Genomic DNA, 57671 nt, shown 5'->3' with positions numbered 1-57671 from the left:
CGGTATTATTGAAAAGAAGGGGTACGATTTGATTTTTAATCAGCGCGTTAAAAGGTCTATGAAAGGTACTGAGATCTTGGCCTACGATCGAAACCACGGAAACATCATCACGTACGGTAATGGTATTAATATCCTTTGATTCATAATCATTTTCAAATTCGGCATCCAAGGCCTTTTTAGCACTTAGAGCCCTATCCGTGTTGACTACCAGCCCTATACCCCTTTCCGAAGACCCCTGCGAAATGATGCTGACACTGATATTGTTTTCCTCCAAGGTCTTAAAAATACGGGCGTCAATACCTACTTTACCCAGTAGCCCCCTACCTTCTAGGTTGATTAGGGATACATTTTCGATAACGGACAAGGATTTTATCCCTTCCTTTTTAGTTTTGGCACTGATCAAAGTACCTTCACCGTCATCGTTGAAAGTATTGAGTATTCTCAAGGGAATATTCTTCTCGATCAAGGGAATTATCGTTTTGGCGTGAAGAATGGTCGCGCCGAAATTAGCCAGTTCATTGGCCTCACTATAGGACAGGCCAGCAATCCGTTTCGCATCCGGCACCAAATCGGGATTGGCCGTAAAAATACCATCGACATGCGTATAATTCTGTAGTTCTTCCGCATTCAAAAAATTGGCGAACAAGGCTGCCGAATAGTTGCTGCCATTTCGGCCCAATGTGGTGGTTTCACCCTGTTCATTAGAGGCGATAAACCCAGTAATGACCGGTACACTGTCTACATCGAGCTGTAGAAATTTGCGAAGAACGTTTTCTTTGGATGAGGTCTCGACAATCGAGGCGTTGCCAAATTCAGAATCAGTTTTTAAAAGCTCACGAGCATCCAAAAATTGGGCATTAATACCCTTACCAATCAAAAGCTTGGTCACCAATTTTGCTGAAATAAGCTCCCCAAAAGACAATGCCTGATCTTTAATTTTGGCACTGTAGTCACCCAATAGGGAAACCCCCTCGAGCAACTTTGCCAAACTTTTAAACTCGTCGGAAAGATGTATGTTTTTAAAAGTAGACTTTTGGTACTTCTCAAATGCCTCAAAATCTTTTGTATAATTCTTTCCTTTAGCCGCCTTGTCCAATAAGGCTTCGATTTGGTCGGTGGCCTTCCCACGGGCCGACAGTACGACCGCTATATTCTCGCCCGCCATTACTTTGCCCGTGACAATTTCAATAACCCTTTCAAGACCTTCCCCATTGGCCAATGATTTGCCGCCGAACTTCAATACCTTAACGCTTCTTCCCTTGCCGTTCTTACTAAAAATGGGCTTTAGCAATTGCTCCATTTGTTCGAACTCGATAAGGAAGGCATCATGGCCGTGCAGGGAGTTTACCTCCCCATAGGTTACATTGCTATTGGCCTGGGCAAGCCGTTTAAAGGTTTCCTTGTTTTCTTTGGCCGTAAAGAACAGATCGGAATCAACGCCAATGATATGAATGTTGGTATCACTGTTCTGCAAATCGATAAAATTCTGCTCCCCATAACGCATTACATCAATTGTTTTGAGCAATTGGTTCATCAACTTGTAAGCAGACAACTGAAAGCGCCCCTGTAGTTTTTCACCATGGTGCATAAGCCAACTCTCTACATTGAATACCTGCAACTCCTCGTTGGTGCTGCGCTTAAAACGCTCCTTGAACGATTCGGGCGTACGATAGCACAGCATCGCATGCATACGCGCGTCGTGTACGGGTTGCTTTGAATTGACCAAGAACTGCTCTTGTATCTGACAATTGGCAATCAACCAGTCGGTAGACTTCCAATCCGAAGCTACGGGAATTAAATGTTCAGTAATTTTCGGGTTCAGTGCCGCCATTTCCCAGGCAATTCCTCCTCCTAAAGAACCTCCTATAATGGCAAAGAGCCTACTTATTTGTAATTTTTCAAGTCCTAATAGGAATATTCGGGCTATATCGCCCGCCACAAAATCTTTATAATTGTCAATGATGAACTTATCATGACCATTGCCCGGAATGTTGAACGAAAGTATCGTGTATTTTTTGGTGTCGATACACTTACCTTCTCCAATCAATGCCGACCACCAGCCATCTTCGCCAGTGACATTCGAATTTCCGGTAAGGGCATGATTGACAAGTACTATGGGGGCTTGATAGAGCTCTTGACCGAACAATTGATAGGAGAGCTCAATATCTTGCGATATCCCGCTTAATGTGGTATACTTCTCAAGTTCTATATGATGTAGCATGTTCAATAGTTAGATGTATGGGGCGGCCTTTCTCTAGAAAACGAAAAGTGACCCCATACATCTGGTTTAACGCTTAGGCGAATACCGATTTATCGATTGTTGCAAATGCATTTTCCAAATCGGTTTTTAAATCTTCAAGATCTTCGAGGCCTACAGAAAGACGAATCAGATCTTTGGTAACCCCGGTCGATTCTTGCGCAGCATCATCGAGCTGTTGATGCGTGGTGCTGGCGGGGTGAATGATCAATGATTTCGTATCTCCGATATTGGCCAGTAGCGAGAATATCTTGGTTTCGTCGGCAATTTTCTTAGCGGATTCGAATCCTCCCTTGACGCCAAAAGTGATAATTCCACTTTGCCCTTTTGGCAGATATTTTTCGACTTGGGCAGCATACTTGCTATTTTTCAATCCGGGATAGTTAACCCAAGCCACTTCTTTACGATCTTGAAGCCACTCGGCCAAGGCCAAGGCATTCTTGCTGATTTGCTTCATACGGATATCCAAGGTTTCCAAGCCTTGTAAAATCTGCCATGAGTTAAATGGACTCGGTGCGCCCCCAAAATCGCGGAGGCCTTCTACGCGCACTTTGGCGATAAAAGCTGCAGGCCCCAAAGCTTCGTGGTATACCAAACCGTGGTACCCTGGTGAGGGCTCCGTAAATTCAGGAAACATGCCGTTTCCATAATCAAAAGTACCCGCGTCGATGATAATGCCGCCTAAAGACGTTCCGTTGCCATTAACGTATTTGGTCAAAGAATGAATAACGATATTGGCACCGTGCTCAATCGGGTTTAAAAGCGCCGGAGTCGCAACGGTATTATCGACTATAAAAGGAATTTTAGCTGCTTTGGCTTCTGAAGAAATCGCTTTTAGGTCCAAAACATCGAGTTTAGGATTTCCTAGGGATTCAACAAAAATAGCCCTCGTATTTTCTTTTACGGCCTTTCCAAAATTGGAAGCGTCTTCTGGATCGACGAAGGTTGTAGTTATGCCCAATCGAGGAAGCGTATTCGACAATAGATTATAAGTACCCCCGTAAAGGCTACTCGATGCCACAATATGGTCTCCGGCCCTTAAAAGCACCATCAAGGCCGTTGAAATGGCTGCCGTTCCCGACGCCGTGGCTACAGCGGCGATTCCGCCTTCCAAAGCCGCCATACGTTGTTCTAGCACATCATTGGTGGGATTGTTCAGACGGGTATATATGTACCCTGTTTCCGAAAGGTTGAACAGATTGGCCGCATGATCGGCATTGTTAAATACATAAGCCGTACTTTGGTAAATGGGCACGGCACGAGTACCGGCGTTAGCCTTCACGTCGTGCCCGGCATGAAGTGCATTCGTTGAAAATTTTTGATCACTCATAATTACTTGTTTTGTGTATTCAAATGATAGTTGAACACTGGTTTTTAACAGTTTGCTCAAGCCTTAACTCCTAACCTTTGCTGGCGACGCCATGTTATTTTGCAACACCAATGTACAAAATAGCGAAAAGCACAACCCTCATCAAGGACGTGGGAATAAGGTATACTAAAAAGTTATAAGAAAGTGAAAATTACGGGAGTAATCTTTTTTGTTATCTATTCTTGCCTTTACCAAGGTGCCGATACGGAGTCAGCGTCAAGATAGAATGTAGCACCTTCTCCATTTCCATCGATGGATACGAAGGGTTGCTAAGGCTTCAAAGGGTCTATTCCCTCCACCTTTCTTGATAACTAGTCAATACGTGTTTGAACTTTTGAACGACAAATATAGGCTCGAAAAATTAAATATTCCCTTTTTTTTCATAAAAAAGTTTACAACTTAAACGCTTTTTTAACCTCATCGACCATATCCAATTTCTCCCATGTAAAGAGCTCCACTTCTTTTTCAACACGCCCATTGTAAGGAGATTCAAAGACCTTCTTGACCAACTTAGGCATTTTACCCATATGGCCATACGCGGCAGTTTCCAAATAAATAGGATTTCGCAACTTCAATCTGTTCTCTATAGCAAAAGGTCTCATATCAAAAAGTTTTTCCACAACTTTTGCGATTTCACCGTCCTTTAGAGGGACCTTGGCCGTACCATAGGTTTCGACAAAAATAGAAGTAGGTTTGACGACCCCAATGGCATAACTTACTTGTACTAAAATTTCATCGGCCACACCGGCAGCCACCAGATTTTTAGCGATATGCCTTGAGGCATAAGCGGCACTGCGATCTACTTTACTGGGGTCTTTACCACTAAATGCACCGCCACCATGGGCGCCCTTGCCTCCGTAGGTATCAACCACTATCTTTCTTCCTGTTAGACCGGTATCACCATGAGGCCCACCAATTACAAACTTGCCGGTAGGGTTGATATGGTACTCAATATTTTCGTCAAAAAGACGCTGGAGGTTCTCCGGCAGTTGACTTTTGACTTTTGGGATCAAGATCGTTACCATATCTTTTTTAATCTTGGCCAGCATTTCTGTATCATCGGTATTGAATGCGTCATGTTGGGTAGAAATCACGATAGTATCGATACGTTGCGGTACATTATCGTCAGAATATTCTATGGTCACCTGCGCCTTGGCATCAGGTCTCAAATAGTCGATCTCGGTTCCTGATTTTCGCAATTCGGCCAAGGTGCGCAAAATCCTATGGGAAATATCAAGCGCCAAAGGCATGTAATTTGAGGTTTCATTCGTCGCATAACCGAACATCATTCCCTGATCCCCAGCGCCCTGCTCCTCTTTAGATCCACGGTCAACACCCTGATTGATATCTTGCGATTGTTCATGGATCAAAGAAATCACACCACAGGAGTCGCCGCTAAACTGATATTCCCCTTTCGTATAACCGATTTTGTTGATCACTTCTCTCGCAATGTGCTGCACGTCGAGATAGGTATGACTTTTGACCTCACCGGCCAAGACCACTTGCCCTGTCGTCACCAAAGTCTCGCAGGCCACCTTACTTTCCGGGTCGAAGGCCAAAAAATTGTCCAGAAGTGCATCACTAATTTGATCGGCAACTTTATCCGGATGTCCCTCACTCACAGACTCGGAAGTGAATAAATATGGCATAACTAATTATTTTAATGAGAGGGATTCTAGCAACTGCCGTAGAAGTATAATGCAACGATTTGTTGTCATTAACTGCTTTAGCATTTTTTATACTACACCTTATAATCTGCAAATGGATTATTTCAGCATCTAGCCTATAGACCAGATCCAGACCGGAGTCTGGAAAGAGGTTGCAATCAGTCAAATCCCTCCTCTTTTATTTATACAGGCAAAAGTAGGTATTTATACAGGAAATAAAAAAGTAATCGGCTCTCATAATTATTGCCCAATTAGTTTCCCTAATTCTTTTCCTTACTCAAGATACTTTGTATCTTGTACCCTCCAATACATTTTTACGACAGCAACACATCCATTAATATAGTAGACTCGATGCACATAGCAGTTGCCGGGAATATCGGTGCCGGAAAAACCACTTTAACGCGCTTACTTTCAAAACACTACCAATGGGAAGCCAATTTTGAAGACGTTGTCGACAATCCTTATCTCGACGATTTTTATACCCAAATGGAGCGTTGGAGTTTTAATCTACAGATATATTTTCTCAACCACCGCTATCGTCAAATCCTTAAAATTCGGGAAAGCGGCAAGAACATCATTCAGGATCGTACAATCTACGAAGATGCCTACATTTTTGCCCCTAACCTTCACGCCATGGGCTTAATGACCAATCGCGACTTTACCAATTATAAAGGATTGTTCGAGTTGATGGAAAGTTTGGTGCAGCCCCCCGATCTGCTCATTTACCTAAGAAGTACCATTCCTAATTTAGTGAACCAAATTCACAAACGAGGGCGGGAATATGAAAATAGTATATCCATCGATTATTTAAGTCGCCTCAACGAGCGTTATGAAGCGTGGATTCACGATTACAAAAAAGGTAACCTTCTGGTGATCGATGTAGATCATATCAATTTCGTAGACAAGCCCGAAGATCTAGGCACCGTAATCAATAAAATAGACGCGGAAATTCACGGACTTTTCTAAAGGGCAGACGTGCTACAAACGCTTTAGATAAACCCTCTTTGCTTGGCATCCGCAACAGCGTCTTCGCTTCGCTCAACCAACAATACAGGCGTCGTTTTATAATTTTCGAACAACCCCTTGACCCGGTCCATTTTACCCCTGTGGGCTACACTCCTCAAATAAATCGCCAAAATTCTGTCAGGATTCCATTCTGCGATCTCCTTATAGATATCCGCATCATGTTCACCACTGTCACCTATCAATATAAACTTTAGATCGGGGTATGTATTCAAAATATTAAGTATCTCCTTTTGTTTTTGTGGTTTTTCCTCCTCTTTTTTTCGCCTTCGGAATTTGGGAAAGTTCCTGAGCAATATAGGTCCTTTGGGGAAATTGTTTTTTTGTAGGAAAAACTCTAGGTAGCGGTATAAGTTCCAAGGACTGTGGCTAACATAGAAAATAGGATTTGCCTTTTTTCCGGATGGTCCCCGATGCAGTAGATTATACAACTCGGCGGCTCCCTTTAGGGGCAATCGATTCCCGGGGGTCTTGAAAACCGTATTTATCAAGACGCGCCACTTCAATGAAGAAACGACACCGGTATGCAATATCGTATCGTCTATATCACTGATCACCCCATAATCAGCCGTTATGGAGGGAATCAAAAGCTCCGCCGGAAATCGGTTCTGATGGAGAATCTCACGCTTTAACGTAGTATCTGCATAAGAGATTTCATAACTCAGCCAATCTTCGGAATTCGTAAGCTTCCCGAGGCTATCAAGCGAAATATCGACCAAATAATACCCATGGGCGTCGGTAATGCCCTCAACCGTTCTACCATCGGGTAGTCTAAGTTGTATCGGTGTATTTCTAATCTCATCGGTTTCAAACCGCTTATAGGTGTTCCATATCAACGTAAAAAAATCTTTTTTTGAGAGGTCGATCTCTTCATCTTCCAGAGCACGACCCCTGGCATAAAAATGAGAATCTGTACCATAGCCTTGAAAAGCGATTATCTGTAACTTATCTTTTTTTCCGAACCAACCCATATCAAAAATGCCAATTTTCGGGCCATACCCACATAATCAATAAGCCGGCCAGTATGGAAAGTCCGAATGATATGCTTACCCATTTCATGAGCTGCTTCGTACCCAGCACCGAAGCCATTGCCCCTTTGAAGAGCAGGTTAGATAACGTGGCGAGCAAAATTAAGCGCCAACCGGTAGAGGTCGCGAGGTTATCATCCTTCATAAGATTGGAAAGGGATAACGTAATCGCATCGACATCGGTCAGACCGCTAATGATAGCCACTATATATAGGCCGCTTTCTCCAAACTGTTCTTTGGTAAAGGCGACAGCCAACAAAATAAGGCCGTAGAGCAAACCAAAAATAAGGGCACTTTTAAATTGTGCAGGATTTTCTGGCTCAGGCATATCATCATCCTTTTCATCTTTGTTAATAACGTAAAACAAGCTACCACAAATCAAAGTCATACATATCAGTTCGGCTACTAAAGGTAAGGCAATACTATTCAATTTCTCGGGGATAACGACCCCCACTTCGACCATCACCCGAATCAATGCAACGGCCGAGGCGGTCACAATGATAAAAGCTGCAATTTTATTGATGTTCTTGGCATCGACGGTCTTTCTTGCGTAACTCACCGTAGTGGCCGTACTACTGATGAGTCCCCCTAAAATACCATTCGAGACGATGCCTGCTTTTTTGCCTAAAAATTTATACAGAAAGTACCCGACTACGCTAATGCCGACAATGAGCACGACCATGAGCCATATATTATGTGGGTTGAGTACCTTGTACGGACCATAGGTTTGGTCGGGCAATACGGGCAAAACGATCAAAGAAATACCTGCGAAGGTCATGATGGCAGCCAAATCCTTCTCCATCAAATTTTCGATAAAATCGTGTAAATGCTCTTTGACATAAAGTAGAATAGCCATCATACCCCCTACTATTACTGCAATTACCTGATTGCCCATGACCAAATAGCCCCCCAGTGCGAACATCAAAAGTGCTGCCACTTCAGTAGTTTGGCCCACGTCGGCATCATCGAACTTTTTAAGCTTTATGATATTGGCAGCGATTAGAAGCGCCGTTATGGCCAGCCCCAATACAGGAAGAATATAGGGGTTATCAAGATCACGCGTCAAAAACCCCGATAAGACCCCAAGAATGGCAATCAGAGTGAACGTACGTACCCCTGCCATCTTATTATCGGTTCGTTGTCGTTGCAGGCCCACTAAAAGACCGAGCCCAAAAGCAATTCCCAAAGTAATAAGGTCCTTATAATCCATAAGACTATGAATATACTACAAATCCCGAATAAAACTTGGCGTAATCACAAGACCCATGCTTAGTGTCAATAAAATTAGTAACCGGGTCAAACCCGCCTGGGCTCCTGACTATTTTACTTCAGGAATTGGCGCCCATAGACGTCGGTTCCCTAAACGAGCCAGGCAGTTCCCTCATTTGTCATTTTTAAAACGACACGACTATACTATGTTTAGGTCATTATTAATCTGAAATCCTTGAAAAATGAAGCCTAAAAAAAATCCGCACAAAGATCTTAACCGTAACCAAAGCCTCTATTTTGTTATGGCCCTGTTCCTGGTTTTATTAATGACCTTTCTCGCTCTGGAATGGAAAACTTATGACTCTAATTACAATTACGATACCTCAATGAATCTTCAGGAAGAACTTATCGAGGAAGTACCTATTACCATTCATTATAAAACGCCACCCCCACCTCCCGTTAAGGCACCACCGATTATCGAAGTTGTAGAAAATAAAAAGGATATAGAAGAAACCTTTATTGACGATTCGGAAACGGACCAAGAAGAGGAAATTCTAAACGTTGAGGACATAATGGTCGATGAGATATTAGAAGAGCCTGAGGAAATATCGTTTATAGTGATTGAAGACGTACCTGTATTTCCAGGTTGCGAAAAAGCGAAGGACAAGCGCGCCTGCTTTCAAGAAATGATGAAAAAACATATTTCGAAATACTTTCGTTATCCTGAAATCGCTCGTGAAATGGGAATTGAAGGCCGTGTCAACACTTTGTTTATTATTCAAAAAGACGGTACTATCGGTAATGTTCAAATGCGCGGACCGGACAAAAGTTTGGAAGCTGAAGCCCTACGGATTATCGATAAGTTGCCGAAAATGGTACCTGGCAAACAGCGGGGCACACCGGTAAGGGTTCCCTTTAGCCTACCGATTTATTTCAAACTGCAGTAGGTAGGGTGCAAAAAAAAAAAGAAGGGGACGCCTTGACAGCGCCCCCTTGGTTTATTTCGAATAAAGAATGAGCTATTTTCGAATATCGATGGTCTCGATTGTGATTTCACTTTCGTTTCCTTTTGAATTGACAGTAGTCTGCTCAAAATCTTTCAACTGTTGCTCGACCTCGGCCTTCGTACCTTTAAACGTAATTTCTTTCATGCTTTCCTTTCCATTGACGACCGAAGTATAGGCAATCGTGGCCTCTGATAATTCATCATTTTCTACGTTCATTTCTACCTTTATTTCCTTTGAATTCTCGGTACTGGCCATTCCCGTCGCATTCATAGCGATACTCGGCGCAATGACCAAGGCCACTACTGACATCAACTTCAAAAGAATGTTCAGGGAAGGTCCGGAAGTATCCTTAAAAGGATCGCCTACGGTATCTCCAACCACGGCGGCTTTGTGAGCATCGGAACCTTTACGGCCATCGCTCTCAATGGTCTTTTTAGCATTGTCCCACGCGCCCCCGGCATTGGATTGAAAAATGGCCATCAATACCCCGGCAGAGGTAACCCCCGCCAAAAGGCCTCCCAACATCTCAGCACCTCCCAGAAAGCCAACGGCCACGGGAACGGCTATCGCCAATAGACCTGGCAATACCATTTCTTTAATGGAAGCCTGCGTAGAAATGGCCACACATTTTTCATATTCGGCAACCCCGTCCGCCTCATCGAAAATGGCCCTTTGTTCAGGAGTCGCTTTTGACATGTCAGAATCGACGGCACGCATGACCTCTAGAGCCGCCTTTAGCTGAGGAATATCCCTAAACTGGCGACGTACTTCCTCGATCATGGCCATAGCAGCACGGCCCACAGCGTTCATGGAAAGAGCGGAAAAAACGAAGGGCAACATAGCACCCACCAAAAGACCGGCCATTACCGTTGGCTTGGCCACATCGATCGCGACCACATTGGCAGTCTGCATGAAAGCGGCAAAAAGGGCCAAAGCGGTCAATGCCGCTGAAGCGATCGCGAAGCCTTTACCAATGGCTGCCGTCGTATTACCTACCGCATCCAATTTATCGGTTCTCTCGCGCACTTCACTGGGTAATTCGGCCATTTCGGCAATACCACCGGCATTATCGGAAATTGGTCCGTATGCATCAACGGCCAATTGAATCCCTGTATTGGCGAGCATGCCTACGGCAGCGATGGCGATTCCGTACAATCCCGCAAAGTGGTGCGATATCAAAATAGCTGCAGCAATCAAAAGAATGGGGAACATCGTAGACATCATACCTACACCCAAACCAGCTATAATATTGGTAGCCGCCCCTGTTTCTGATTGGCGCACAATGGCATTCACGGGCTTGGTACCGGTTCCGGTATAATATTCGGTCACCTTACCCACGGCAAGACCAGCAATAAGTCCGGCCAAAACGGCAAAGAAGACCCCCATGGAACCATACTCTACGCCTCCAAAGGTCCAACTCTCTGGCAGCATGGTATCAATTATAAAATAAGAGGCCACCAACATAAGACCGGCGGAACCAAATTCACCAATGTTCAAAGCGGTCTGTGGGTTGCCCCCGTCCTTAACTCTTACAAAAAAAGTACCCACGATGGACATGATGATACCAATAGCGGCCAATACTAAAGGCAAGTAAACTGCTCCAAGACCATCATACGCTGCTTCAAAGGCGGGGATCTGCACAAAAGCGGCCCCCAAAACCATAGTACCAATGATGGAGCCTACATACGATTCAAATAAATCGGCGCCCATACCGGCTACATCTCCAACATTGTCACCCACATTATCGGCAATGGTAGCGGGATTCAAAGGATGATCTTCCGGTATACCGGCTTCAACCTTACCCACCAAATCAGCACCAACATCGGCAGCTTTCGTATATATTCCGCCGCCCACACGTGCAAAAAGAGCAATGGAAGAAGCTCCTAGTGAAAAACCAGAAAGTACGTTCAACACCTCTCCTAATTCCCAGCCTTGACCACTATACAACATAAACAAGGAGCTCAGGCCCAATACACCAAGACCTACAACCCCTAGACCCATAACCGCACCCCCTGCAAAAGCCACTTCAAGGGCCTTGCCCAAGGAGGTCCGTGCCGCTTGTGTAGTTCTTACGTTGGCCTTTGTCGCCACTTTCATGCCGATAAAGCCCGCCAGTGCGGAACAAATGGCACCAACTATAAAAGAAACGGCCACCATACCGTTAGAGCCGACCTCATTGCTGCCTTTAAAGAACAACAAAATGGCAACGGCCACAACAAAGACACTTAATATTTTATATTCCGCCTTAAGGAAAGACATGGCGCCATCTGCGATGTTCTTGGCAATTCGTGCCATCTTAGCATCGCCTACATCTTGTTTGGACACCCATCCGCTCTTGATAAAAACGTACAGCAAGGCCAAAATGCCAAATGCCGGTAAAGACTTTATAACTAATTCCATTTGTTTGATTATTTATAGTTTTTTTAACGGGGGCTAAAGTAGTAAAATTGGGCTGAATAAAAAAAGCCCTGTTCTATTAAAAACAAGGCTCGTTTTACGTCTAAAATTTCGTTATATCATAAAGGTACGTCTGTCTTTATGCTCACTTTCGGCATACCTCTTAACGCATTCATGGTATATTTTAATGGCTTCTTCCGCATTTCCCCATCCACCTGTATCGACCTTCTTTTCTTCAAGGTCTTTATAGACTTGAAAAAAGTGCTCTATTTCTTTAAGACGATGTGGGTTGAGATGCGAAATATCCTTGCGTTTGCTCCAAACCGGATCGGATACGGGAACACAGATAATTTTTTCATCGGGACCTTTTTCGTCGGCCATATGAAAAACCCCAATCGGCCGCACTTCCATTACAACCATCGGATACGAAGGTTCCGTACCCAATACGAGAACGTCCAATGGGTCTTTGTCCAAAGCCAAGGTCTCGGGAATAAAACCATAATCTCCGGGATACATCATCGAGGAAAACAAGGTTCTATCAAAACGGATTTTGTGCAACGTAAAGTCGTATTCATATTTATTTCTACTTCCCTTTGGAATTTCGATCAAAACATCGAAAGACAGCATGTTCTTTTTCGCCATTATTCACTTTTTAAGGTTGCAAAGGTAACAAAAATAGAGGCTTCGGGGATGGGAAAGCGGTGTAAATAAAGGGTTAAATTCCGATACAAGACCACTCCGACGTCAATTTGGGCAAGAAACCTCGTTTCGTCCCTAAAAGTCAAATCCGAAGGTGCCCGTAATACTGAAAGGCCGTGCCAAAGGACTATCCAAATAATTTCCCCGAAAGTTGAAGTCTATTCTCAGTATTTTGAAAATATTGCCAACACCGAAAGAATATTCGTAGTATATTTTATCGGAAGGGGCCTGTAAAGGGGTGCTTACCGTAGCTGGAGCACTCAATGCGATATTCTCATCCGATAGCTGCCCCCATACCCCGCGCAGGCCGACGATCTCCCGTAAATTTAATTTCCGGATAAGCGGTATTCTTGAGAACAGTCTTCCGTTAAAATTGTGTTGTAGGTGTAGCGACACATAGGTATCGGTGACGAATTCATAGAAATCAAGATTCGGAAAAGTTCCATAATTAGAGAACACGGTCTGGTTGCCCGGAATAACGTTGAGCAGTCCCAGAGGCACTTCACCAAAGGTCTTGCCTATTTCGACCGTACTGTATAGCCTACCGAACCCCCCGACTTGCCAGGGCTGGGTATAGGCAAATTGTAGTTTACTGTAATTGAAATCACTACCGAAAATTCCATCGGTACCTTTGGTATAGCTTAGCAATAGAGTGCTGTAATAGTCGTTGATTCCCCTTCGCTCGACCCCATAGCCGATCGTTTTCTTACCCGGGGTATAGATCAATAAAGCATTAAAATCAAATTGGCGAATTTCAGAAGATACCCCGGTGGGCGATTCAGGATCGATATAATCAAGACTAAAGGCTTCGGGCAGTGCCGAACTCAAGGTACGAAAAGTAGCCCCCACCCCGAACCGTACATTAGTAATGGGTTCCATTTCGAAGCCTACTTTGCTCAGGTTGATATTTGTCAGTCGATTGTTCGCCCCTACGGTTACCAGAGATGAAGAGGCGATACTTCGGCCCAATACGTCTTGGGTGGCCGTCAAGCTCACGCCAAGCTGTTCGATATCACGACGATTGCCGCCCGATAGAATGAGACGCGTTTTCCGATCCAATAGAAACTTACCGGAAGCTCCATGCTTGAACTTGTGATCCATAAAGCCATAGGCCATGTACCCTTCCAACCTCCAAAGGTCGTTCTCGCCAAAATACGTTCTCGCCCCTGCCCTGATTCTAGGTCCTTCAGCTTGATTATAGCCAAAAACATCGTAGACCGAACCAATATCCATATTCCATTTGTCAATTTCCACATAGCCCGAACCCAAAATGCTGACCAAATTATAATATGACTTGAATTTCGGTACGGTTTTCAAGGTATCCAGCAACTGATAAATCCCTTTTTCATCTTTATTTAGGCTTTCCAATCGATTGTTCCGCCAAAATGTACTATCGCGATTCATGACCTCCGGGGCATAGGGATTATTTTCCATATCATAGAAATCGCGGGGCTTTTTCTGGTCAAAGGAGTAATTGTCATATACGGTAGTACGCTTACCATATACCCCTCTGGACTCCTCCTTTTTCTGAAAGCTGAAATCGCTCATCATATAATCACGCTTCAGTAAAAATATCGAATCGTTCACCACCTCGAAATCCTGTTCGATATAGATTTCCTTTACCCAGTTAATATTGGCACTTTTTGTAACCTCTAAATTGATATTCTTAATGGCATAGGTCGAATCGTTTACCCAAAAGTCGCCCTTGAAGGTCAATTCGTTCTTCCGCCTCGGGTAATAGACTATGTTGTAACACCATTTATGGTCAATAAAGGCACTATCTCGAAGGGCATAGTTGTAGGTATCGACGCCTGTACGTGATAACGGACTCGTAAAACTTTTATCGAAAAACTTCAGATAATTATCGTAAACATCATATTCTTGGTAGAGGTCGGCTACAAAAGCGATGATCGCCTGATTATTGTCAAAACCGGAATTTTTATTCCCTAAGATATCTTCCTTCTCTTCGTCGATTAGATTATCCCCGTAGACTTTAGAGAACGTTTCGTTCAAAAAAATGGGCAGGTAAGTCTTTCCTGTTATGCGTGAAGTATCCAAATCTTTGAAAACGAACTCAAGCCCTTTAAAAATCTTACGTTTCATCAGGGCACTATCGATGGTATTCAGGTCAAACTCTACCTTTTCATATTTGTCATACGCATACTGTTTGAATTTCCGCACCCCGTTTTCCCTTTTCTTGGCCCATATTTTTTTCAATATCTCAACGGCAGGGTTGTTCTTCTTCGGTTGCTTGCCTCCGATGAGCACGACTTCGTCTAACTGTTGGGAAGCTTCCTTCATCCGAATCTCCAAATCGTACATTATCCTAGAAGGCAGTGGCATCTCTAAATTCTCATACCCTATAAACGATACCACCAAGGTGTCATGCGTAGTGTCCGATTCCAAATAGAAGTGCCCATTGTCATCGGTGATGGTACCCTCGGTACTGTTCTTGAACAGAATATTTGCAAAAGCCACGGGTACGTTCGATTCATCGACCACTACACCGCCGACTTTGCTTTGTGCGGCTCCAAAAAGTGTAAAAAGAAAAAGCAGTGGAAAAAGAATATTCTTCATTGGCAGGAATGTCTCATGACGATGCAGGCAAAAAGTGTACCAGAGCTAGGGGTGTCAAAAAAAAGCTCTGCCAGCCGTAGGCCCGCAAAGCAAAAGTACTTTTACAAATTCGTTATCCTTATTTATATAACACTTTCTTAACAGCTTTTATGACATCTTCCTGATTGGGCAACCACTCTTCCAACAATACGGGCGAATAGGGTGCTGGGGTATCTGCCGTATTGATACGCTGGATAGGAGCATCCAAATAATCGAAAGCATGCGCCTGGACATGATATGTTATTTCTGTCGATACATTGCCAAAAGGCCAAGCCTCTTCTAAAATCACCAACCGATTGGTTTTCTTGACCGAGTTTACAATAGCGTCATAATCCAAAGGCTTTACGGTACGCAGATCGATAATTTCGCAGCTAATGTCTTCCTTTTCAAGTTTTTCCGCCGCTTTGACGGCTTCCTTTATGATTTTTCCGAAAGAGACAATGGTCACGTCGGATCCTTCCCGTCGAATATCGGCTACGCCCAAAGGGATAGTATATTCCCCTTCGGGTACTTCGCCTTTATCGCCGTACATTTGTTCCGATTCCATAAAAATTACGGGGTCGTCATCGCGAATGGCAGATTTCAAAAGTCCCTTGGCATCGGCGGGATTCGATGGCACTACCACCTTTAGACCGGGGCAGTTGGCATACCAGCTCTCGAAGGCCTGTGAGTGCGTTGCCGCCAATTGACCTGCCGAGGCCGTAGGCCCACGAAATACAATAGGGCAAGGAAACTGGCCTCCTGACATCTGACGTATTTTTGCGGCATTGTTTATAATCTGGTCGATACCCACTAAGGCAAAATTAAAGGTCATGAACTCGATGATGGGGCGATTCCCGGTCATCGTAGAACCTACCCCGATACCGGCAAAACCCAATTCGGAAATTGGTGTATCGATCACTCGCTTGGCACCGAACTCATCCAACATCCCCTTAGATGCCTTGTAGGCCCCATTGTATTCGGCGACTTCCTCACCCATGAGGTAGATGGATTCATCTCTCCTCATTTCTTCCGTCATCGCTTCGGCAATGGCTTCCCTAAATTGTAAAGTCTTCATGTTTGAAGTGTTTTATAAAGAGTATCTTTTATGACTAGCGCAAAAAACGCAAGCAAAAATAGGAAAATATATGTCAATTAGCGGATTGTAAGAATCAAAAAAAGTTACAAAATTTACTATGCATGCATAGTAAATTTGAAAAAGATTAGCTATCTTCGTGGCACAAAAACACTTGTTAAAAACACAACCGGTGCCGTCCTTTTTTTCTGAGGCAATCGACAGTTGAAAATTAAAATACAATCCATGAAAATACTTGTTTGCATTAGTAACGTTCCCGACACGACTTCTAAGATAAACTTTACCGAGAACGACACCAAATTCGATACGACCGGCGTACAGTTCGTTATCAATCCGAACGATGAATTCGGTCTTACCCGCGCCATGTGGTTCAAGGAAAAACAGGGGGCTACCGTTCACATTGCTACGGTAGGCGAAGCTGCTGTGGAGCCTACCATGCGCAAAGCGTTGGCCATAGGCGCCGATGAGGGTATTCGGGTCAATGCCGTACCTACCGATGGTTTTTTTGTCGCAGCACAATTGGCGAACATCATCAAAGATGGAGGCTATGACCTAGTGATTGCGGGAAGGGAGTCGATCGACTACAACGGCGGCATGGTGCCAGGTATTTTGGCCACCCTGTTGGATATGAATTTCGTAAATACCTGTATTGGTCTTGACATCGAAGGCGACACGGCCACCGCTGTTCGTGAAATCGATGGAGGGAAGGAAAAATTGCGTACCTCTTTACCACTTGTTATTGGGGGGCAAAAAGGACTGGTCGAAGAAAGCGACCTGCGCATACCGAATATGAGGGGCATCATGATGGCCCGAAAAAAGGCTTTAAACGTGGTCGAACCCGTGGATGCCCTAAACGCTACAAAGGACATTTCCTTTGACAAACCGGCCCCGAAAGGTACCGTGAAACTTGTCGAGTCTGTCGATGAACTGGTCGACCTGCTTCACAAGGAGGCCAAAGTCATCTAAACACCGGTTCATGAACAAAGCTTTACAAGCAGGTCGCGAACGATCAAATTCAGGCCTGGAAATAAATTAAACAGGGAGTTAATAAAAAACAATTATGTCAGTTTTAGTATATACGGAATCAGAAAACGGAAAATTTAAAAAGAATGCCTTTGAAGTGGCTTCGTACGCCAAGGCCGTGGCCGACCAATTGGGTACCTCGGTAACCGCGGTGGCCTTTAACGCCCCTGACGGTAACACCTTGGGCAATTATGGGGTCGGTAGAGTGCTGCATGTCTCCGATGATCGCTTGGCCACTTTCAACGCCCAAGCCTATGCCAAGACCTTGGCTCAAGCCTGCCAAAATGAAGAGGCGCAGGTCATTATTGTAAGTTCAAGTACCAATAGTAAATTTTTAGCTCCGATGCTGGCTGCCAAGTTAAAGGCGGGCTATGTGCCTAATGTCGTGGAGGCTCCTGAAAGTACCTCCCCTTTCAAAGTAAGGCGCACCGCTTTCAGCAACAAAGGTTTTGCACATACTGAAATAACGACAGCCATTAAAATCGTTGGGGTTTCGAACAATGCCTTCGGCCAGAACGAAAACCAAGTCGAGACAAGCGTTGAAAGTTTTGCTCCCGAATTGACCGATAGCGACTTCGGGGTACAATCGATGGAAGTAGACAAAGTGGCAGGTAAAGTAACTATCGCCGATGCCGAAATCGTGGTGTCGGGCGGTCGCGGGTTAAAAGGACCCGAGAATTGGGGCATGATCGAAGAATTGGCCGATGTGCTCGGTGCTGCCACGGCCTGCTCTAAACCTGTTTCCGATATGGGATGGCGGCCCCATGGCGAACATGTAGGCCAAACGGGCAAGCCCGTAGCGGCCAATCTTTATATCGCCATCGGTATCTCCGGTGCCATTCAACATTTGGCCGGGGTGAGCGCTTCTAAAACGAAAGTGGTCATCAACAACGACGCTGAGGCCCCTTTTTTCAAGGCAGCGGATTACGGAATTGTCGGCGATGCCTTCGAAGTGGTACCCGAACTCGTCGAAAAATTAAAGGAATTTAAGGCACAAAACACTTAAATTTTGTTAATTTGCACGGCTTAAAGGGCTGTTTAAATACACTGGTACGCCCAAATATTTAAACAGCTTTTTGTATTTTTAGATGTATGAGCTTAGTCAGGTTGAAAATAAAAGGTATTTCCTATAGTCAAACCCAAAATGGGGCCTACGCCTTAATTTTGAACGAGGTCGAAGGCGATCGAAAACTACCTATCGTTATCGGTGCTTTTGAAGCACAGTCCATTGCCATTGCCCTCGAAAAGGAAATCAAACCCCCTAGACCTTTGACCCATGATCTCTTCAAAAACTTTGCGACCCGTTTCGATATCGTGATCAAGCAGGTCATTATTCACAAATTGGTCGATGGGGTGTTTTATTCCAGTATTATTTGTGAACGTGATAAGATAGAAGAAATCATCGATGCCCGTACGAGTGACGCCATTGCTTTGGCCCTGCGTTTCAATGCCCCTATTTTCACCTATAAGACCATTCTTGACAAAGCTGGTATATTCCTTAAGTTTTCACCCAAGGACAAAGAAAAAGAAGAAAATGACGAAAGCATAATGGTCGATGAGATATTGCAGGAGGGCGAGACCGTAGAAATTGAATCGGGTGCCACTGACGGTTATACCGAACTTTCGATAGACGAATTGAATAAGGAACTCGAGAAGGCGGTAGCCAGTGAAGACTACGAAAAGGCCGCCAAACTCCGCGATGAGATTTCAAAGCGTAATTGACTAACTTTTTAACAAGCCGGCATTTTATGAAAATCAAACCATGGATTTTATTGCTGGTTGTATGTCTTTCCCTTCCCCTGTTCGCACAAGATGCCCCGGCCACCGCGATGGTCGATACCCTCCCTTTCGATGAGATAGCGCCACAAGCCTCTGAAATCGTACCCAATCAAGGTTTTAGCGTTCAAAGTATTTGGCGGGGTTTACTCGGCATGTTGGTTTTGATCGTAATCTCCTATGTATTCAGTGCCAATCGCAAGGCCGTGAACTGGAAAACCGTAGGCATTGGGTTGGCCATACAGCTCACCATGGCCATTTGCATCCTCAAAGTACCGTTCATTCGCGATATTTTTACCTTTTTAGGGCAAGTTTTTAACGAGATTTTGAATTTTACGATAGCTGGAAGCGAATTTCTTCTTGGGAATTTAATGAATCTTGAAAATCCTAATATTGGTTATGTCTTCGCTTTTCAGATATTGCCCACCATCATTTTCTTTTCCGCCTTAACCTCGGTACTCTTCTATTTGGGCATTATTCAAAAAATCGTACAGGGTTTGGCCTGGTTACTGACCAAATCGCTAGGCATATCGGGCCCTGAAAGCCTTTCCGTCGCCGGCAATATCTTTTTGGGGCAGACCGAAGCGCCCTTAATGATCAAGGCCTATTTGGAAAAAATGAGCAAGTCGGAGATTCTTTTGGTAATGATCGGGGGCATGGCCACTGTGGCCGGGGGAGTCTTAGCGGCCTATATCGGTTTTTTGGGCGGAAACGACGAGGCCCTACGCCTTGAATTTGCCCGTCATCTCATCGCCGCTTCGGTCATGGCGGCCCCCGGAGCGATCGTGGTCTCCAAAATATTGTATCCCCAGACCGAGCAAATAGATGGGGCCATTCAGGTATCTACCGAAAAAATCGGTTCCAACCTCTTGGATGCCATTGCCAATGGTACCACGGAGGGTCTTAAATTGGCGGTCAATGTCGGGGCGATGCTTTTGGTCTTCGTGGCATTTATCGCCATGTTGAACGGTATTTTCGGATTCATTGGCGACCTGACACACCTCAACGGGTTTGTGGCCGCACATTCCGACTATGAACAGCTGTCGCTCGAAGCGATTCTCGGTACGCTGTTCGCGCCCTTGATGTGGCTTATCGGGGTGGCGAGCGAAGACATTACGATGATGGGCCAACTTTTGGGCATCAAACTGGCCTCTAGTGAATTCGTGGCCTATACCCAGTTGGCAACCTTAAAAGATATGGCCAGTGCACAGCACTTTGGTTTTGAAAAATCGATCATTATGGCGACCTACATGCTCTGTGGGTTTGCCAACTTTGCTTCCATCGGCATTCAGATCGGGGGCATTGGATCGTTGGCGCCCGGCCAACGCAAGACCCTCTCTGAATTCGGAATGCGCGCCGTATTGGGCGGTTCGCTCGCCTCCTTGCTCTCGGCCACTATCGCTGGAATGATCTTAGGATAGCCCGTAGCCCTAAGTGCATAGAGCATTTCGAGTAGATTGCGTACCTTCAAGGCATCTATGATATTGCATAGTTAAAAACCCAAGAAAACCAGCGATTGAAAGCCTTTACCAAAACGCAATACGGGGGTCCTGAAATTCTTCAATGTACCGATGAGGCAAAGCCCCAGGTAAAAGAAGGGGAGCTTCTTGTGCAGGTGTGTGCAAATTCCGCGAACCCGGCAGATTGGCATATTCTTAGGGGCGAGCCCTTTTTTGCGCGTTTTTCCTTCGGATTGTTCAAACCCAAGGATAAAATTCTGGGTGCCGATTTTGCCGGTATCGTTGAAGCCATAGGCCCCAAAGTCGAAGGTTACCACATTGGTGATCAGGTGTTCGGGGAGTTGTTGCAAGGCGGGGCCTTTGCCGAATACGCCTGTGCACCGGCCCAGATGTGTGCCAAAATTCCCGAGGGTAGCGGTTTTCAAGAGATGGCCGCTGTGCCCATTGCCGGATTGACTGCGTTACAGGCCCTGACCACGCATGGAAAACTAAAGGCAGGGGAATCGATTTTGATCAACGGTGCTTCGGGCGGCGTAGGTCATTTTATGGTGCAAATCGCCAAGGCCTATGGGGCGAAAGTGACGGCGGTCTGTTCGACCAAGAATGTTGATTTTGTGCAATCGCTCGGTGCCGATAATGTAATCGCCTACGATACCGAGAACATACACGCCCATACCGCGAAATACGATCTGATCGTCGATACCCATGGTAACCTTTCTTTTGAAGATTTCAATCGCATGGGACATCGGGGCATAATCGTCGGTTTTACCACACTCGGGCATTTTATGGGGGTACTGCTAAAAAAGGCGTTCAGCACCTTTTCCCTTGGCCATTTTACGGCGGAAGCCAATACCCAAGACCTATCTATTTTGGCCGACCTTATACATGCGAAAAAAGTGAAGCCCCATATTGAAAAAGTATATCCCTACTCCGAAATCCCCGAAGCCATCGCCTATATCGAAAAAATGCATACCCGGGGTAAAGTGGTCATGGTATGGGACACTATGACGATTCCCTCCAAATAATATGCTAATTTCGTCGTTGAAGGTTCCAATTAGGTGGTGACCCTGTATAGAACCTAGAACTTTGCCATGACATTTTCTTTAAAAAAATCGACAGCAATATTACGCCGGACCCCTAAGGTGCTTGAAGCACTATTAAAAGGGCATTTAAGGGAATGGACCCATCACAACGAAGGTCAGGACACTTGGAGTCCATATGATATTGTCGGCCATCTTATCGAGGGCGAAAAAACCGATTGGCTGGTGCGGGCCCAAATAATAATGAACGATACAAAAGATAACGTATTCCAGCCTTTTGATCGTTTTGCCCAGATGAACGACAAAAGCCAAGGGTCCCTGGACACTCTGCTCAAAGAATTCGATTCATTGCGCAATCACAATCTCGAAGCCTTGGCCGCGCTACAGCTTCAAGCGTCTGATTTCGACAAAAAGGGGGTACATCCCGAACTGGGCGAAGTGACGCTGCGCCAACTCATTGCCACTTGGGCCGTTCACGACCTGAACCATATCGCACAGATTTCACGGGTAATGGCCAAGCAATATGAGCAGGAGGTCGGCCCCTGGCGGACCTATCTGGGCGTATTGAAAACCTAAGGAAAAGATATCAGGAAACCTCTAAAAAAACGCATATGGTACACACGTATCTCCATAGCATCAAACAGCAATTCGAATATTATAAATCGGTCGGGGAAAAGACGTTTGACCAATTGGAAGAAGCCGATCTGTTCTTTTCCTATAACGAGGCCTCCAACTCGATTGCTATTATCGTCAACCATCTGCATGGCAATATGATGTCACGGTGGACCGATTTTCTGACCTCCGATGGGGAAAAACCATGGCGTGATCGCGATAGGGAGTTCGAGTCCGTCATACAGACCAAAGAGGAGCTTGTCACTCGCTGGAACGAAGGTTGGGCGTGCCTGTTCAACGCTCTGGATTCCATTACTGAAAAAAATGTCAATACCGACATCTATATCCGCAATCAGAAGCACACCGTCGTCGAGGCCATTAACCGCCAATTGGCCCATTATGCCTACCATATCGGCCAGATCGCCTATATCGGACGGATGATCAAAGGCGCCGATTGGAAAAGCCTGACCATCCCTAAAGGACAATCATCGGCCTTTAACCAAGCAAAATTCAAAAAGGGAAAACACGGGGGTAGCTTTACCGATGACCTTCGCTAAACCCGTTGATAACCTCTGAAAAGTCATCGTTGTACGACCTTTCCGTAATGGCTTGATTGCCTTATTTTTATATTCGCTTATTTTGCTATTACCAGCCTATGGGAAATAAGAGTATTGATCATATTCCTACGTTAGCAGCAAATTTGAAAAACCATGATTAAAAAGGCAACCATAATTCTAATAATTCTTTTCATAGGTTGCTCACCAAAATCTGACTTACCCATTAGTTCCTCAAGGATTAAAAACCTTAAAACCTTCTCTAAGATTTATGGTTATGTAAAATATTTTCATCCAAGCGATGAAGCCTTTACTCTAGACTGGGATAAATTTTCAATCTATGCCGTAGACAAGGTTTTGAAAAGTGAGACCAATGAGGGATTTTTAAAAACAATTGATTCGCTATTTTCTCCAATTGCACCTTCAATTAGATTTTCCGATTCCGCCGATGATAACCTATTAAGAAAAAATGCAACCTATTCCGATAATCTTCATGAACAATTTTGGTTTCATCAAGGGGTTGGATTTGGAATGTCTCTTGAAAATGGACCTTATTATAGTCAGCGTATAATTGCCAACGCTGAAAACGATACTATATCATACCGTCCAAAATTTGGAGAAATTCTTCAGGTAACCATGCATGGCAATCAAATTCTGTCCATCCCGTTAGTGGTTCACGTAAATGAAACGGGTACTATTCCAAAATCGAATAATAAAAAGTTAGAATCTCTTAGCACTAACCTAAATAATTATAAAATTGATGAGAGATCAATAGCCTTCAGACTTGGAAATATCATAAACACTCATAATGTTTTCCAACATTTTTTCCCCTATTTCGATGTCTTAAAATTAGATTGGGAAAAGCAACTGGAAATTGCTTTAAATAGATCTTTTAGTGATTTCACTTTAAAAGATCACCTTACAACCCTCCGTAAAATGACAGCACCTCTAAAAGATGGTCATATAGCTATAGAGACAAAAGGAATTAATGAAGGTCATTATACACCTGCCTTCTATTGGGAGTGGGTAGATAATAAATTAATAGTAACACATGTCTGGAGTGATGATATTGGACTTAATATAGGTGATGAAATTATTAAAATAAATGGAGTTACTTCAAGCGCTTATATTGATGAAATTGGTTCCATGATATCTGCAGGAACTTTAGGTCGGTTAAATTATAAAGCTGAAGAAATTTCAATTAAAGGTGAGAAAGATTCCAAATTTACAATTGAAACTAGTTCTAAAACAATTTAAGTTACTAGAGACCAAAAACCATATAGTTATGCAAAATCATACAATCCCTACAAAAAAATCAAAAAAGGAATCCACTACATAAACCTAAGTATTTTGGACATGGAAACCTTCAACTACTTACTCCCTGAGCTAGAGCAAAGTACTGGACTAATATTCGATTTAAGAGGTTATCCCAATCAAAATGGTGAGATTATAAGACATTTGATGAAAGTTGGTGACACTACAAAGGCGTGGATGTATATTCCTAAAATCGTATATCCAGACCACGAACAACCAAAAGATTACTTGACAGCGAACTGGAACGGTTTTTTCAAACCCCAATCACCCTATTTGGGAGATAAAAAGGTGGTAGTTATCACCGATGGAAAAGCTATAAGTTACGCGGAGAGTCTAATGGCATTTGTAAAAGGATATAACTTAGCAACCATAGTTGGACAACCAACTGCTGGCACTAATGGTAATTATAATACGTTCATTCTCCCTGGCGAAATTAAAATTAATTGGACTGGAATGAAAGTTGTCAAACATGACGGCTCTCAACTATATGGAATAGGTATATTACCCGATGTTTATGTTCAAAAAACAGTACAGGGAATAAAAGAAGGTAGGGACGAGTTTCTGGAAAAAGCGATAGAAATAATGCAATAAAAAATCCGCTGCTAACACCACCTAAACGTAATGCAGACCTTAGGGCAAAACAGAAAGGCTGAGTATATTTATAAAGTCGCTAAATCTTATGGATTTAGCTTTGGACAAGAAAAATAAAACTAAACAATAAGCTTTAGCTTCGTGCGCAGACGGAAACGAAATGTTTCCTTATCTCCGCACTACGCTTAGCTAAACCGTTAGCGGTCATTGTACATGAACCCTATAAAAATAAAGCAAACCAAAGTGGATTAATAAATGGTCAAACGACTTAGCAGACAATGAGACAAATATTTATCAATTTACCAGTAAAAAACGTAGAAGCATCAATGGACTTTTACAAACAATTGGGTTTTACAATAAATCCTTTGTTCACATTTGACAATCAAAAATGTATGGTTTGGACTGACCAAATCTATATAATGTTACAGACCCTGGAGATGTCCAAAACAGGAGGGAAAAAAGATTTAGCTGACCCTAAAAAAAACAGAATTGCAACATTTACCCTACCTGTAGAAAGCCCTGACAAGGTGAATGAAATTATGGCTAAAGGTTTAAAAGCAGGTGGAACGGAACCAACAGAGCTTATTGACGAAGGCTATATGCAAATTAGAAATATAGAAGATTTAGACGGCCATAACTGGGGCATAATATTTCTTGACATCGAAAAATTTAAAAAAATGACAGGAAAATAAAAATAGGGAGAAAACAACGAACCGCTAGCAATGTGTCCTATGAAAAGCCCTAATCCAGTACTCTAGAGATAATTAATATGTACTTTTTATTTTAAACCACCTTTTTTGTTTTGATATAACTTGCTCAGCATTACTGAATCAAGTTCAGCACAGGCTCTATATGTGATATCCGACTTTAGCGGATTCACCAGCATCTGTATGATTATAAGCCATAATAAGCTAGGCCACTTGCTAGCCGATGTGGGTACCGAAATATCAGCACCCCTTATATTGTTCTGTGGTACAAGTGAAGGCTTCAGGGGCACTTTTTCCGATGACCTTCGCTAGACCGTTGATAACTCCTAAAAAATCGTCGTGGTACGACCTTTCCGTAACGGCTTGATTACCGTATTTTTACCTCTACCTATTCTATTAAAATAGATATAAGGAATGTATGATCAATGATTATATTCCTGTGTTGTGCTCAATTAAAATAAAGAAATGAAAAAAGAAAATCAGACCTGCGGAATAGTAATGCCCATATCTGAAATTGATGGACTGTCTGAAGCGCATTGGAAAGAAATGTTAACAATAATCTCTCAATCAATAGAGAATGCAGGGTTCACTCCGAATTTGGTAAGTAATTCAGAAGACATTGGTGTAATTCAGAAAAGGATTGTTCAAAATCTTTATGAAAATCCAATTTTGGTTTGTGACGTAAGTGGGAAAAATCCAAATGTGATGTTCGAATTAGGGATGAGATTGGCTTTTGACAAGCCTACTATAATCATTAAGGATAATAAAACAAGCTATAGTTTCGACACTTCACCTATTGAGCATTTGGAGTATCCAAGAGATTTAAGGTTTTCTAAAATTGTAGAATTCAAAGAGAAGCTAACTGAGAAGATTAAAAAGACCCACGAAAAAGCCAGTAAATCTGATGATTACAGTACATTCCTAAAGCATTTTGGTTCGTTTAAAGTAGCTAAAATTGACACGGAAGAAGTAACCAAAGAAGATCTTATAATGGACGAGATTAAATCATTAAGAGAAATGGTTCTACGCTCACAAAGAATATCTCGAAGAGATCAAGTCTCTCTTTTCGAATCTGAAAAATCAGACCATAATCATATAACTATCTGCTTCGGTGATAGACCACTAGATGAAATTGAAAAATTTATTTCCCAAATTCCAGAAATAAGTGGAGTAAAAGAAGTTTTATTAGAGAATATGTCAGATGACCATACGCACCTAGACATCACATTAAATGGTGAAATTCCTAAGCGAATAGCAAAAAGGAGAATACAGAAAGTCGTAGGTGAAAATTGTGAATATATTGAATAGAAAAAACTGAGCACAACAAAACCTATAAGCAATAGCGCCCTGCGGGACGCTACTGCTCATAGCCAAAACGTTGTAACATATTCAGCTTAAGCTGACTTTTGTCGTTACGTGCTCCGCACTCCCACCATAAAAGAAATGTGTTACAATGATCATAAAAATTCTGCTTAAAATTAATGATTGACGCGTATAATACTTATAATAACAAAGCTTATAGATTTATAAGTTTCGAAGGATTAGAAAACACCTTAAAATTTAAAAAACTTAGATTATCAAGAGCTGATCAATTTAATGACCCACTGGATAATAGTCCTTTTTTGATGCCTTTAGAATGGGATAAATATTTAAAATATGGCGACAAGTTTGTGAAAAAGCAATCAGAAAAAGCATTTATTGATGTTTTCGGTTCTGTATATATTTGTTGCTTTTCAAAAACTTATACCTCTGACAAATCATATTTAATGTGGTCACATTATGCTCAAAATCACACTCAAGTATGCTTCGAAATAGATTTTTCGAAAGTAAAATATTTAGGAAATCCGTCTGAGGTAATTTATCCAGAGAGCTTATTTGATAAAAGAAATTCAGAACATAAAAATTCAGGTGATTTAGGAAGGTTTGTTGTTTTAAATAAAGATAAAATTTGGGAATATGAGCAAGAAGTCAGGTTGATCTATGACCTTAAGTTTGCTAATAATCATCCTGATGTAATAATTCAAAACAAAGGTAAAAATCTTAATGTTCCTTTTGATCATAAATTAGTTTCCAAAGTAATTTTTGGATACAGAGCAAAAGAAGAAGATGAAAAGTCTATTATTAATAAGTTTAAAGAATTAAATCATATTCCAAAATTCGAAAAAATGAATTTGAATCCTTACAAATTGAAATTGGAACCAGTAACTTTAAAAGTCAATTAAATCACAGCGCACAACAACGGTTCATCGCCAATAAGCGGCACCGTTAGAAAGAAAATAATTAACTTGACCAACAAACCAATACTAAGCCGACAAAGCCGCGTCCCTTACTCCGCCGACTGGCGATAACCGTGACCGTTGCCTGCAATGCGCAAAAAAACCAAAATATGAATAAACATATATTACTAATAATTGTAATTCTTGCTGGATTATTTTTTAACTCTTGTAAAAATAAGAGTTCAAAAAATATCAAAATAGAGGTAAGTAAAGAGGTTAAAACCGAAAAAGAAGAATCCATTCCAATAGAAGAAAAAGAGGCACTAGTAAGTGATTTCGTAAAACAAAGCGTAGACGACGAGTTAGCGGACAAAATAAAAAGCTATATAACAACTAAATTCTTGACAGAAGGAGATTTAGAATTGATCCCTGAAGGCCAAAGACAATTTCAGTTTTATCAAATTGACTTGAATAATGACGGGGAAAATGAAGTATTCGTTAATTTAATGACATCTTACTTTTGTGGATCTGGTGGCTGTACAATATTGCTTCTAAACAACCAATTAAAGCCTATCACTAAATTTACTGTAATAAGAACTCCTTTATTTGCAGAACAGACTTTGAAAAATGGTTGGAGAATATTACTTACAAAATCCGAAGGAGAATTTAAAGAAATGATTTATAATAATGGAACTTATCCTTCAAACCCATCCGTGATTGAAAAAGCTCCATACGATGCGCCAAGTGGTCACGCTGAAATAATGTTTGATATAAATTTCAGTAAACCTAAAACATATAATTTTTAAACAACTCACTGCAGGCAACACAGTATCCTATGAAAAGCCCTAGACCGATTATCTAAAGTTAATTAATATGTACTTTTTATCTTAAACCACTTTTTTCTTTTAATATAACTTGCTCCGCATTACTGAATCAAGTTCAGCACAGGCTTTATATGTGATATCCGACTTTAGCGGATTCACCAGCATCTGTATGATTATAAGCTATAATAAGCTTGGCCACTTGCTAACCAATGTGGTTACCGATATATCGGCACCACCTATTTTGTTCTGTGGTACAAGTAAAGGATTCAGGGGTAGCTTTTCCGATGACCTTCGCCAAACCCGTTGATAACATCTGAAAACTCATCGTTGTACGACCTTTCCGTAATGGCTTGATTGACGTATTTTTACAGTCGTTTATTTTGCTATTAGAGGTAGATTGGAAATATGAGTATGGATCAAATTCCTACGTTGTAGCCAATTTAAAATCACCATAATGGAAAGAAGAAAATTCATTGAGAACACTACTATTTTTGGCAGCGCTTTATTGATAGGATGCAACGGAAATCCTTCAAAAACTGATTCAATTAAAAAAAATATCGACGCAGATACACTTTACATTCCACCAAATGATAAAAGAATAAAACTTAGCTATGAACAAACGGGTGACCAACTAACAACCGTTGAACTGAAGCTGCTACCAAAAATGTGTGGTCCTGCACCTCATTCCCATGATGAGCTAGACGAAATAGTTCGTGTATTATCAGGCACTTTGACCGTTATGGTGGAAGAGACAATAGTTAAAGTTCCAGAAGGTGGCTGGCATTTTAGGCCGAGAAAAAAGATTCACGGATTTTGGAATGAAGAAGATGAACCTGTGCATTTTATTGAGATTTACCCAAACCAAAATTTTGACATAATGCTACAAAGAATTTGGGATTTACGTGAGAAATTGATTAAAAACGGAATTTCACTCGACTCCAAAGCGGCTTGGGAAAAAGTTGATGAAATTCAAAAAGAATGGGGAATTAAAATGTATCACGAAAGACGTAAAGAAATAATCGATAAGTACAGCCTAAGAGGTTAAAAAAACTGGCTACAACAATGGCTATAATTTATTGTGGTTTTGTGCCACACCAAAATATAAGTATAAATCAAACGGCTGGATTTCTGCAGAATAATCCTGGGGATTATTCCACAACGCAATCATAGCCGATACCCTTAAAAAAGAAAAAATAGTAGATTGAAATGAAACAATATCACGACTTACTCGCCCATGTACTGGAAGAAGGTAATGCCAAAGGCGACCGTACCGGTACCGGTACCCTCAGTGTTTTTGGCTATCAGATGCGGTTCGACCTTAGTGAAGGTTTCCCCATGGTCACCACCAAAAAACTGCATTTAAAGTCCATCATTTACGAATTGCTCTGGTTCCTCCAAGGCGACACCAATATCGGGTACCTTCAAGAAAACGGCGTACGCATCTGGAACGAGTGGGCCGATGACAATGGTGATTTGGGGCCCGTATACGGCCATCAGTGGCGCAACTGGAACAACGATGAAATCGATCAGATCAAAGAGGTGGTGCAGGCCCTTAAAACCAACCCGAACAGCCGCCGGATGTTAGTCTCGGCCTGGAACCCCAGCGTACTGCCCGATACCTCAAAATCTTTCGAGGAAAACGTGGCCAACGGCAAGGCGGCCCTCCCCCCCTGCCATGCGTTTTTTCAGTTCTATGTGGCCAACGGCAAACTGTCGTGCCAGCTCTACCAACGGAGTGCCGATATCTTTTTGGGAGTACCGTTCAATATCGCCTCCTATGCCCTGTTCACCATGATGATGGCGCAGGTATGCGGTTATGAAGCGGGGGAGTTTATCCACACCTTTGGCGATGCCCATATCTACAACAACCATAGGGAGCAGGTCGAGTTGCAATTGAGCCGTGAACCACGACCGCTTCCAAAGATGCGGATCAATCCCGAAGTGACCGATATTTTTGATTTTAAGTTCGAGGACTTTACCTTGGTAGACTACAATCCGCATCCCCATATCAAGGGCGTGGTGGCGGTATAGGTTTTATCATTCCCGCGAACGCGGGAATCCACATCAGGAACGAAGGCCAAAGAGAAAAATGGATTCCGTATCAAATACGGAATGACAGGTAGTAAAAGCACCACTTGTCTTTCGTGCGAACGCAGGAATCCATACCAAGAACGAAGGCCAAAGAGAAAAATGGATTCCGTATCAAGTACGGAATGACAGGTAATAAAAGCACCACTTGTCATTCCTGCGAACGCGGGAATCCACACTAAGAACGACGGGCGAAGAGAAAAATGGATTCCGTGTCGGAGCACGGAATGACAAAAATGAAAACCCACTGTCATTCCTGCGAAAGCAGGAATCCACAACAAGAACGAAAGCCAAAGAGAAAAATGGATTCCGTATCAAGTACGGAATGACAACTTTGAAATAAACAGAAAAACCGGAGTCGTTGTCATTCCTGCGAAAGCAGGAATCCACAGTAAGAACGACGGCCGAAGACAAGAACTGGATTTCGTGTCAGGCACGGAATGACAGGCAGTAAAAGCACCATTTGTCTTTCTTGCGAAAGCAGGAATCCACATCAAGAACGAAAGCCGAATAAAAGAACTGGGTTCCGTGTCAAGCACGGAATGACAACTTGAAATAAGCGAAGCAGGCCATACGTCTCCAGAAGAACGACTCACTTCGGCTCAACCCGCCGTACAGGGAGGTACAGAACCAACCAAAGAGAACAGATTTTATAACCGAGTCTTTATGTCAAAAAATATTCATGAATATTATGTATACATTCTGACCAACAAAAAGAACGGAACGCTCTATATCGGTATGTCCAACGATTTGCAACGGAGAGTTCTCGAACATAAGCAAAAATCAATAGATGGATTCACCAAAAAATATGGCTTGGACAAGCTTGTCTATTATGAAGTATTTCAATTTGTCGAAGACGCCATTTTAAGGGAAAAGCGGCTAAAAAAGTGGAAACGGCAGTGGAAAATTGAATTGATTGAAAAAGACAATCGACAATGGCACGATTTGGCTGAGGAATGGGATCAATAATTGATTCCGTGTCAGGCACGGAATGACAAAAACGAAAACCCATTGTCATTCCCGCGAACGCGGGAATCCACATCAGGAACGAAGGCCAAAGAGAAAAATGGATTCCGTGTCAAGCACGGAATGACAAAAACGAAAACCCATTGTCTTGCCTGCGAAAGCAGGAATCCTCACCAAGAACGACGGGCGAATACAAGAACTGGATTCCGTGTCAAGCACGGAATGACAAAAACGAAAACCCATTGTCATTCCCGCGAACGCGGGAATCCACATCAGGAACGAAAGCCAAAGAGAAAAATGGATTCCGTGTCAAGCACGGAATGACAGACCCAACTTAGGGCTATTAAAATTCAATCAGTACTCCAATGGATCCCAAACACAAAAAAGCCCCTACAGTAATTATAGGGGCCTTTCATTAGTGTCACTGTAAAAATATCTAGCTACGCACGTATTTCCTACTATTCTTGGGAAAACTTCAAAAAGCTGGCATTCAAATCTTCGGCATCCAAAATTTTACTGGCAAGAAGAATACGGTATTTGAAGGTCACACTTTCGCCCTTTTTAAGCTCGTAGTTCAGTTCTTCCTCCCCATCGCTAAAGACCTTTTGCCCTAGTGGGTTGGCCGCAAAGAGTCCGTACCCCCTGGAATGCCAATAGGTCGGTGACCCTACATTCGACTTATTGTCGATAATAGCCAATGATATATCTTCCTCACCGATTCGGGAGGTCAAATTGTTCCAATTCGACCGCTTGCCCCAGGTATCCAATCCTCTAATTCCCTCTGCATTGATGTAATCCCCGTTTACACCTTCATTGTCGAGTACCGCGACCTTGGTCGGATTGCCGTTCGCATCGGTAAAAATATCGGGTTTGTCGGAAGGCAGTTCCAATTCACGGGTCACACGGATCCCGATCATTCCTTCTTTATTATCCTTAAAAAGTACATCTTCGTTCGGCGCGGTCAACGTAGTCAGGCGATCGATGGAATACACATCATCCGTATCCCTAAAAACAAAGGTGGTATGCTCGTTGAGCAATACCGTACCATCGGGCGCGACCCAATCCATAGCCACCTTCAAACGGGCTTGATCGTCTCCATCTTCCATACTTTCGACCGTTTTATGTACAATGGTACCATACTTGTCCCGATCTTCGACCTTGATCGAATCTGAGTTGTTCCAAAAATCGAGACCATTGACATCGCCATAATTAAACCATAGCCCCACATGATGCGGATGATCTACCCTTTCTCCCGTAGAGGGCTCCAACGGAAATTTACGTGTAATCTTTGTGCCTTCTGGCGTCACTAAAGGGTACAGTACGGGTTTCTTGATGTTATCCGGCCAGCGGTACGAAGTGAACAGCTTACCGTCGATCATCACATCGACTTTCTTCTCCGCTTCGTTTTCAACGAGTTGTATTTTCTTTTCGCTCTCCGTTTCGCTTTGGTCAACCATCTCTTTTTTAGGCTCTCCTTTGCATGAAAAAAGTAGGGCTATCAGTCCTATAGTGACTATTCGCTTTGTTGTTAAAAGCACGGCATAATTTGTAACCATTTCTAATGTTTGTTTTATGATTTGAATCGTTATTTCGAAGGATTTATAGCGGGGCACGCCTTTATTCAAGCGTTGCAATGCGTATGTTTCTGAAGCTGGTGGTCATTTCCCGTCCCGGGTGTAATTGGAGACCGATAGATCCCATCGCGGGCACATCCGAAGACACGTATTTCAGCACCTCTTCTCCGTTGAGCCATATAGTGTACTCGGGCCCAACGGCCTTTACCTTTATCGTATTCCATTCGTTCGGCTTTAACAGTTCGGCCACCCCTTCGGCCTCTACAGGGTAGCCCTTTCCAGGAATATAAGGAGAACCCGTCATATCGCGCTTTAATGAACCGGAAATACCCATTTGTATTTGTTGGTCTTCGGTACGGAGGAAAATTCCGGTATCTACCGTGCCTTCCCCATATTTAAAATCGGTTTCGATGATAAAATCCTTATAAAGTTTTTCCGTCCACAGAATGCTACCCTTTTTTTCCGGACCGCTCTTTGCCAATAAGACTCCATCGTTCACAGACCACCAGATATTGTCTTGTGGCACTACCCAGCCCTTGAAATTTTTGCCATTGAACGCCTTTTTGAATTTTGGCTTCTGGGCCGTTGAAATGTGTAGCGCCCCAAATATCAAGAGGGCCACTAGGGTAATTCTTTTCATCGTATTGAATTTAGATTTATTTATGGATATGAAAAATAGCAAATTAATTACAACTTCGGATGATTCGTCCATTTTATTTGCATCAATCAAAAATACCATTGGGCTATAGTTCATTCGTCTAATGATTATATTTAACGTATAATTTCAGCACCCTATGGTACTTACAGATTCCCTTTTGGATTTCTTTTTGGAAACCCGTGAACACACCGAAAATCTTTGTAGACCTCTTGAAACCGAAGACTATGTAGTGCAGCCCATCGTCGACGTTTCACCGCCTAAATGGCACTTGGGCCATTCGACCTGGTTCTTTGAAGAATTCATTCTCAAGGCACATGCGCCCGAGTACCGCCTTTTCGATGAAGATTTTGCCTTTGTTTTCAACAGTTATTACGAAACTGTGGGCAAGCGGGTCGTACGCTCAGACCGTGGCAACCTATCACGCCCCTCGGTAGAAAAAATCTATGCGTACCGCAGGTATGTCACCGAAGTCATAAAGACACTGTTTCAAAACCATCGGCCTAAAGCATGGTACGACCTTCTCGAAATAGGGGTTCATCACGAAAAACAGCATCAGGAACTATTGCTAACCGACATCAAATATATTTTGGGAAACAATCCCCTGCTTCCTAAGTATTCAACTGATTTTGAGGAACATGCCATAGAAAGCCATTCCCGAGATTGGATTTCAATGTCGGAAGGCATCTATGAAATCGGGCACCATTCCGATTGCTTCTGTTATGATAATGAATTAGGGCGGCACAAAGTGTACCTACAGCCCTATCAAATTGCCAATACGTTGGTGACCAATAAAGATTTTATAGCTTTTGTAGAAGACGGCGGCTATCAAAAATTCGAGCTTTGGCATGCCGATGGGTGGGACTGGGTAAACCAACAAAGGATTACAGCTCCACTCTACTGGCACCATATCAATGGCATATGGCATCATTACACCTTAAAAGGGCTTCAAGAAATCGACAACAACGCACCGTTGACCCACATATCTTATTATGAGGCCTTCGCTTATGCTCAATGGAAAGGCTGTCGCCTGCCCACCGAATTCGAATGGGAAGCTGCACAAGTTCTCTTTACATGGGGCAGGCGTTGGGAATGGACCGAGAGTGCCTACCTACCCTACCCTGACTATAAAAAGGCAGACGGAGCCTTGGGCGAATACAATGGTAAGTTTATGGTCAATCAGAAGGTGTTGCGCGGCGGATCGGTTGCCACCCCTAAAAACCATACCCGTGCTACCTATCGCAATTTTTTTCAACCCCCGCTTAGATGGCAGTTTACGGGCCTTCGATTGGCGAAATAACAGAACCTTCAGTAAGGCTCTTCAAAACCTATAGACTAAAGTTCCATGCAAAAAACAGTTGAAATCGCATTCGAAACAAAATTCGAGGAAGAAGTATATAACGGCCTGACCGCTTTTCCAAAACACCTGTCGTCCATGTATTTTTATGATGAAACGGGCGATAAGCTCTTTCAAGATATCATGAACATGCCCGAGTACTATTTGACCGACTATGAGTTCAATATCTTAACGGCAAATAAGGCGAAAATTGGGCACCTGTTCGCCCGTGGAGACCAAAGATTCAAATTAATAGAATTGGGCGCCGGTGATGGTAAGAAGACCAAAATTTTACTGAAACATTTGATCGCGAAAAGCTACGAGTTCACCTATCAACCCATCGATATCAGCCCTACAGTGCTGAAAGTTCTTGAACAATCATTGCATAATGAGCTACCGGAGCTCCAGATCGAACCTCAACAAGGCACTTACTTTGAGGCCCTGAAAAAAATTAACGCTGCGAACGGCACTAGAAAAATCATTCTTTTTCTAGGCTCGAATATCGGAAATCTGATGCATGAAAAAGCCATCGATTTTTTAGGCCGCATTCAACAACTCATGCATACCGATGACCTTTTTTTCGTCGGTTTCGATATGAAAAAAGACCCGAATACCATTTTAAACGCTTACAATGACGAGACCGGAATAACGGCGGCCTTCAACAAAAACATCTTGGCACGTATCAACCGTGAACTGGACGGAAATTTTGATACTGAAAAGTTCTTGCACTGGGAAGTGTATGATCCTGAAAGCGGCACCGCCAAAAGCTATTTGGTCGCCAAGGAAGCCCAAACCATCTCCATCGAAAAACTAGGTTTGACTGTCGATTTTCAAGCCTGGGAAACCCTTCATACCGAGATTTCACAGAAATACGACGAAAACACGATAAAAAAGCTTGCCCAAAAATCAGGATTCGAAATTGTATGTGATTTTAGTGATGACGCACAGGGCTTCAAAGATTATGTCTTCCGCAAGGTATAGCCATAAAAGAATGGGCTCTGTTCTCTTTTTCCAACCCTAAAAAACCGTACGCTTTCGGGCATAAAAAAGCCGGTGTTACGTAATACACCGGCCTTGTACGCTTCTTTTTTTAGATTAAAGCTCTAGAACGGCGTTTTCCGCTCCGGCATAATCGTTCCATTTGTAGCTATCCGCTTCCGCCTCGTTGACGTAATCTCCGTCAATGATATACTTGAACTCAAAAGAACCTTCCTTGGGAAGTTCCAAGGTGCCTTTGAAATTACCGTTCTTCAATTTTTTCAAAGAACTTGCCTTTGTCGCTTTCCAATTGTTGAAATCACCAACAACGGCTACTTTTTTCGCTTCTTCAGCTGGTACCGTAAAGGTAACTTTACACACTGGTTTAGATTTTAAATACTGTTTAGAAATTGCCATAATACATTTATTTTTAATTAGTAAACTTTGCTATTTGAGTTTTATATTTTGGGCAAAACTAATGCATTAAAATGCTCATATACAATGATTAAAATCATTTTTATCATTTTCGTAAAATTTTAGCATCAATTAATAACGCTTCGATAAAAAAGGGTTGATATTTTGAAAATACGTATGTGCTATATAGTTGTTTTCAAGATTTTTACGATAGTTTCTACATCCTTTTCTGTATTATAAAAATGAAAACTCAACCGCACGCCCCCTCCTCTTTGGGAACAAACCACACCTTCATCGGTCAGTTTGTTGAACCTATCGGCGTCATCCTTGATTTTGAAAATGGTACTATGTGATGGCCTTTTTACTACCGCATCTTCCAGAAGCCCGAGATCGGCAAAGGCTGTTTTAGCCTTTTGGGACAAAGTGTTTAGCTGTGCCTCAATGGCGTGCATGCCCAACCCCTCAAGATAATCCAATGAAAATTTGAGGCTTCCAAAATTGAAGGTATCTAAATGGCCAGGTTCAAAAAATTTGGCGAAGCGCACCTGATCACGTCCGTTTAAATCGATATCGGATGAATTGAAACCGATGGTCTTAACCGAGAATTGATCCATCATATGATCTTTGAACAACATAAAACCGTTCCCGTAGCCCGCCAAGAGCCACTTATAGCCACTTGTACCGAGCACGTCAATGGCCGATGATTCAAAATCAAAAACGGTAGTACCAGAAAATTGTGTACCGTCAGCAATAATGATCAGGTCGGGGAATTCTTCTTTGAGCAGCTGTAAAAAATCAGGGGCAATCTTGATTCCGTTCACCCATTGTACCACACTTAGGGCAAGTACCGATATATTGTTTTCTTTAATAGTATTGAAAATCCGGTCTTCCAGATGTTCATCGATGTCCACATAAAAAATGCGGAACCCCCTACTTGTAAAAGGCCAATTGACCGAAGGATAATCGTTTTTCAAAAGTAATACGTTGTGGTTCTTTGGGAGTCCTTCCAACAACATATTCAGGCCGATCGAAAAATTGGGCACCAAGGCCGTATTCTCCGTTTTGCTGCCACAAAACGAGGCGACCGTTTCCCTTACTTTGGGAATGTACTCCATCATTGCCTTTGTCTTCATCGTACTGCCACCAATTAAAAAATCAAGATCGTGTTCTTGGCGCCATTCCAAGAGGTTGTCGTTCAATAAGCCCGCCGCTGCGGTATTCGCATAGACATATTGACTTAATACGGGAAAGTTTTTACGCGTTTGTTCCATAGGGTGAAAATCGTATTTGGTAATTGCTGTATCTTTGTGATATAAAGGTAGGCTTTCACATGTTTGCAAAAAATAAAAACAAGCAAGAACTAAATCTTGAACAACACGAGCTTTTAGAAAACGCGCAACGGCGCATAAAGCAAAAGAAAAGGCTGTATGTACATTTTGTGATTTTCTTAATAGGCAGCGTATTCTTGATCTTCGTGAACAAAATATTAAATTATTGGGATACTTACGACTGGTTCATTTGGGCCATTACCTTTTGGGCCTTCCTTTTTGCCATTCACCTTGTCAATGTCTTCGTGACGCAGAAATTCATGGGAAGGGAGTGGGAACGGGCTCAACGTGAAAAACTGGTTCAAAAGCAAAAAAAACGGATAGCTGAAATGCAGAAACAAATCGAGACCGATTTCCCGATGTCGCAAATCAATAAAAAGACAGAGGAATAACCGATGTTGCAACCCTTTTAAGAAACGTCCACTAATCAAAAAGCTATAGACCTTTGAACACGATTTGTATGATAGCCGCTGCCGGCGAGAACAATGCATTAGGGAAAGACAATGACCTGCTCTGGCACCTACCCGATGATTTTAAACGTTTTAAAAAATTAACATCTGGCCATAAGATCATAATGGGCAGGAAAACATTCGATAGTTTTTCCACCCCGTTGCCCGACCGCACCCACATTGTCATCACCCGTAACGAATCTTACCGTCCAAAATTCGAGGCCCAGGTCGTACATACTTTGGAAGATGCCCTTGCCTTGGCATCGAACGATGCCTTGGTATATATCATTGGCGGAGGCGAAATCTATAAACTCGCCGAAAAATACGCCAACAAGATTGAACTGACCCGTGTACACGGAACTTTTGAAGATGCCGACACTTTTTTTCCAGAAATCGATGAGAACGTATGGACCCTTGTTTCCGAAGAGTACCATCCCGCAGATCATCGGCATAACTATGCCTTTAGCTATAAGACGTATACCAAAAGATAGCCTAAAATAACTATTGGCATAGTGGGCAGGCTCGAGGCTAAACGCAAAATACATATGACCTTCTTCAATAAGCATCCATACTCAATAACTACTATAGAAATATGAACGAAAGAGTCCCTATCCTGATCTTTGTAGTCGCTATTTTAGTGGCACCTTTCTACATGGAAGCCCAAATTGTCGAAAGGACAAGACCGAACGGTTGGGAAAACCTTGTATATGGAGGTCGATTTATGGATAGGTTTCAACCCATGCCCGAACTTGGGCAAATGACCTCGAACACTTGGGGCGCTTCGGGTGTTGTTCCGCGAGACACCTTAAATGGCATTGAGGATAAAAAATGGTCATACTGGGGTGGCAACATAAGAAAAATGGAAGACGGCTATTACCACCTTTTTGTATGTAGGTGGGCCGAAGATTCTGAAAAAGGGCACATGGCTTGGCCCAATTCCGAAGTGGTTCATGCCGTATCGGAAAACGCTTCTGGTCCGTATAAGGTTATAGCGGAAATTGGTAAAGGGCATAACCCTGAATGGTATATTACAAAAAATGGCAAATACGTCATATACGTTATTGATGGATATTACGTCGCCGATGCTATCAACGGACCTTGGACCTATGCACAATTTGATTTTGATACGCGAGACCGCCCTATTATAGAAGGCCTTTCAAACCTCACCTTCGCCCAGCGAGAAGATGGCTCGTTCGTAATGATTTGCCGCGGGGGAGGTGTTTGGATCAGCAAAGATGGACTATCGACCTGGTATCAGGTCAGCAATTCAAGTGTGTATCCGCCTGTCGATGGTCGTTTTGAAGATCCCGTAATCTGGAAGACCCAAGTGCAATATCATCTGATAGTCAACGACTGGTTAGGGCGAATCGCGTGGTATTTACGTTCAAAAGATGGGTTACATTGGAAGGTAGACCCAGGTGAAGCTTATATGCCCGGGGTAGCCAAACATCAAGATGGCACCATGGAAGATTGGTTCAAATATGAGCGCCTGAAAGTAATGCAGGACTCCCATAAAAGGGCTATCCAGGCCAATTTTGCCGTTATCGACACCATAAAATGGAACGACCTTCCCAATGACAACCACAGTTCAAAACTGATTACCATACCCCTCACTAAAGGCAAACTAATCTCGATAACCAATAAAAATCCCATCACCCCCGAGACCAAGAAAATCACCTTATATATACGCGCGGAGAACGATTTTGACCCTATCACCGATATAAATTTTGAATCGCTTCGGTTCGGAGCTCCGGAATGGGTCGATTTTGGAAAAGGATTCAAGTTCGAAAAGGTCGAGAAAAAAGGGAAGGATGCCCTGGTGACATTCACAGGCGACAATAACGGCATTACCGAGGAAAATTTTTCTGCAAAATTACTGGGTGAAGATACAGCCGGGAACCTTCTTTTTGGCTACACAAGATTACCGGAAACCAACTACTTGGAACCTGCACTTTCCGCTCGAAAACCCATTCTAAATTCATCCGGAAAAAGGTTTGACGTGGTCGTAGAGAATTTCGGTCAAGTCGCTTCCATAGAGTCAACAGTCTCGATTTTCGCCATCGATGGAACACATTATAGGATATTGGGCAAAGGCAAAGTGCCGCCTATCAAGCCCTATAAGAGGCGCACTATACAAATCGAGACGGAGTCAAAATTTTCTAATTCCGAGGAACAACGCTATCTCGTAACGCTAGGGGAAGACCCTAAGAAGAACGTTTTATTTCGCAGTGCGACTAAAAGGTCGGAGGACTAACAAAAGGTAAGACGAGAAGGCTTTTTTACAGGATAACCCCTTGACATTGTTTTGCGTTCAAAACCCCTTTTTTCAGGCAAGTTCCATACCGCTCGCTTCATTATAAAATTAAGCAACCCGTCACGTTAAAAGTCCAAGTAAGAAACACGCACGTCTACCGGAACGTCACTCAAAAATTTTTCTAGGGTCTTAGTGTTCGAATTCCCATAGAACACATGTTTCCCTTTTTGTCCATTACCGTTCAACAGCCCGTTTTTTATCAAAATGGCCTTGGTTTGCCTAGCTACGGCCTCCCCAGAATCGATAATTTGCACGGTTTCAGGTACTATTTCCTTCAACACAGGAATGAGATAGGGATAGTGGGTACATCCCAGCACCAGATAATCGATTCCTTCAGCGAGCATGGGTTTTAAAAAGGTGTATAAAAGGGCTTTGATCTCGTCAGACGCTAATTCTCCCTTTTCGATTAGAGGCACCAACCCGCTGCCCTCTCGTTCAACAATTCGTATGCCACTTGCATGATTTTCGGAAGTACTATGGAACAATCGGCTCGAGAGCGTACCCCGCGTCGCCAATATACCTACGGTTTTTGATTTTGATTGCAGGGCTGCCGGCTTAATAGCCGGTTCGATACCGATAAAGGGCACATCGTAATGGCGCCTAAGAAAATCGATGGCGTTCGTGGTGGCCGTATTACACGCTACTACCACCATTTTACAACCCATATCCAATAATAAATCAGTATTCTTAATACTTAATGTAAGGATATCACCTTCCGATTTTTCACCATATGGAGCATTTTTACTATCGGCCAAATAGATGGTATCTTCAAAGGGCATTAAACCTTGGATCTCTTTCCATATCGAGGTTCCTCCAACACCGGAATCAAAAATACCTATCGGGCTATCGTTCATAATGGGCTCTTACTATTCTATGGCTTTGGCAACCGGCTGACCGGTCGTGCCACTAGGGAATGAAATCCCTAATAGAACAGCGATGGTCGGGGCGGCATCGACAATTTCGGTGCGCTCCACAGTACTTCCTTTTTTGATTCCCTTTCCGTAGAACAATAAAGGCACATGGGTATCATACACTTGAGGTGATCCATGGGTAGAACCCGTCAGACCCGATGTGGCCGTGCCTGGCTTCAATACGACCATGACATCTCCCGATCGTTTTTGATTGTATCCGTTCTGCAAGATATACGGGATTCCATGGGTGAAATCGTTTTGCCATAATTGATAGGCCGTATAAGTACGGTCAACCCCTTCGTACCCTAATAGTTCCAAAGCTAAGGTTTCCTGTACCTCTTGAACACTTAAATCCAAGTTCTTGATCACGTCATGGTCTAAGAAATATTGAAAATTAGAGAAGTTCTTGACGATATCGGTAGTGCCATAGGTGAACTCTAAAAATTGTTCAAATTTGGCTTTGTTGCCCTCCCATTTTAAATTACTGGCAGGTATTCCCTGGTCTTTAAGATAAGCTGGGACTTCAACAGCTGCATGATCCGCGGTTAAAAACACGGTATATTCGTTTTCACCGACCTTTTTATCCAAAGCCTTGAACAATCGCTCCAGGTCTTGATCTAATCGCAGATAGGTATCTTCGACTTCCTTCGAGCTCACTCCAAATTTATGGCCGACGTAATCGGTACTTGAAAAACTTACTGCCAGAAAATCGGGCACCTCATCTGAACCAAGGCTTTCACCATCGATGGCAGCCAAGGCAAAATCCGTGGTAAGACTATTGCCATATGGCGTTGATTTGATAACATCGAAATCGGCCTTCTTATTCAGTAGGCTCGGTGGGCTATGCGGAAATGTAGATTTTGACTCCGCGTCGAATAGCCCTTCGTACGCATTGTCATCGGCGGTACTCTCTAGGTAGTCATCGATATTTTTAAGAGTGGTCCACGATTTTTTATAGCCTTCCACCTTCCTTGAGGTGTTGAAATCATTGACCCATTTTGGCAAGGTTTTCATATAATAAGAACTCGTAATCCAATTGCCCTCGTCGGCCCCATGAAACCAATACGCCGCATTTGTAGTATGTCCTCCTGGAAGTACCGCTCCTCTATCCTTTAAGGCAATGGCAATAGTTTTTCCACGCATCTGCGTGTGCAAACGCAATTCGTCGGTAATGGTGGTCACGTTAATTCGATGAGGGGACATTTTACCGGCATCCGATGTTGTTCCGACGGAGCTGTACGAGTCATCGCCCGCACAGTACACATCTTCGCCCGATTCTTTATCGTACCAATTATTTCCGATTACACCGTGGGTTGCAGGAGTTGTTCCCGTATACACTGAAGTGTGACCCGGACCCGTGCTTGTAGGGGCATAATTATAGTGATTGTTCTTGCAGTTAAAGCCCTTTTCGATAAAACGCTTGAAACCATCATCACCAAAGTGATCATAAAACCGGGTGATATAATCATAGCGCATTTGGTCGACTACAATCCCGACCACCAATTTTGGGCGTGTACGAAGAATGTCGGTGTCTTCACCCTTAGAATGGCGTTGGGCAATAGCATCTGGAATAAAAATTAAAGTTGAAAAAATAAGGACTAGTGTTACTAGAAATTTACCGTGCATATTATAATATTTGATGGGGCAAAAGTAAATAAATTACTTGCTTATATATTAATTGGGGGTTAAATCCATTTCATTATTGTTATTTTTGTTGGGACAAAGTTATTTTCCTTACATGAACTACCTAGCATCGATCGGCAGTTATGCCATCATGATTATCGAGGTTTTTAAAAAACCGACCAAATGGCGTATCATGAAACCCTTGATTTTCAAGGAAATCGATGAATTGATTTTCAATTCATTGGGTATTATCATTTTCATTTCTTTCTTTATCGGTGGGGTGGTCGCCATTCAAACCGCTTTGAACCTCACGAATCCTATTATTCCAAAAAATCTTATAGCCTTTACTACACGTCAATCTGTAATTTTAGAGTTTTCACCCACTTTCGTTTCGATCATTATGGCCGGAAAGGTAGGCTCCTATATAACATCGAGTATCGGTACCATGCGGGTTACCGAACAAATCGATGCATTGGAGGTCATGGGGGTAAACGCTCTGAACTATCTGGTTTTTCCTAAAATTGTTGCTATGCTCTTTTATCCGTTCGCCATTGCAATATCGATGTATGTCGGTATTTTAGGGGGATGGATGGCAGGTGTTTTTGGAGGTTTTCTAACCAGTGCCGATTTTGTGGCGGGGCTGCAATTGGAATTCATACCCTATCATGTCACGTATGCTTTCATAAAAACTTTGGTGTTTGCCTTGGTTATAGCCACCATTCCCTCATTTCATGGTTTTTTTATGAAGGGAGGAGCACTTGAGGTGGGAAAAGCGAGTACTACGGCGTTCGTTTGGACTAGTGTGACCATAATCATTTTGAACTATATTCTAACACAACTACTGCTAGGCTGATGATCGAGGTAGAAAACATTCATAAGTCATTTGGTGACGCCCATGTACTAAAAGGAATCTCGACAACTTTCAGCAAGGGAAAAACAAATCTGATAATCGGCCAAAGTGGTTCGGGAAAAACCGTTTTTCTCAAATGCCTTCTCGGTCTGTTTACTCCTGAGGAGGGTGTTATTCGCTATGATGGAAAGGATTATTCAAAATTATCACCCGAAGAACGTAGAAACCTTCGACAAGAAATGGGCATGGTTTTTCAAGGAAGCGCACTTTTCGATTCCATGACCGTTGAAGGCAACGTAAGATTTCCTTTGGAAATGTTCACGAAACAAGCTAAATCCGAAATGCAGGACCGTGTAGATTTTGTACTCAAACGGGTGAATCTGGTCGACGCACATGACAGGTTTCCGGCTGAAATCTCGGGAGGTATGCAAAAACGCGTAGCTATTGCCCGAGCGATTGTAATGAATCCAAAATACCTTTTTTGCGACGAGCCCAATTCAGGCCTTGATCCGAAAACGGCTATTCTAATCGATAACCTTATTCACGAAATAACCGAAGAATACGACATTACCACCGTAATCAATACCCATGATATGAATTCGGTAATGGAAATCGGCAAAAAGATTATCTTTTTAAAAGACGGTCTAAAAGCCTGGGAAGGCACCAACAAAGAGATTTTTAGGACCGATAATGAGGCGGTTACGAATTTTGTATATTCTTCAGATCTCTTTAAAAAGGTACGTCAAATGTACATCGAAGAAAGAAATTGAGAAATTGAGACCAAGTGCCCTATTCTTCGGCGTTCCGCAACTGAATAGTACTATCCTTTAACCTAATTTTCAACCATTCGAGCAGTCTTTGGTTTTCAGCCTGTATTTTGGCGGAGCCCAGATTATTTTTCCATCTCACTGAAAATACGGTTAGGGTATCGATCTTATTAAAGTCGGTCGTCACGGAATTACCATATTCCAATACTTGTAAATTTTCATAATTGGCTTTGGCCTCTTTGCTAATATCCTGAAAGGGAATCTGTTTCCCCAAAGACTTTTGAAGGCGGGCGAGTTCAGTCTCTAAAAAGGCTATTTGTTCCTCTTTGCTTGACAATTGGTTTTTTTGCGTTTCGTACAGTTCATTTACATATTTAAGTTGATCGATTTCGGTATTATTGGCGCCTTGAATCACATGAAACTCCGTGTTGCGTAGTCTCCCGAAGCTGTTATCTTCATTTTTAAGAGTGTTCCAACCTGCAATAATATTAGCGGGAACAACCTCATTTCCCATACAAACGACTTCAATCTGAGGGTTTTTACCATCATTGTATTCAATGTTGGTGAAATTCTCGAGATACCTTCCTTCCCCAGCGAAAGTATATTGTGCGATGGTTTCTGCTACAAATTGATTGGCCTGTTTTCTAAAAAGCGATTCCTTGAACACGTTGTAAAAGGTCCAACTTGCAGGCACCATGATCAATATGGCCACGATGGATGCTATTCTAGCCGTCAAGCGCCGCTTTCTTGAATTCGCGTAACGCATCATAGGAAAACGCAAAATCTTAATAATCAAAAATGTTGCTAGCCCAATAAAAATCGTGTTGATGATAAAGAGATACATAGCACCACCCGCATAGCCGTAGTTACCTATGGCCAACCCAAAACCCACAGTACAGAGGGGAGGCATAAGGGCGGTGGCAATGGCAACACCAAAAATCACACTGGCGATCGTACCCTTTTTTGCACGTGCGATCACTAGGGCCAATCCCCCGAAGAATGCAATAAGTACATCTCGTATATCAGGGGCGGTTCTAGCCAATAATTCGGAGGACTCGTCCTTTATGGGGAAAAAATAAAAGAACAGAAAGGCGGTAAGCACGCTTAAAACAACCATCACCGCAAAATTTTTCAGCGAACGTCGCAGCGTATCGATATCGTTAAGAGCCAAAGACATTCCCAACCCTAAAATAGGGCCCATAAGTGGTGATATTAACATCGCCCCGATGACAACCGCAGTTGAATTGGCGTTGAGACCGATCGATGCTATAAATATCGAACAAATCAAAATCCAAGAGGTATGCCCCTTAAAGGGAATGTCGGCCAAAATTGCTTCTTTGGTAGCCTCTTGATCTGTATTGTTGCGAATATCGAGAAGTTCCCTGAGAAACTTACGTACGCTACCCTGAAGGCCCTTAAAATCCTTTTTTACCTCTTCCTTTACTTCCTCGGCACTTTCCTTGGGGGCCTCCGTGGGCGTAATTTTGTCTTGATCAATTTTTTTTTCTTCCATCTTATCCGTGCTTGTCGCCAAAGGCTTCTTTAACCCTCACCAATACCTTTTTGATATCCTGCTCCTTACTTTTTGGATAGATAAGTAGTACCTCTTCCTTATCCACAATAATATAATCGTTTAAGCCATCGATAACGACAATTTTGTCTTTTGGAGAACGGATCATGTTGCCCGAAGCATCTTCGGCCAGAACCCGACTGTTTACCACCGCATTCCCGTTTTCATCCTTATCCAACTTATCAAATAGTGAGCCCCAGGTACCTAAATCGTTCCAATCAAAAGTTGCCGGAAGTACATAAATGGATGTTGAACGTTCGAGTATGGCATAGTCTATGGAAACATTCTCCGCCTTCGGATAATTTTCCTTTATAAAATCGGTCTCTTCGGGCGTATTATAGCAAGAAAATCCCGCTTCAAAAAGACCATACTGCGAAGGCTGATACTCTTTAAAAGAATCAACAATGGTCTTTACGCCCCACATAAATATTCCTGCATTCCATAAAAAATTCCCTTGGGCCAGAAACTCCTTCGCGGTTTCATAATCGGGTTTTTCACGAAATTGATGGACCTTTTTAAGTACTTCATCGCTATTCTTTTCAAATTCAATATATCCGAAACCTGTATTCGGAAAAGAAGGTGTAATACCTAACGTACACAGCACATCTTCCCTTTCACATTTCTCAAAGCAAAGCTTCACATTGTCGGCGAAGGCCTCTTCGTCCTCGATCCAGTGGTCACTGGGAGCCACGATCATCACTCCATTAGGATTCATTTTCTGAATCTTCAGTGCCGCATAGAGAATACATGGGGCGGTATTCCGCATGGCGGGCTCAAGTACCACCTGATCTTGTTTCACCAAAGGCAACTGCTCTAGAACCAATTCGTTATACCTTTCATTAGTCAGTATAAGTATGTTTTCAGTGGGCACGAACTTATTCAGGCGCTTGAAGGTCTTTTGAATCAGTGTTTCACCGGCACCTAGCATGTCGTGAAATTGCTTCGGATAATCCGATGTGCTTATCGGCCAAAATCTAGAACCGACCCCGCCTGCCATTAAAACGGCATAATAGTTTTTGTTTTTCATAGTTTGTTCAGTTATTCCATTTAGTGATTGGATAGTTGTCAAATTTTGAACCGCGCCAACAATCTTACGGTTCATACTGAATGGCGTCCACTAAGTAACTTCAAATCATACACTGTCGAGACTCGGTTACTACCTAAATCCCGACCAGCTCTACTTGGGCATTGGGTTGAAAAAGATACAGCTTACCTGTAGCCAATTCAACACACTCATAACGTTTTACGCGTCTATTCCCTTTTTTATATAATTTGCCATTATAGATTCGGAAAACACTCCCCAAAGGTACTTCAAAAACGTAGGTCTTATCCGTATTTTTATCGTCAAAACGTTGTAGGGCCATGGACAATTGTGCATCGGTACTGCTACTCGCTTTAGGGTTTTTAAAATGTCGGGCCAATAACGGCAATAATTGCTCAGGAAAAATCTCTGGTCTGATATAAGGTAGCATCAAATATTGAAAGGTACGTTTCCACTCTGCTCCGTGGGGTTTGATTCGACGGCCGTATTTTTCAAATGCCGCCAAATGTGCAATTTCATGAATTAGAGTTAGCAGGAACCGATACTTGTTCAGCGACGCATTTACCGTTATCTGGTGCCTACCATCAGGCATTCTACGGTAATCACCATGTCGCGTCACCCGCTCATTGACGATTTTAAGATGTACCCCGGTGCTTTTGATCAACTCAAGGCAAGGAGCAATCGCTCTTTCCGGTAAGTATTTCTTTAAAATATCATCCACTTCCACAAAAATAAGAGAACTCATCCAATAAAAGGTAAAGCAAAGTAAAGCCTTGATTATTTTTTTCAACGTAGGTACACCATAAGCCTAGAGCATGTCAAGGCTAAACCTTAAAGCAAAGATGGAATAAAGGGGAGAAGTAGAAAAGAATTTTTAAGGATAATAGAGTGCTCGATACTACCCTTACCTCAATACGGGTAAGAGCGCAGCCTATGCATATTTTAAAATGGACCTGAACGGTTTTTGGCTTTTCATCGTTTGTCGGAAATCATCGAAATAAGTTGGTCCATTTCGTGAAATACCGCAGTGCACTCAGGTCTAAAAAGGGCCTCCTCCTCCTTGGCGGCAAATCCGAACACATCAAAACCGCCTGTTCTGGCCGCACTTACGCCGACAAGCGAATCTTCAATGACGAGACAATCTTCTGGAAGAAACCCCATGTGCTGGGCCGCATGTAAAAAAATGGCAGGATCGGGCTTCCACCTACCAATATCATAACAGCTGAAAATACGGTCTTGAAAGAAATGCAGCAGACCGGTCGTTGCCAGATTCAGTCTTATTTTTTCTTGGGGACCACTTGAAGCGGTACAGAAAGGAAGTTCTAGGCTTTGGAGTACCTCATCGACCCCCGCTACAGGCAATAATTCATTTTTGAATGTCTCAAAAGACCTTTTTCGAAATCGCGATTCAAAATCTTGGGGCAATTTTTTGCCGGTCATTTTTTCCACCTTTCGCATACATTCCTCAAAGAAATGACCTTTAAGTTCTTTCAGCGCTTTCTCGAGGTTTATATCTATATCATTTTCCCTAGCTACCTCGATGAAAGTACGAATAGCCAAAACTTCACTATCCACAAGGACACCATCACAGTCGAAGATAATACATTTATATGCTGCCATTAGGGGGTAGTATTGCTTACCTGAAGTAATTTTCCGTTGTAATACTGGTGACCGGTAAGGGCAAAATTTTTGATATATGCCGCCATTTCCATAGCACTGATCGGAGCCTGATAACCAGGAAAAGCTTCTTGAAGCATTTCGGTCTGCACGGCACCCAGGGCCAGCACATTGAACGCTGGTCCGGTTTCCTTGAACTCCTCGGCCCAAAGCTCGGTCAAAGTGACCACCGCCCCTTTGCTAGAGCTATAGGCGGACAAACCTGGGAATTTCACACTCCCTTGAACCCCTCCCATAGAGCTTATGGTAACCACATGGGCCTCTTTAGGCATTTTGGGCAGTAAGGCTTGTGTAATTCGGGCCACGCCGAACACATTTACCTTATATACTTCTTCAAACTCCGTCATTGACGTTTCCATGAATGGCTTATTCACTAACCTTCCGGCATTGTTAATAAGAATGTCGACCTGACCCCAATTCTCATTTAGAAAAGCTTCTAACTTTACAAAATCCGAGGGTTTTGACAGGTCAAAGGGAAAGGCAGTTATATTGGAATGGCCTAAAGCTTTTATGGGCGTATCATTACGTGACAGCCCCAACACTTTATGTCCTTCATCTGCAAAGAGTCGGGCCAGTTCAAAACCGATTCCCCTACTCGCACCTGTGATGACAACAGAGGCCATTAATAGTATTTGATTTCTTGAGTGGGAGCATTCACAATTCCTTCCATAACCGGAATACCTTTATTGACAATGTTGGCCATATGGTCAAAGTCCATTTTAGAAGCCTCGTCCCCAACCCTATGGTAAAAGTCAAAATTAGTAAAATCAAAGGTACTGAAGGTTTGGGAGGGTACCCCAAAGGCTTCATGAAAAGGATAGTTATCTGAACGTTTGAACAAATTAAATTCTTTTGCTTTTGGCAAAAAGCCGGTGAACTTTTCCTTTGAATAGCTATTGGCCACCTCGGCCAAATTAGACGATTCATATCCCGTCAAATAGGTCAGGTGATCCTTTCCGACAAGAGGTACCCCTACCATTTCAAAATTCAACATGGCATAGAGGTCCAAATTCCCATTCTTAAGTTTTTGTGCGAGGTGTTTAGAGCCCAGTAAGCCTTTTTCTTCGGCACTGAACAGCGCAAAGATGATACTACGCCTATTACTTTTATGGTTTCCAAAATACCGCGCCAATTCCAGAACTGTGGTCGTACCTGTGGCATTATCGTTGGCACCATTGGCAATCACATCCCCATCCTCCCCTTCAATGATACCAATATGATCATAATGGGCTCCGATAATGACATATTCTTTCTTGAGGTCGGGATCATTACCCTCGAGTACCCCGACCATATTGTAGGCGACCGGCTCAAAATTAGAGAGCGTATCACGATAACTTGAAAAGAAAGGTTGAACCCCGTTCTTTATGAAAATTTTCTCGATAAAATCTGCAGCTAGTGCGATACCCTCGCTTCCAGAATCTCTACCATTCAGTTCATCGGAAGCCAAGAAATTCAAGATAAACTCGACCTTGGCAGCGTCGGTAAAACTATTCTCGGCAGCCGCAACGGCCTTTTCAATGCCTTCGACATCATCTGCCTTCTTAGGCACTACCATAAGATTACGGTCGAATTTTACCGCATCTTCACTTTTCAGGGTTACCGATTCATCAATCTTTGAGGTACCACAAGTGATCAACAATAACCCCATTAAGCCGAGAAAACAATATTTCATAGTGATCGTTTAAATTAGCATGGCAATTTAGAAATAAAAAAAAGCATCTCGAAATATATGGAGATGCCTTTGCAATAATTTACTTTTAATCTGTTCGCTACTATGCCAACATGGTGACCGGGTTCTCCAAGTACGTGCGAAGCGTCAACAAGAATTGAGCGCCAGTTGCTCCATCGACCGTTCTATGGTCACAGGCCAAGGTAACTTTCATGGTATTCCCAACGGCGATTTCACCATTTTTTACGACGGGTTTCTCCACGATAGCCCCGACCGATAGTATAGCTGAATTGGGCTGATTGATAATTGAAGTAAATTCAACAATACCAAACATGCCCAAATTAGATACCGTAAAAGTACTGCCCTCCATTTCGGCCGGTGCCAATTTTTTGTTTCTGGCCCGACCTGCAAGATCTTTTACGGCGGTACCGATTTGAGTCAAGCTCAATTGATCGGTAAACTTTAAAACGGGAACCACTAACCCTTCGTCAACGGCTACCGCAACGCCGACATGCACATGATGATTGTATTTGGTGGTATCACCATTCCAAGTAGTATTGACTTGAGGATGTTTCTTTAATGCCATCGCACATGCTTTCACGACCATATCGTTAAAGGACACCTTTGTATCTGGCATTTCATTGATTTGTTTTCTTGAAGCGATGGCGTTTTCCATATTTACCTCAATTGTCAGGTAGTAATGGGGCGCGGTAAATTTCGACTCTGCCAACCGCTTAGCGATTGTTTTACGCATTTGCGAATTCTTCACGTCTTCGGAACGCTCTTCCCCGACAGGAAGGGCTACAGGGTCAGGTGTCTTGCGCTCTGCCGAAGCTTGGGGAGCCGCTTCCGTTTCTTTCGGAGTCTCTTTTTTTGCGGCAGGCTTATAGTTCTCTATGTCCTTTTTTACGATTCTTCCATTGTCTCCCGAACCGGAAATTTCCGATAAGTCAATCCCTTTGTCCTCGGCTATTTTTTTGGCCAAGGGCGAAGCAAAAATACGCTGATCGTCACCTACGGCTTTAGAGCCCGTATCTTTGTCAGCTTCTGTTGGCTTATCCTCTGATTTGACTTCCTTGGTCTTGTCTTCGCTCGATTTCTTCTCTCCATCAGCGGGTTTAGAACTCAAAACGGCGTCTACATCCGTCCCTTCAGGGCCGATAACGGCAAGAATTGCATCTACAGGAGAAGATTCGCCTTCCTGTATGCCAATGTACAACAAGGTACCCGAATAGAACGATTCAAATTCCATGGTAGCTTTGTCCGTTTCGATTTCTGCAAGAATATCGCCTTCTTCGACCTCATCGCCTACTTTCTTGAGCCATGTTGCCACTGTTCCCTCTTCCATCGTATCGCTCAACCTTGGCATCTTGATAACTTCAACACCCTCCGGAATTTCCGCTACGCTTCCAGTATCGGATGAAGTACTTTTACCACTACTATCGGAATCATCTTCGGAAACTGCGTCTTGTTCTGAAGTTTCTTCAGTAGAGGCATCGTCTTCCTTCTTATCCGATGCATCGGCGCTACCGTTCAACAAGCCGGAAATATCTTCTCCTTCTTCTCCTATGATTGCCAATAATGAATCTACCGGGGCGCCGTCACCTTCTTCGATACCAATATGCAATAGGGTACCTTCATAGAACGATTCAAATTCCATGGTAGCTTTATCGGTCTCGATTTCCGCCAAAATATCACCCTCTTCAACTTTATCACCAACTTGCTTTAGCCACTTAGCTACGGTACCTTCTTCCATGGTATCGCTCAATCGGGGCATGTTTATAACTTCTGCCATTTACCTATAGTTTATGTTGTACAAACGGAAAATCTTCTTGCTCATAGACCATATCATATAATTGTTCGGCCGGAGGATAATCTGATTCGTCGGCGAATTTCTCGCATTCGGAAACCCTTTCCTTCACCGCCTTGTCTATGGCCTTGATTTCTTCTTCGGTCGCGTATTCATTTTCTTTGATTACATCGAGCACTTGAGTAATAGGGTCTATTTTTTGATATTCCTGTACTTCCTCTTTAGTACGATAATGTTGTGCATCTGACATAGAATGTCCTCGGTATCGATACGTTTTCATTTCCAAGAAAGTGGGACCGCCACCGGTTCTTGCTCGTTCTATGGCCTTGCTCACTTCTTGGGCCACTGTCACTGGGTCCATACCGTCTACCGGTCCACATGGCATTTCATAACCCAATCCTAGTTTCCAGATTTCAGTGGAATGTGAAGTTCTTGCTACAGAAGTTCCCATGGCGTACCCATTATTTTCACAAATAAAAACTACGGGAAGCTGCCATAGCATCGCTAGGTTCAGAGCCTCGTGAAACGATCCTTGGCGAACGGCACCATCTCCCATATAACAAAGGGTTACATTATCCCGTTCAAAATACTTGTCTCCAAAAGCCATACCTGCACCTAAAGGAATTTGCCCTCCGACGATACCATGGCCCCCGTGAAAACGGTGTTCTTTCGAAAAAATATGCATCGAACCGCCCATGCCCTTTGATGTGCCGGTGACCTTACCGTAGAGTTCCGCCATTACTTTTTTTGGATCTACGCCCATCCCTATGGGCTGAACGTGATTTCTATAGGCAGTAATCATACGGTCCTTTGTAAGGTCCATGGCATGTAGAGAGCCTGCAAGAACGGCTTCTTGCCCATTATACAAATGTAAAAAACCTCTAACCTTTTGTTGAATGTATACCTGTGCCAGCTTGTCTTCAAACTTGCGCCAGAACAACATATCTTCATACCATTTAAGATATACTTCCTTGGTGATTTCTTTCATCGATGCTATTTAATTAGGATTTTATAAACATCCTGTTTCGATTCCGATGACACTCGGACCGGACAAGAAAAACAAAAATACATATTAAATCAATAGTTGAAAAAAATTGAAGAAAAAGGTTTGATTGAATTTGAGGCCTCCCTTCTTTATACTACTATAAAAAGGAGCTATCAAAGCCAAATGGAAGCATATCGCCTACGGCATTGCATTTGAAGACCTCACCATTCTCGCCCATAAAAAGTACGCGAATGGGTGCAGTTTGTCTTACCTCGTATTCGAGCATCGACTGACGACAATTACCACATGGGGCCACCGGATGGTTTACGGAATGGTTCTTCGAAGCGGCGGTTATTGCAATAGATTCGATTGTAATCCCTGGAAACTTTGCGCCGGCCTGAAAAATGGCGACGCGCTCAGCACATAAACCGGACGGATAGGAGGCATTTTCCTGATTGTTGCCAATCACTACTTCCCCGTTGATCAATGCCACTGCTGCCCCGACCTGAAATCCCGAATAAGGTGCATAAGCCTTTGCTCTAGAAGCTATTGCTTTTTCCATCAATTGACGGTCATTCTCGGAAAGATCGGTCAAAGATTCATAGACCGTTATTTCGAATTCTATTTTTTGTTTTCTCATACCTCGCCCATCACAAGACATTTCCTAAAAATATAAAACCTGCATGATGCAGGTTTTAAAATTTCTTTTTCCGGTTCTAGTCATTCAAGAACTCCTCTCCCAAGTTGAACGTAAGGGAAAAGCGAAGTGAATTCTCAACAGGGTTGGTAATTCTAGAAGTTGAGAAAAGATAAGACAAATCAACTTGTGCCGACCTAAACTTAAAGCCCGCACCCATCGTAAAGAACTTACGATATCCTTTCATATCACTTTCGTTGAAATATCCTGCACGGAACATAAATGCCTGTTGATAACTATACTCCGCACCCAATGCCCATGTAATCTCCTTTAGTTCTTCACTGAATCCATCGGGAGCATCTCCAAAAGATTTAAAGGCACCGCTCAAAAATCCGATGCTTTGGTATTCGTCGTTATCTTCCGCATCTAAATCACCGTCCCCGTCAAAATCCTGTGGTGTAGGTACCAAAAGCTTGTTGAATTCGGTGGTGAAGCCAAGCACATTATCCTGATCCAAGATAAAATCGAAACCAACGCCGAATTTCAGGTTTGCAGGAATAAAATTGTTTTGGCCATTTTGATCATAGGCTATCTTTCCGCCAATGTTGGAAATATTAAAACCAGCTCTCCATCTCCCATCAAAAGTATTATAGGCAATTTCAGGTGATCGGTAAAAACCGGCTACGTCCACAGCAAAAGTGCTTCCCGGTTGGGCATCTATACTACTGGTTGAAGGAAACTTTAAATTAGAACGGATATATCTTCCAGCTACCGCCATAGAAAACGTAGGGCTCAGTTTAAGTGAATACGACCCGTCTAAAGACAGTTCATTCGGCTTTACAATTGTGCCGACGTCGTCGAAACTATCCCTCAATTCAATTTCCCCCAAAGTGAAATACCGAAGATTAACGGCAAATGCACTTTGGTCATTAATTTTATTGAAATAACTGGCGTTCAAAAGGCCAATGCCCGAAACGGTATTGCTTAAATAAGGTGTATAGCCAATACCAATTCCCATTTTCCGCTCTGCAAAGGCAAACTTGGCCGGATTCCATTGTTGCGAAAAGGCATCGGTAGAAGTTGCCACACCCATATCGCCCATTCCTGAAGCTCTAGCGTCGGCCGAAATTGTAAGAAAAGGAACGGCAGTGGTAATTACTCGGTTTTCGATATCTTGTGCAGATAGTTCACCCGCCAAAGCCATCAAAATAATTAGTAAAGATTTTTTCATTTTAAATTAAATCTAGAATTTAATCGGTCAAATATCATAAATAGTGGCTCAACCTAAAAATAAATTAGGTGTATTACATCTAAACGGGCTTTTTGGAATTATCTTATATACGCAATGCATATTATTTCCGTATTTGCTCCCTTTTACAAAAATAAGGAAACATTTGGCCCGTACCCTTTAATTTGTGGTATGACTTTAAATGGTCACAAATGTCTGCAGTTGAGCTTTAAAAATAACTCCTAAAACAACTAAGAATTCAACCATTTTTGGGATATACTCTTATCGATAATGTTTAATAATCCAAAAAAATTGAATAAAATCACTAGCAACTTCCAATAAGAGTCCGTGACAATGTCATGTGCCATCTAAAGAACCCTTGGTTGAAATTTGGTTTTACGGTACATTTTCAGTATTATTTTTTTCTCATGTTAAACGCAAAAGAAACCTTAGAAATCATACTAGATTTATAAATATGCCGTTATGACCTTTAGAAAGCCATGCGTTTTATCGAACCACGGCCTATTCTTTTGGTCAAACATTTTTTTTGGCATACAAAATATTATGTGCAAAACATCGTTTAATATGCCGAAAGCGACACTAAAAATTTAATCAAAATACAAATTTTTCGACTGGCTTTTCTAGGGTAGTCGGCCGATTTGAACTCAAGTCCTAATTATGAAGAAACAGTTTATCAAAGTTGTACTTTCTTGTGCAGTCATTGCCGGAGGCCTCACCGCGACCAGCTGTAAAAAATCCTCTGGATCTAAAAACGTATCGAGGGCCACAGGTTGGAAAATCAATTCCAAAGATGGTGGTTTTCAATACAATACTGACTTCAAAGAGCAAGAAACCGCTCCCGGTCTTGTGTTTATTGAGGGCGGCACTTTCACTAAAGGTAAAGTACAGGATGATGTGATGCATGACTGGAATAACACTCCCACCTCTCAGCACGTACAGTCTTTCTATATGGACGAAACCGAAGTCACCAATGTCATGTATCTTGAGTATTTAGACTATTTAAAAAGTGTATATCCTCCCGAAAACCCAAAATACGCCAACATTTATACCGGAGCCTTACCCGACACCTTGGTATGGAGAAACCGACTAGGATTTAATGAAACAATGACGAACAACTACTTGCGTCATCCTGCCTATGCAGAATATCCAGTTGTCGGAGTAAACTGGGTTCAAGCAACACAATTTGCAGAATGGCGTACTGACCGGGTCAACGAAATCATGTTGGAAAGGGAAGGCTATTTGGCAGAGGATGCCAAATATCGTGCCGCTACAGGTGAAATAGCGGGGACATTCAGCACCGAAGCCTATTTGAACAGACCAGAGTCTGTTTACAACGGGCAAATCGACTCTCTTCAAGGGGATAAGAAAAAAGATAGCATCAGTACATTTGCCAAGCGTAGTAGTGGTGTAATCATGCCAGAATATAGGCTTCCCACCGAGACCGAATGGGAATATGCGGCTCAAGCGAATCAAGGTACCAGAGAGTATAATAATTACAGGGGACGAAAAAAATATCCTTGGGATGGCGATTATACCCGTAACGGCCAACGCGTCGGAAGAGGAGATCAATTAGCCAACTTCAAACAAGGAAAAGGAGATTACGGTGGAATTGCCGGATGGTCGGATGACGGGGCTGATATTACAGCGGAAGTGATGTCTTACAAACCGAATGACCTAGGACTCTATGACATGGCGGGCAATGTTGCCGAATGGGTCGCTGACGTCTACAGGCCTATTGTCGATGACGAGGTAAGTGATTTTAACTATTACCGTGGTAACATTTACATGAAATCAGCCATCGGAGAAGATGGAAAGGTAAATGTACTAAGGGATTCTATTGTCTACGATACCCTTCCGAATGGAAAAGTCGTAGCAGTTAATCTGCCCGGTGAAATCGCTATGGTGCCTATTGGTGAGGAAGAAACCTACTTGAGAACGAATTTTTCTAGCAGTGACAATAGAGGGTACCGCGATGGAGATCCGGGTTCCTCAAGGTTCTTTGACCAGTTCAGTGATGAAGACGATAAAGAAGCCCGTAAAATGTACAATTCTCCAAAACATAATGTAGAACGTGATTCCACTGGGAAACTGATTCGTCAATATGATACATCCAATAACAGGACAACTTTGATTAATGATGAAGTTCGAGTATACAAGGGTGGTTCATGGAGAGACAGGGCGTATTGGTTAGACCCGGCCCAAAGAAGATATTTGCCACAGTATATGGCTACCGACTATATCGGTTTTCGATGTGCCATGTCTAGGGTAGGTTCAAAATCGAAAACGAAAAATAAAACACCACGGGGCAAAAAAGC

General features: G+C 42.8%; 51 protein-coding genes and 1 riboswitch (2 of these 52 cut by a window edge). Of the genes, 26 read left to right on the top strand and 25 right to left on the bottom strand.

Annotated elements, in window-relative coordinates:
* The 3 genes from thrA to metK form a co-directional block, all read right to left on the bottom strand.
* Nucleotides 1–2221: the 5' portion of a bifunctional aspartate kinase/homoserine dehydrogenase I gene (gene thrA / locus F2B13_RS16640; RefSeq protein ID WP_149304689.1), read on the bottom strand. The gene continues 1166 nt to the left of window position 1, outside the view; only the first 2221 of its 3387 coding nucleotides appear in the window; it begins with the start codon at nt 2219–2221; its stop codon lies beyond the left edge, outside the window.
* Between the two features lie 73 nt (nt 2222–2294).
* Nucleotides 2295–3587, bottom strand: coding sequence for an O-acetylhomoserine aminocarboxypropyltransferase/cysteine synthase family protein (locus F2B13_RS16635; RefSeq protein ID WP_149277246.1), 1293 nt, complete (start codon nt 3585–3587; stop codon nt 2295–2297).
* Between the two features lie 208 nt (nt 3588–3795).
* Nucleotides 3796–3940: riboswitch (SAM riboswitch) on the bottom strand.
* A 78-nt stretch (nt 3941–4018) separates the two neighbouring features.
* Nucleotides 4019–5275: a methionine adenosyltransferase gene (metK, locus tag F2B13_RS16630; protein ID WP_149277245.1), complete on the bottom strand. Its 1257-nt coding sequence runs from the start codon at nt 5273–5275 to the stop codon at nt 4019–4021.
* Between the two features lie 369 nt (nt 5276–5644).
* On the opposite strand from metK, the gene F2B13_RS16625 reads away from it, so the two are divergent.
* Nucleotides 5645–6259: a deoxynucleoside kinase gene (locus tag F2B13_RS16625; protein ID WP_149277244.1), complete on the top strand. Its 615-nt coding sequence runs from the start codon at nt 5645–5647 to the stop codon at nt 6257–6259.
* 23 nt (nt 6260–6282) lie between these two features.
* Here F2B13_RS16625 and F2B13_RS16620 read toward each other — a convergent pair whose 3' ends face one another.
* Both F2B13_RS16620 and F2B13_RS16615 read right to left on the bottom strand, forming a co-directional pair.
* Nucleotides 6283–7287, bottom strand: coding sequence for an App1 family protein (locus F2B13_RS16620; protein ID WP_149277243.1), 1005 nt, complete (start codon nt 7285–7287; stop codon nt 6283–6285).
* A 1-nt stretch (nt 7288) separates the two neighbouring features.
* Nucleotides 7289–8554, bottom strand: coding sequence for an MgtC/SapB family protein (locus F2B13_RS16615; protein WP_149277242.1), 1266 nt, complete (start codon nt 8552–8554; stop codon nt 7289–7291).
* 241 nt (nt 8555–8795) lie between these two features.
* Here F2B13_RS16615 and F2B13_RS16610 point away from each other — a divergent pair, with 241 nt between their 5' ends.
* Complete coding sequence (locus tag F2B13_RS16610; RefSeq protein ID WP_149277241.1) at nt 8796–9500, top strand: energy transducer TonB; 705 nt, start codon at nt 8796–8798, stop codon at nt 9498–9500.
* A 72-nt stretch (nt 9501–9572) separates the two neighbouring features.
* Here F2B13_RS16610 and F2B13_RS16605 read toward each other — a convergent pair whose 3' ends face one another.
* The 4 genes from F2B13_RS16605 to F2B13_RS16590 all read right to left on the bottom strand — a co-directional run bounded on the left by F2B13_RS16605 (nt 9573) and on the right by F2B13_RS16590 (nt 16329).
* Nucleotides 9573–11960, bottom strand: a complete 2388-nt coding sequence (locus F2B13_RS16605; protein ID WP_149304688.1) for a sodium-translocating pyrophosphatase — start codon at nt 11958–11960, stop codon at nt 9573–9575.
* 111 nt (nt 11961–12071) lie between these two features.
* Nucleotides 12072–12599: an inorganic diphosphatase gene (locus tag F2B13_RS16600; RefSeq protein WP_149277239.1), complete on the bottom strand. Its 528-nt coding sequence runs from the start codon at nt 12597–12599 to the stop codon at nt 12072–12074.
* A 132-nt stretch (nt 12600–12731) separates the two neighbouring features.
* Nucleotides 12732–15233: a DUF5686 family protein gene (locus F2B13_RS16595; protein ID WP_149277238.1), complete on the bottom strand. Its 2502-nt coding sequence runs from the start codon at nt 15231–15233 to the stop codon at nt 12732–12734.
* 118 nt (nt 15234–15351) lie between these two features.
* Nucleotides 15352–16329, bottom strand: a complete 978-nt coding sequence (locus tag F2B13_RS16590) for a pyruvate dehydrogenase complex E1 component subunit beta (protein WP_149277237.1) — start codon at nt 16327–16329, stop codon at nt 15352–15354.
* Nucleotides 16330–16572: 243 nt separating this feature from the next.
* On the opposite strand from F2B13_RS16590, the gene F2B13_RS16585 reads away from it, so the two are divergent.
* From F2B13_RS16585 to F2B13_RS16510, 16 genes are all read left to right on the top strand, one after another.
* The gene (locus F2B13_RS16585) at nt 16573–17313 is read left to right on the top strand and encodes an electron transfer flavoprotein subunit beta/FixA family protein (RefSeq protein WP_149277236.1); all 741 of its coding nucleotides are present in this window, start codon (nt 16573–16575) and stop codon (nt 17311–17313) included.
* Between the two features lie 94 nt (nt 17314–17407).
* Nucleotides 17408–18376, top strand: coding sequence for an electron transfer flavoprotein subunit alpha/FixB family protein (locus F2B13_RS16580; protein ID WP_149277235.1), 969 nt, complete (start codon nt 17408–17410; stop codon nt 18374–18376).
* Nucleotides 18377–18462: 86 nt separating this feature from the next.
* Nucleotides 18463–19092 carry a bifunctional nuclease family protein gene (locus F2B13_RS16575; RefSeq protein WP_149277234.1) on the top strand — a complete coding sequence of 210 codons (630 nt, stop codon included), beginning with the start codon at nt 18463–18465 and terminating at the stop codon, nt 19090–19092.
* Between the two features lie 26 nt (nt 19093–19118).
* Nucleotides 19119–20567 (top strand): NupC/NupG family nucleoside CNT transporter, encoded by a 1449-nt coding sequence (locus tag F2B13_RS16570; protein WP_149277233.1) that lies wholly within the window; start codon nt 19119–19121, stop codon nt 20565–20567.
* Between the two features lie 95 nt (nt 20568–20662).
* On the top strand, nt 20663–21631 hold the full coding sequence (locus F2B13_RS16565; RefSeq protein ID WP_149277232.1) for an NAD(P)-dependent alcohol dehydrogenase: 969 nt from the start codon (nt 20663–20665) through the stop codon (nt 21629–21631).
* Between the two features lie 66 nt (nt 21632–21697).
* Complete coding sequence (locus tag F2B13_RS16560; RefSeq protein ID WP_149277231.1) at nt 21698–22222, top strand: DinB family protein; 525 nt, start codon at nt 21698–21700, stop codon at nt 22220–22222.
* A 35-nt stretch (nt 22223–22257) separates the two neighbouring features.
* On the top strand, nt 22258–22815 hold the full coding sequence (locus F2B13_RS16555) for a DUF1572 family protein (protein ID WP_149277230.1): 558 nt from the start codon (nt 22258–22260) through the stop codon (nt 22813–22815).
* Nucleotides 22816–22968: 153 nt separating this feature from the next.
* Nucleotides 22969–24069 carry a hypothetical protein gene (locus F2B13_RS16550; protein WP_149304687.1) on the top strand — a complete coding sequence of 367 codons (1101 nt, stop codon included), beginning with the start codon at nt 22969–22971 and terminating at the stop codon, nt 24067–24069.
* A 99-nt stretch (nt 24070–24168) separates the two neighbouring features.
* Nucleotides 24169–24717, top strand: coding sequence for a S41 family peptidase (locus tag F2B13_RS16545; protein WP_149304686.1), 549 nt, complete (start codon nt 24169–24171; stop codon nt 24715–24717).
* A gap of 278 nt (nt 24718–24995) precedes the next feature.
* Entirely contained in the window at nt 24996–25409 is a 414-nt protein-coding gene (locus F2B13_RS16540; protein WP_149277228.1) for a VOC family protein, read from the top strand.
* A 480-nt stretch (nt 25410–25889) separates the two neighbouring features.
* Nucleotides 25890–26732, top strand: a complete 843-nt coding sequence (locus tag F2B13_RS16535; RefSeq protein WP_149277227.1) for a hypothetical protein — start codon at nt 25890–25892, stop codon at nt 26730–26732.
* A 173-nt stretch (nt 26733–26905) separates the two neighbouring features.
* Nucleotides 26906–27646: a DUF2971 domain-containing protein gene (locus tag F2B13_RS16530; protein ID WP_149277226.1), complete on the top strand. Its 741-nt coding sequence runs from the start codon at nt 26906–26908 to the stop codon at nt 27644–27646.
* A gap of 164 nt (nt 27647–27810) precedes the next feature.
* A complete protein-coding gene (locus F2B13_RS16525) occupies nt 27811–28446 on the top strand; it encodes a hypothetical protein (protein ID WP_149277225.1) in 636 nt (211 codons plus the stop codon).
* Nucleotides 28447–28918: 472 nt separating this feature from the next.
* Nucleotides 28919–29509 (top strand): cupin domain-containing protein, encoded by a 591-nt coding sequence (locus tag F2B13_RS16520; RefSeq protein WP_149277224.1) that lies wholly within the window; start codon nt 28919–28921, stop codon nt 29507–29509.
* 161 nt (nt 29510–29670) lie between these two features.
* Nucleotides 29671–30495, top strand: a complete 825-nt coding sequence (locus F2B13_RS16515; RefSeq protein WP_149277223.1) for a thymidylate synthase — start codon at nt 29671–29673, stop codon at nt 30493–30495.
* Nucleotides 30496–31218: 723 nt separating this feature from the next.
* Nucleotides 31219–31521 carry a GIY-YIG nuclease family protein gene (locus tag F2B13_RS16510; protein WP_149277222.1) on the top strand — a complete coding sequence of 101 codons (303 nt, stop codon included), beginning with the start codon at nt 31219–31221 and terminating at the stop codon, nt 31519–31521.
* A 455-nt stretch (nt 31522–31976) separates the two neighbouring features.
* On the opposite strand, the gene F2B13_RS16505 is transcribed toward F2B13_RS16510, so the two are convergent.
* A complete protein-coding gene (locus F2B13_RS16505; RefSeq protein ID WP_198440153.1) occupies nt 31977–33074 on the bottom strand; it encodes a DUF6807 domain-containing protein in 1098 nt (365 codons plus the stop codon).
* A 61-nt stretch (nt 33075–33135) separates the two neighbouring features.
* Entirely contained in the window at nt 33136–33732 is a 597-nt protein-coding gene (locus F2B13_RS16500; protein WP_149277221.1) for a 3-keto-disaccharide hydrolase, read from the bottom strand.
* A 154-nt stretch (nt 33733–33886) separates the two neighbouring features.
* Between F2B13_RS16500 and egtB the strand changes: the two genes are divergently transcribed.
* The gene (gene egtB, locus F2B13_RS16495) at nt 33887–35047 is read left to right on the top strand and encodes an ergothioneine biosynthesis protein EgtB (protein ID WP_149304685.1); all 1161 of its coding nucleotides are present in this window, start codon (nt 33887–33889) and stop codon (nt 35045–35047) included.
* A 45-nt stretch (nt 35048–35092) separates the two neighbouring features.
* Nucleotides 35093–36064, top strand: a complete 972-nt coding sequence (locus F2B13_RS16490) for an L-histidine N(alpha)-methyltransferase (protein WP_149304684.1) — start codon at nt 35093–35095, stop codon at nt 36062–36064.
* Nucleotides 36065–36178: 114 nt separating this feature from the next.
* Here the strand turns inward: F2B13_RS16490 and F2B13_RS16485 are convergent, their stop codons facing one another.
* Both F2B13_RS16485 and F2B13_RS16480 read right to left on the bottom strand, forming a co-directional pair.
* A complete protein-coding gene (locus tag F2B13_RS16485) occupies nt 36179–36478 on the bottom strand; it encodes an isoamylase early set domain-containing protein (RefSeq protein WP_149277218.1) in 300 nt (99 codons plus the stop codon).
* Nucleotides 36479–36657: 179 nt separating this feature from the next.
* Nucleotides 36658–37746 (bottom strand): aminotransferase class V-fold PLP-dependent enzyme, encoded by a 1089-nt coding sequence (locus tag F2B13_RS16480; protein WP_149304683.1) that lies wholly within the window; start codon nt 37744–37746, stop codon nt 36658–36660.
* Between the two features lie 59 nt (nt 37747–37805).
* On the opposite strand from F2B13_RS16480, the gene F2B13_RS16475 reads away from it, so the two are divergent.
* From F2B13_RS16475 to F2B13_RS16465, 3 genes are all read left to right on the top strand, one after another.
* Nucleotides 37806–38195, top strand: coding sequence for a 2TM domain-containing protein (locus F2B13_RS16475; RefSeq protein ID WP_149277216.1), 390 nt, complete (start codon nt 37806–37808; stop codon nt 38193–38195).
* A gap of 68 nt (nt 38196–38263) precedes the next feature.
* Entirely contained in the window at nt 38264–38743 is a 480-nt protein-coding gene (locus F2B13_RS16470; protein ID WP_149277484.1) for a dihydrofolate reductase, read from the top strand.
* A gap of 101 nt (nt 38744–38844) precedes the next feature.
* Nucleotides 38845–40506, top strand: coding sequence for a glycoside hydrolase family protein (locus tag F2B13_RS16465; RefSeq protein WP_198440152.1), 1662 nt, complete (start codon nt 38845–38847; stop codon nt 40504–40506).
* Between the two features lie 125 nt (nt 40507–40631).
* Here the strand turns inward: F2B13_RS16465 and murI are convergent, their stop codons facing one another.
* Together murI and pafA are read right to left on the bottom strand one after the other, a co-directional pair.
* A complete protein-coding gene (gene murI, locus F2B13_RS16460; RefSeq protein WP_149304682.1) occupies nt 40632–41420 on the bottom strand; it encodes a glutamate racemase in 789 nt (262 codons plus the stop codon).
* A gap of 12 nt (nt 41421–41432) precedes the next feature.
* Complete coding sequence (gene pafA / locus F2B13_RS16455) at nt 41433–43103, bottom strand: alkaline phosphatase PafA (RefSeq protein ID WP_149304681.1); 1671 nt, start codon at nt 43101–43103, stop codon at nt 41433–41435.
* A gap of 112 nt (nt 43104–43215) precedes the next feature.
* Here pafA and F2B13_RS16450 point away from each other — a divergent pair, with 112 nt between their 5' ends.
* A complete protein-coding gene (locus tag F2B13_RS16450) occupies nt 43216–43953 on the top strand; it encodes an MlaE family ABC transporter permease (protein WP_149277213.1) in 738 nt (245 codons plus the stop codon).
* A complete protein-coding gene (locus F2B13_RS16445) occupies nt 43953–44720 on the top strand; it encodes an ABC transporter ATP-binding protein (RefSeq protein ID WP_149277212.1) in 768 nt (255 codons plus the stop codon). The genes F2B13_RS16450 and F2B13_RS16445 overlap by 1 nt, the downstream gene beginning before the upstream one ends.
* Before the next feature lie 19 nt (nt 44721–44739).
* On the opposite strand, the gene F2B13_RS16440 is transcribed toward F2B13_RS16445, so the two are convergent.
* The 10 genes from F2B13_RS16440 to porV all read right to left on the bottom strand — a co-directional run bounded on the left by F2B13_RS16440 (nt 44740) and on the right by porV (nt 55338).
* Nucleotides 44740–46230: a DUF389 domain-containing protein gene (locus F2B13_RS16440; protein ID WP_149304680.1), complete on the bottom strand. Its 1491-nt coding sequence runs from the start codon at nt 46228–46230 to the stop codon at nt 44740–44742.
* Between the two features lies 1 nt (nt 46231).
* The gene (locus F2B13_RS16435; protein ID WP_149304679.1) at nt 46232–47314 is read right to left on the bottom strand and encodes a mannose-1-phosphate guanylyltransferase; all 1083 of its coding nucleotides are present in this window, start codon (nt 47312–47314) and stop codon (nt 46232–46234) included.
* Between the two features lie 133 nt (nt 47315–47447).
* Nucleotides 47448–48074, bottom strand: coding sequence for a SprT-like domain-containing protein (locus F2B13_RS16430; RefSeq protein WP_394348976.1), 627 nt, complete (start codon nt 48072–48074; stop codon nt 47448–47450).
* A 227-nt stretch (nt 48075–48301) separates the two neighbouring features.
* A complete protein-coding gene (locus F2B13_RS16425; RefSeq protein ID WP_149277209.1) occupies nt 48302–48949 on the bottom strand; it encodes an HAD family hydrolase in 648 nt (215 codons plus the stop codon).
* On the bottom strand, nt 48949–49629 hold the full coding sequence (locus F2B13_RS16420) for an SDR family NAD(P)-dependent oxidoreductase (protein ID WP_149277208.1): 681 nt from the start codon (nt 49627–49629) through the stop codon (nt 48949–48951). Before F2B13_RS16420 ends, F2B13_RS16425 begins: the two co-directional genes overlap by 1 nt.
* The gene (locus F2B13_RS16415) at nt 49629–50678 is read right to left on the bottom strand and encodes a M28 family metallopeptidase (protein WP_149277207.1); all 1050 of its coding nucleotides are present in this window, start codon (nt 50676–50678) and stop codon (nt 49629–49631) included. The genes F2B13_RS16420 and F2B13_RS16415 overlap by 1 nt, the downstream gene beginning before the upstream one ends.
* Before the next feature lie 100 nt (nt 50679–50778).
* Nucleotides 50779–52470, bottom strand: coding sequence for a pyruvate dehydrogenase complex dihydrolipoamide acetyltransferase (locus tag F2B13_RS16410; protein WP_149277206.1), 1692 nt, complete (start codon nt 52468–52470; stop codon nt 50779–50781).
* 4 nt (nt 52471–52474) lie between these two features.
* Complete coding sequence (gene pdhA, locus F2B13_RS16405) at nt 52475–53473, bottom strand: pyruvate dehydrogenase (acetyl-transferring) E1 component subunit alpha (protein WP_149277205.1); 999 nt, start codon at nt 53471–53473, stop codon at nt 52475–52477.
* Between the two features lie 154 nt (nt 53474–53627).
* Nucleotides 53628–54110 carry a cytidine deaminase gene (gene cdd, locus F2B13_RS16400; protein ID WP_149277204.1) on the bottom strand — a complete coding sequence of 161 codons (483 nt, stop codon included), beginning with the start codon at nt 54108–54110 and terminating at the stop codon, nt 53628–53630.
* Between the two features lie 76 nt (nt 54111–54186).
* Nucleotides 54187–55338 (bottom strand): type IX secretion system outer membrane channel protein PorV, encoded by a 1152-nt coding sequence (porV, locus tag F2B13_RS16395; RefSeq protein ID WP_149277203.1) that lies wholly within the window; start codon nt 55336–55338, stop codon nt 54187–54189.
* A 675-nt stretch (nt 55339–56013) separates the two neighbouring features.
* On the opposite strand from porV, the gene gldJ reads away from it, so the two are divergent.
* A protein-coding gene (gldJ, locus tag F2B13_RS16390) for a gliding motility lipoprotein GldJ (protein ID WP_149277202.1) crosses the window boundary here: on the top strand, nt 56014–57671 show its 5' portion. It continues 7 nt past the right edge of the window; 1658 of the gene's 1665 nt are visible here — the first part of the coding sequence; the start codon lies at nt 56014–56016; the stop codon falls past the right edge of the window.

The organism is Pareuzebyella sediminis (assembly GCF_008367235.1).
Lineage (GTDB): Bacteria > Bacteroidota > Bacteroidia > Flavobacteriales > Flavobacteriaceae > Pareuzebyella > Pareuzebyella sediminis.
This window is presented reverse-complemented; position numbering and strand designations above follow the sequence as displayed.

What these genes read in the sequence shown, in the direction of transcription:
- F2B13_RS16545 (WP_149304686.1), top strand. Translation starts at nt 24,169, where the DNA reads ATGGAAACCTTCAACTACTTACTCCCTGAGCTAGAGCAAAGTACTGGA.
- F2B13_RS16425 (WP_149277209.1), bottom strand. Translation starts at nt 48,949, where the DNA reads ATGGCAGCATATAAATGTATTATCTTCGACTGTGATGGTGTCCTTGTG.
- F2B13_RS16610 (WP_149277241.1), top strand. Translation starts at nt 8,796, where the DNA reads ATGAAGCCTAAAAAAAATCCGCACAAAGATCTTAACCGTAACCAAAGC.
- F2B13_RS16600 (WP_149277239.1), bottom strand. Translation starts at nt 12,599, where the DNA reads ATGGCGAAAAAGAACATGCTGTCTTTCGATGTTTTGATCGAAATTCCA.
- F2B13_RS16540 (WP_149277228.1), top strand. Translation starts at nt 24,996, where the DNA reads ATGAGACAAATATTTATCAATTTACCAGTAAAAAACGTAGAAGCATCA.
- F2B13_RS16625 (WP_149277244.1), top strand. Translation starts at nt 5,645, where the DNA reads ATGCACATAGCAGTTGCCGGGAATATCGGTGCCGGAAAAACCACTTTA.
- F2B13_RS16580 (WP_149277235.1), top strand. Translation starts at nt 17,408, where the DNA reads ATGTCAGTTTTAGTATATACGGAATCAGAAAACGGAAAATTTAAAAAG.
- F2B13_RS16435 (WP_149304679.1), bottom strand. Translation starts at nt 47,314, where the DNA reads ATGAAAAACAAAAACTATTATGCCGTTTTAATGGCAGGCGGGGTCGGT.
- F2B13_RS16480 (WP_149304683.1), bottom strand. Translation starts at nt 37,746, where the DNA reads ATGGAACAAACGCGTAAAAACTTTCCCGTATTAAGTCAATATGTCTAT.
- F2B13_RS16595 (WP_149277238.1), bottom strand. Translation starts at nt 15,233, where the DNA reads ATGAAGAATATTCTTTTTCCACTGCTTTTTCTTTTTACACTTTTTGGA.
- F2B13_RS16415 (WP_149277207.1), bottom strand. Translation starts at nt 50,678, where the DNA reads ATGAAATATTGTTTTCTCGGCTTAATGGGGTTATTGTTGATCACTTGT.
- F2B13_RS16520 (WP_149277224.1), top strand. Translation starts at nt 28,919, where the DNA reads ATGGAAAGAAGAAAATTCATTGAGAACACTACTATTTTTGGCAGCGCT.
- F2B13_RS16410 (WP_149277206.1), bottom strand. Translation starts at nt 52,470, where the DNA reads ATGGCAGAAGTTATAAACATGCCCCGATTGAGCGATACCATGGAAGAA.
- F2B13_RS16420 (WP_149277208.1), bottom strand. Translation starts at nt 49,629, where the DNA reads ATGGCCTCTGTTGTCATCACAGGTGCGAGTAGGGGAATCGGTTTTGAA.
- pdhA (WP_149277205.1), bottom strand. Translation starts at nt 53,473, where the DNA reads ATGAAAGAAATCACCAAGGAAGTATATCTTAAATGGTATGAAGATATG.
- F2B13_RS16635 (WP_149277246.1), bottom strand. Translation starts at nt 3,587, where the DNA reads ATGAGTGATCAAAAATTTTCAACGAATGCACTTCATGCCGGGCACGAC.
- F2B13_RS16490 (WP_149304684.1), top strand. Translation starts at nt 35,093, where the DNA reads ATGCAAAAAACAGTTGAAATCGCATTCGAAACAAAATTCGAGGAAGAA.
- F2B13_RS16530 (WP_149277226.1), top strand. Translation starts at nt 26,906, where the DNA reads ATGATTGACGCGTATAATACTTATAATAACAAAGCTTATAGATTTATA.
- F2B13_RS16550 (WP_149304687.1), top strand. Translation starts at nt 22,969, where the DNA reads ATGATTAAAAAGGCAACCATAATTCTAATAATTCTTTTCATAGGTTGC.
- F2B13_RS16515 (WP_149277223.1), top strand. Translation starts at nt 29,671, where the DNA reads ATGAAACAATATCACGACTTACTCGCCCATGTACTGGAAGAAGGTAAT.
- F2B13_RS16450 (WP_149277213.1), top strand. Translation starts at nt 43,216, where the DNA reads ATGAACTACCTAGCATCGATCGGCAGTTATGCCATCATGATTATCGAG.
- F2B13_RS16505 (WP_198440153.1), bottom strand. Translation starts at nt 33,074, where the DNA reads ATGGTTACAAATTATGCCGTGCTTTTAACAACAAAGCGAATAGTCACT.
- F2B13_RS16535 (WP_149277227.1), top strand. Translation starts at nt 25,890, where the DNA reads ATGAAAAAAGAAAATCAGACCTGCGGAATAGTAATGCCCATATCTGAA.
- F2B13_RS16470 (WP_149277484.1), top strand. Translation starts at nt 38,264, where the DNA reads ATGATAGCCGCTGCCGGCGAGAACAATGCATTAGGGAAAGACAATGAC.
- F2B13_RS16615 (WP_149277242.1), bottom strand. Translation starts at nt 8,554, where the DNA reads ATGGATTATAAGGACCTTATTACTTTGGGAATTGCTTTTGGGCTCGGT.
- F2B13_RS16465 (WP_198440152.1), top strand. Translation starts at nt 38,845, where the DNA reads ATGAACGAAAGAGTCCCTATCCTGATCTTTGTAGTCGCTATTTTAGTG.
- F2B13_RS16560 (WP_149277231.1), top strand. Translation starts at nt 21,698, where the DNA reads ATGACATTTTCTTTAAAAAAATCGACAGCAATATTACGCCGGACCCCT.
- F2B13_RS16440 (WP_149304680.1), bottom strand. Translation starts at nt 46,230, where the DNA reads ATGGAAGAAAAAAAAATTGATCAAGACAAAATTACGCCCACGGAGGCC.
- F2B13_RS16555 (WP_149277230.1), top strand. Translation starts at nt 22,258, where the DNA reads ATGGTACACACGTATCTCCATAGCATCAAACAGCAATTCGAATATTAT.
- F2B13_RS16485 (WP_149277218.1), bottom strand. Translation starts at nt 36,478, where the DNA reads ATGGCAATTTCTAAACAGTATTTAAAATCTAAACCAGTGTGTAAAGTT.
- F2B13_RS16570 (WP_149277233.1), top strand. Translation starts at nt 19,119, where the DNA reads ATGAAAATCAAACCATGGATTTTATTGCTGGTTGTATGTCTTTCCCTT.
- F2B13_RS16605 (WP_149304688.1), bottom strand. Translation starts at nt 11,960, where the DNA reads ATGGAATTAGTTATAAAGTCTTTACCGGCATTTGGCATTTTGGCCTTG.
- pafA (WP_149304681.1), bottom strand. Translation starts at nt 43,103, where the DNA reads ATGCACGGTAAATTTCTAGTAACACTAGTCCTTATTTTTTCAACTTTA.
- egtB (WP_149304685.1), top strand. Translation starts at nt 33,887, where the DNA reads ATGGTACTTACAGATTCCCTTTTGGATTTCTTTTTGGAAACCCGTGAA.
- metK (WP_149277245.1), bottom strand. Translation starts at nt 5,275, where the DNA reads ATGCCATATTTATTCACTTCCGAGTCTGTGAGTGAGGGACATCCGGAT.
- F2B13_RS16590 (WP_149277237.1), bottom strand. Translation starts at nt 16,329, where the DNA reads ATGAAGACTTTACAATTTAGGGAAGCCATTGCCGAAGCGATGACGGAA.
- F2B13_RS16500 (WP_149277221.1), bottom strand. Translation starts at nt 33,732, where the DNA reads ATGAAAAGAATTACCCTAGTGGCCCTCTTGATATTTGGGGCGCTACAC.
- cdd (WP_149277204.1), bottom strand. Translation starts at nt 54,110, where the DNA reads ATGAGAAAACAAAAAATAGAATTCGAAATAACGGTCTATGAATCTTTG.
- F2B13_RS16510 (WP_149277222.1), top strand. Translation starts at nt 31,219, where the DNA reads ATGTCAAAAAATATTCATGAATATTATGTATACATTCTGACCAACAAA.
- murI (WP_149304682.1), bottom strand. Translation starts at nt 41,420, where the DNA reads ATGAACGATAGCCCGATAGGTATTTTTGATTCCGGTGTTGGAGGAACC.
- F2B13_RS16585 (WP_149277236.1), top strand. Translation starts at nt 16,573, where the DNA reads ATGAAAATACTTGTTTGCATTAGTAACGTTCCCGACACGACTTCTAAG.
- F2B13_RS16430 (WP_394348976.1), bottom strand. Translation starts at nt 48,074, where the DNA reads ATGAGTTCTCTTATTTTTGTGGAAGTGGATGATATTTTAAAGAAATAC.
- F2B13_RS16525 (WP_149277225.1), top strand. Translation starts at nt 27,811, where the DNA reads ATGAATAAACATATATTACTAATAATTGTAATTCTTGCTGGATTATTT.
- F2B13_RS16445 (WP_149277212.1), top strand. Translation starts at nt 43,953, where the DNA reads ATGATCGAGGTAGAAAACATTCATAAGTCATTTGGTGACGCCCATGTA.
- F2B13_RS16620 (WP_149277243.1), bottom strand. Translation starts at nt 7,287, where the DNA reads ATGGGTTGGTTCGGAAAAAAAGATAAGTTACAGATAATCGCTTTTCAA.
- F2B13_RS16475 (WP_149277216.1), top strand. Translation starts at nt 37,806, where the DNA reads ATGTTTGCAAAAAATAAAAACAAGCAAGAACTAAATCTTGAACAACAC.
- F2B13_RS16575 (WP_149277234.1), top strand. Translation starts at nt 18,463, where the DNA reads ATGAGCTTAGTCAGGTTGAAAATAAAAGGTATTTCCTATAGTCAAACC.
- porV (WP_149277203.1), bottom strand. Translation starts at nt 55,338, where the DNA reads ATGAAAAAATCTTTACTAATTATTTTGATGGCTTTGGCGGGTGAACTA.